This window comes from Micromonospora sp. WMMD1102 (genome assembly GCF_029626265.1).
In the GTDB taxonomy this organism is placed as follows: Bacteria; Actinomycetota; Actinomycetes; order Mycobacteriales; family Micromonosporaceae; genus Plantactinospora.
In genome coordinates this window covers 8,300,887-8,357,974 of record NZ_JARUBN010000001.1, presented here as the reverse complement: position 1 = coordinate 8,357,974, position 57,088 = coordinate 8,300,887, and the positions used below count along the sequence as shown (strand labels likewise).

Annotated in this window: 54 protein-coding genes and 2 pseudogenes (1 of these 56 cut by a window edge); 22 read left to right on the top strand and 34 right to left on the bottom strand. The window is 72.2% G+C overall.

Annotated elements, in window-relative coordinates:
- Nucleotides 1-441: 441 nt before the first annotated feature.
- From O7626_RS38020 to O7626_RS38010, 3 genes and pseudogenes are all read left to right on the top strand, one after another.
- Nucleotides 442-1,311, top strand: a complete 870-nt coding sequence (locus O7626_RS38020; protein ID WP_278066504.1) for an ECF subfamily RNA polymerase sigma factor, BldN family — start codon at nt 442-444, stop codon at nt 1,309-1,311.
- A gap of 265 nt (nt 1,312-1,576) precedes the next feature.
- A pseudogene (locus O7626_RS38015) lies at nt 1,577-2,458 on the top strand (DUF5667 domain-containing protein); the annotation flags it as partial.
- A 339-nt stretch (nt 2,459-2,797) separates the two neighbouring features.
- Nucleotides 2,798-3,700 carry an HAD-IB family hydrolase gene (locus O7626_RS38010; protein ID WP_278065764.1) on the top strand — a complete coding sequence of 301 codons (903 nt, stop codon included), beginning with the start codon at nt 2,798-2,800 and terminating at the stop codon, nt 3,698-3,700.
- Nucleotides 3,701-3,769: 69 nt separating this feature from the next.
- On the opposite strand, the gene O7626_RS38005 is transcribed toward O7626_RS38010, so the two are convergent.
- The 9 genes and pseudogenes from O7626_RS38005 to O7626_RS37965 form a co-directional block, all read right to left on the bottom strand.
- On the bottom strand, nt 3,770-4,735 hold the full coding sequence (locus O7626_RS38005; protein ID WP_278065763.1) for a lysophospholipid acyltransferase family protein: 966 nt from the start codon (nt 4,733-4,735) through the stop codon (nt 3,770-3,772).
- A 235-nt stretch (nt 4,736-4,970) separates the two neighbouring features.
- Nucleotides 4,971-6,038: pseudogene (locus tag O7626_RS38000) on the bottom strand (NAD-dependent epimerase/dehydratase family protein); the annotation flags it as partial.
- A gap of 119 nt (nt 6,039-6,157) precedes the next feature.
- Nucleotides 6,158-6,259 (bottom strand): AURKAIP1/COX24 domain-containing protein, encoded by a 102-nt coding sequence (locus O7626_RS37995; protein ID WP_007465623.1) that lies wholly within the window; start codon nt 6,257-6,259, stop codon nt 6,158-6,160.
- Between the two features lie 283 nt (nt 6,260-6,542).
- A complete protein-coding gene (locus O7626_RS37990; protein ID WP_278065762.1) occupies nt 6,543-6,755 on the bottom strand; it encodes a helix-turn-helix domain-containing protein in 213 nt (70 codons plus the stop codon).
- A gap of 181 nt (nt 6,756-6,936) precedes the next feature.
- Nucleotides 6,937-8,121, bottom strand: a complete 1,185-nt coding sequence (locus O7626_RS37985; protein ID WP_278065761.1) for an ABC transporter permease — start codon at nt 8,119-8,121, stop codon at nt 6,937-6,939.
- Nucleotides 8,118-9,041: an ABC transporter ATP-binding protein gene (locus tag O7626_RS37980; RefSeq protein ID WP_347404836.1), complete on the bottom strand. Its 924-nt coding sequence runs from the start codon at nt 9,039-9,041 to the stop codon at nt 8,118-8,120. The genes O7626_RS37985 and O7626_RS37980 overlap by 4 nt, the downstream gene beginning before the upstream one ends.
- Nucleotides 9,038-10,474, bottom strand: a complete 1,437-nt coding sequence (locus tag O7626_RS37975; RefSeq protein ID WP_278065760.1) for an efflux RND transporter periplasmic adaptor subunit — start codon at nt 10,472-10,474, stop codon at nt 9,038-9,040. The genes O7626_RS37980 and O7626_RS37975 overlap by 4 nt, the downstream gene beginning before the upstream one ends.
- Nucleotides 10,475-10,634: 160 nt before the next feature.
- The gene (locus tag O7626_RS37970) at nt 10,635-12,236 is read right to left on the bottom strand and encodes a hypothetical protein (RefSeq protein WP_278065759.1); all 1,602 of its coding nucleotides are present in this window, start codon (nt 12,234-12,236) and stop codon (nt 10,635-10,637) included.
- Nucleotides 12,233-12,985, bottom strand: coding sequence for a permease prefix domain 1-containing protein (locus tag O7626_RS37965; protein ID WP_278065758.1), 753 nt, complete (start codon nt 12,983-12,985; stop codon nt 12,233-12,235). Before O7626_RS37965 ends, O7626_RS37970 begins: the two co-directional genes overlap by 4 nt.
- A 570-nt stretch (nt 12,986-13,555) precedes the next feature.
- Between O7626_RS37965 and O7626_RS37960 the strand changes: the two genes are divergently transcribed.
- The gene (locus tag O7626_RS37960; RefSeq protein WP_278065757.1) at nt 13,556-15,784 is read left to right on the top strand and encodes a hypothetical protein; all 2,229 of its coding nucleotides are present in this window, start codon (nt 13,556-13,558) and stop codon (nt 15,782-15,784) included.
- A gap of 256 nt (nt 15,785-16,040) precedes the next feature.
- Here O7626_RS37960 and O7626_RS37955 read toward each other — a convergent pair whose 3' ends face one another.
- Nucleotides 16,041-16,811, bottom strand: a complete 771-nt coding sequence (locus O7626_RS37955; RefSeq protein WP_278065756.1) for a DUF1963 domain-containing protein — start codon at nt 16,809-16,811, stop codon at nt 16,041-16,043.
- 131 nt (nt 16,812-16,942) lie between these two features.
- Complete coding sequence (locus tag O7626_RS37950; protein WP_278065755.1) at nt 16,943-17,863, bottom strand: proline dehydrogenase family protein; 921 nt, start codon at nt 17,861-17,863, stop codon at nt 16,943-16,945.
- Nucleotides 17,864-18,018: 155 nt separating this feature from the next.
- Here O7626_RS37950 and O7626_RS37945 point away from each other — a divergent pair, with 155 nt between their 5' ends.
- Genes O7626_RS37945 through O7626_RS37935 form a run of 3 tightly spaced genes read left to right on the top strand, consistent with a single transcriptional unit; the run spans nt 18,019 to nt 20,123 of the window.
- Nucleotides 18,019-18,312, top strand: a complete 294-nt coding sequence (locus O7626_RS37945) for a hypothetical protein (RefSeq protein WP_278065754.1) — start codon at nt 18,019-18,021, stop codon at nt 18,310-18,312.
- A gap of 2 nt (nt 18,313-18,314) precedes the next feature.
- On the top strand, nt 18,315-19,496 hold the full coding sequence (locus O7626_RS37940) for a glutathionylspermidine synthase family protein (RefSeq protein ID WP_278065753.1): 1,182 nt from the start codon (nt 18,315-18,317) through the stop codon (nt 19,494-19,496).
- An 18-nt stretch (nt 19,497-19,514) separates the two neighbouring features.
- Entirely contained in the window at nt 19,515-20,123 is a 609-nt protein-coding gene (locus tag O7626_RS37935; RefSeq protein WP_278065752.1) for a CGNR zinc finger domain-containing protein, read from the top strand.
- Between the two features lie 150 nt (nt 20,124-20,273).
- On the opposite strand, the gene O7626_RS37930 is transcribed toward O7626_RS37935, so the two are convergent.
- The 5 genes from O7626_RS37930 to O7626_RS37910 all read right to left on the bottom strand — a co-directional run bounded on the left by O7626_RS37930 (nt 20,274) and on the right by O7626_RS37910 (nt 25,367).
- Nucleotides 20,274-20,702 (bottom strand): VOC family protein, encoded by a 429-nt coding sequence (locus O7626_RS37930; RefSeq protein WP_278065751.1) that lies wholly within the window; start codon nt 20,700-20,702, stop codon nt 20,274-20,276.
- A 10-nt stretch (nt 20,703-20,712) separates the two neighbouring features.
- Nucleotides 20,713-21,276, bottom strand: a complete 564-nt coding sequence (locus O7626_RS37925) for a GNAT family N-acetyltransferase (protein WP_278065750.1) — start codon at nt 21,274-21,276, stop codon at nt 20,713-20,715.
- A gap of 104 nt (nt 21,277-21,380) precedes the next feature.
- Complete coding sequence (locus tag O7626_RS37920) at nt 21,381-23,240, bottom strand: LamG-like jellyroll fold domain-containing protein (protein WP_278065749.1); 1,860 nt, start codon at nt 23,238-23,240, stop codon at nt 21,381-21,383.
- A gap of 76 nt (nt 23,241-23,316) precedes the next feature.
- On the bottom strand, nt 23,317-24,615 hold the full coding sequence (locus O7626_RS37915) for a serine hydrolase domain-containing protein (protein ID WP_278065748.1): 1,299 nt from the start codon (nt 24,613-24,615) through the stop codon (nt 23,317-23,319).
- A gap of 182 nt (nt 24,616-24,797) precedes the next feature.
- Nucleotides 24,798-25,367 carry a hypothetical protein gene (locus O7626_RS37910; RefSeq protein ID WP_278065747.1) on the bottom strand — a complete coding sequence of 190 codons (570 nt, stop codon included), beginning with the start codon at nt 25,365-25,367 and terminating at the stop codon, nt 24,798-24,800.
- Nucleotides 25,368-25,512: 145 nt separating this feature from the next.
- Here O7626_RS37910 and O7626_RS37905 point away from each other — a divergent pair, with 145 nt between their 5' ends.
- Nucleotides 25,513-25,839, top strand: a complete 327-nt coding sequence (locus tag O7626_RS37905) for an antibiotic biosynthesis monooxygenase (RefSeq protein WP_278066502.1) — start codon at nt 25,513-25,515, stop codon at nt 25,837-25,839.
- Nucleotides 25,840-25,853: 14 nt separating this feature from the next.
- Here O7626_RS37905 and O7626_RS37900 read toward each other — a convergent pair whose 3' ends face one another.
- The 5 genes from O7626_RS37900 to O7626_RS37880 all read right to left on the bottom strand — a co-directional run bounded on the left by O7626_RS37900 (nt 25,854) and on the right by O7626_RS37880 (nt 27,521).
- The gene (locus O7626_RS37900) at nt 25,854-26,099 is read right to left on the bottom strand and encodes a hypothetical protein (RefSeq protein WP_278065746.1); all 246 of its coding nucleotides are present in this window, start codon (nt 26,097-26,099) and stop codon (nt 25,854-25,856) included.
- 111 nt (nt 26,100-26,210) lie between these two features.
- Entirely contained in the window at nt 26,211-26,459 is a 249-nt protein-coding gene (locus O7626_RS37895; protein WP_278065745.1) for a hypothetical protein, read from the bottom strand.
- Nucleotides 26,456-26,899 (bottom strand): SRPBCC domain-containing protein, encoded by a 444-nt coding sequence (locus tag O7626_RS37890; protein WP_278065744.1) that lies wholly within the window; start codon nt 26,897-26,899, stop codon nt 26,456-26,458. The genes O7626_RS37895 and O7626_RS37890 overlap by 4 nt, the downstream gene beginning before the upstream one ends.
- A 164-nt stretch (nt 26,900-27,063) precedes the next feature.
- Nucleotides 27,064-27,330 (bottom strand): SitI3 family protein, encoded by a 267-nt coding sequence (locus O7626_RS37885; RefSeq protein WP_278065743.1) that lies wholly within the window; start codon nt 27,328-27,330, stop codon nt 27,064-27,066.
- Nucleotides 27,327-27,521 carry a hypothetical protein gene (locus tag O7626_RS37880; protein ID WP_278065742.1) on the bottom strand — a complete coding sequence of 65 codons (195 nt, stop codon included), beginning with the start codon at nt 27,519-27,521 and terminating at the stop codon, nt 27,327-27,329. The genes O7626_RS37885 and O7626_RS37880 overlap by 4 nt, the downstream gene beginning before the upstream one ends.
- A 60-nt stretch (nt 27,522-27,581) precedes the next feature.
- On the opposite strand from O7626_RS37880, the gene O7626_RS37875 reads away from it, so the two are divergent.
- Nucleotides 27,582-30,707: a DUF3427 domain-containing protein gene (locus tag O7626_RS37875; protein ID WP_278065741.1), complete on the top strand. Its 3,126-nt coding sequence runs from the start codon at nt 27,582-27,584 to the stop codon at nt 30,705-30,707.
- A gap of 27 nt (nt 30,708-30,734) precedes the next feature.
- On the opposite strand, the gene O7626_RS37870 is transcribed toward O7626_RS37875, so the two are convergent.
- The 3 genes from O7626_RS37870 to O7626_RS37860 form a co-directional block, all read right to left on the bottom strand.
- Entirely contained in the window at nt 30,735-32,045 is a 1,311-nt protein-coding gene (locus tag O7626_RS37870) for an AAA domain-containing protein (RefSeq protein WP_278066501.1), read from the bottom strand.
- A gap of 74 nt (nt 32,046-32,119) precedes the next feature.
- Nucleotides 32,120-33,643, bottom strand: coding sequence for a hypothetical protein (locus tag O7626_RS37865; protein ID WP_278065740.1), 1,524 nt, complete (start codon nt 33,641-33,643; stop codon nt 32,120-32,122).
- On the bottom strand, nt 33,640-33,810 hold the full coding sequence (locus O7626_RS37860; RefSeq protein ID WP_278065739.1) for a hypothetical protein: 171 nt from the start codon (nt 33,808-33,810) through the stop codon (nt 33,640-33,642). The genes O7626_RS37865 and O7626_RS37860 overlap by 4 nt, the downstream gene beginning before the upstream one ends.
- Nucleotides 33,811-33,962: 152 nt before the next feature.
- Here O7626_RS37860 and O7626_RS37855 point away from each other — a divergent pair, with 152 nt between their 5' ends.
- Complete coding sequence (locus tag O7626_RS37855; RefSeq protein ID WP_278065738.1) at nt 33,963-36,668, top strand: glycosyl hydrolase family 28 protein; 2,706 nt, start codon at nt 33,963-33,965, stop codon at nt 36,666-36,668.
- Between the two features lie 37 nt (nt 36,669-36,705).
- Here O7626_RS37855 and O7626_RS37850 read toward each other — a convergent pair whose 3' ends face one another.
- Together O7626_RS37850 and O7626_RS37845 are read right to left on the bottom strand one after the other, a co-directional pair.
- Nucleotides 36,706-37,905, bottom strand: a complete 1,200-nt coding sequence (locus tag O7626_RS37850; RefSeq protein ID WP_278065737.1) for a hypothetical protein — start codon at nt 37,903-37,905, stop codon at nt 36,706-36,708.
- The gene (locus O7626_RS37845; RefSeq protein ID WP_278065736.1) at nt 37,902-38,771 is read right to left on the bottom strand and encodes a hypothetical protein; all 870 of its coding nucleotides are present in this window, start codon (nt 38,769-38,771) and stop codon (nt 37,902-37,904) included. The genes O7626_RS37850 and O7626_RS37845 overlap by 4 nt, the downstream gene beginning before the upstream one ends.
- 166 nt (nt 38,772-38,937) lie before the next feature.
- Here O7626_RS37845 and O7626_RS37840 point away from each other — a divergent pair, with 166 nt between their 5' ends.
- From O7626_RS37840 to O7626_RS37825, 4 genes are all read left to right on the top strand, one after another.
- Nucleotides 38,938-39,273, top strand: coding sequence for a type VII secretion target (locus O7626_RS37840; RefSeq protein ID WP_278065735.1), 336 nt, complete (start codon nt 38,938-38,940; stop codon nt 39,271-39,273).
- Between the two features lie 6 nt (nt 39,274-39,279).
- Entirely contained in the window at nt 39,280-40,665 is a 1,386-nt protein-coding gene (locus O7626_RS37835) for a hypothetical protein (protein WP_278065733.1), read from the top strand.
- A gap of 118 nt (nt 40,666-40,783) precedes the next feature.
- On the top strand, nt 40,784-41,167 hold the full coding sequence (locus tag O7626_RS37830; RefSeq protein ID WP_278065732.1) for a hypothetical protein: 384 nt from the start codon (nt 40,784-40,786) through the stop codon (nt 41,165-41,167).
- 69 nt (nt 41,168-41,236) lie between these two features.
- Nucleotides 41,237-42,232: a fibronectin type III domain-containing protein gene (locus O7626_RS37825; RefSeq protein ID WP_278065731.1), complete on the top strand. Its 996-nt coding sequence runs from the start codon at nt 41,237-41,239 to the stop codon at nt 42,230-42,232.
- A 102-nt stretch (nt 42,233-42,334) separates the two neighbouring features.
- Here O7626_RS37825 and O7626_RS37820 read toward each other — a convergent pair whose 3' ends face one another.
- Together O7626_RS37820 and O7626_RS37815 are read right to left on the bottom strand one after the other, a co-directional pair.
- Nucleotides 42,335-43,138, bottom strand: coding sequence for a sugar phosphate isomerase/epimerase (locus tag O7626_RS37820; protein ID WP_278065730.1), 804 nt, complete (start codon nt 43,136-43,138; stop codon nt 42,335-42,337).
- Nucleotides 43,139-43,219: 81 nt separating this feature from the next.
- Nucleotides 43,220-44,185 carry a Ppx/GppA phosphatase family protein gene (locus O7626_RS37815; protein ID WP_278065729.1) on the bottom strand — a complete coding sequence of 322 codons (966 nt, stop codon included), beginning with the start codon at nt 44,183-44,185 and terminating at the stop codon, nt 43,220-43,222.
- Between the two features lie 80 nt (nt 44,186-44,265).
- Between O7626_RS37815 and O7626_RS37810 the strand changes: the two genes are divergently transcribed.
- Nucleotides 44,266-45,165 (top strand): hypothetical protein, encoded by a 900-nt coding sequence (locus O7626_RS37810; RefSeq protein WP_278066500.1) that lies wholly within the window; start codon nt 44,266-44,268, stop codon nt 45,163-45,165.
- 84 nt (nt 45,166-45,249) lie between these two features.
- On the opposite strand, the gene O7626_RS37805 is transcribed toward O7626_RS37810, so the two are convergent.
- Together O7626_RS37805 and O7626_RS37800 are read right to left on the bottom strand one after the other, a co-directional pair.
- Nucleotides 45,250-45,933: a response regulator transcription factor gene (locus tag O7626_RS37805; RefSeq protein ID WP_278065728.1), complete on the bottom strand. Its 684-nt coding sequence runs from the start codon at nt 45,931-45,933 to the stop codon at nt 45,250-45,252.
- Between the two features lie 32 nt (nt 45,934-45,965).
- The gene (locus O7626_RS37800; protein WP_278065727.1) at nt 45,966-47,249 is read right to left on the bottom strand and encodes an ATP-binding protein; all 1,284 of its coding nucleotides are present in this window, start codon (nt 47,247-47,249) and stop codon (nt 45,966-45,968) included.
- Nucleotides 47,250-47,468: 219 nt separating this feature from the next.
- Between O7626_RS37800 and phoU the strand changes: the two genes are divergently transcribed.
- The gene (gene phoU / locus O7626_RS37795) at nt 47,469-48,113 is read left to right on the top strand and encodes a phosphate signaling complex protein PhoU (protein WP_278065726.1); all 645 of its coding nucleotides are present in this window, start codon (nt 47,469-47,471) and stop codon (nt 48,111-48,113) included.
- Nucleotides 48,114-48,173: 60 nt separating this feature from the next.
- On the opposite strand, the gene O7626_RS37790 is transcribed toward phoU, so the two are convergent.
- The gene (locus O7626_RS37790) at nt 48,174-48,977 is read right to left on the bottom strand and encodes a phosphoglyceromutase (RefSeq protein ID WP_278065725.1); all 804 of its coding nucleotides are present in this window, start codon (nt 48,975-48,977) and stop codon (nt 48,174-48,176) included.
- A gap of 148 nt (nt 48,978-49,125) precedes the next feature.
- Between O7626_RS37790 and O7626_RS37785 the strand changes: the two genes are divergently transcribed.
- From O7626_RS37785 to O7626_RS37775, 3 genes are all read left to right on the top strand, one after another.
- A complete protein-coding gene (locus O7626_RS37785) occupies nt 49,126-50,532 on the top strand; it encodes an MFS transporter (RefSeq protein ID WP_278065724.1) in 1,407 nt (468 codons plus the stop codon).
- A 79-nt stretch (nt 50,533-50,611) separates the two neighbouring features.
- Entirely contained in the window at nt 50,612-51,166 is a 555-nt protein-coding gene (locus O7626_RS37780) for a helix-turn-helix domain-containing protein (RefSeq protein ID WP_278065723.1), read from the top strand.
- Nucleotides 51,167-51,191: 25 nt separating this feature from the next.
- On the top strand, nt 51,192-52,004 hold the full coding sequence (locus tag O7626_RS37775) for a M23 family metallopeptidase (protein WP_278065722.1): 813 nt from the start codon (nt 51,192-51,194) through the stop codon (nt 52,002-52,004).
- A gap of 416 nt (nt 52,005-52,420) precedes the next feature.
- Here O7626_RS37775 and O7626_RS37770 read toward each other — a convergent pair whose 3' ends face one another.
- The gene (locus O7626_RS37770) at nt 52,421-52,696 is read right to left on the bottom strand and encodes a hypothetical protein (protein ID WP_278065721.1); all 276 of its coding nucleotides are present in this window, start codon (nt 52,694-52,696) and stop codon (nt 52,421-52,423) included.
- Nucleotides 52,697-52,811: 115 nt separating this feature from the next.
- Here O7626_RS37770 and O7626_RS37765 point away from each other — a divergent pair, with 115 nt between their 5' ends.
- A complete protein-coding gene (locus O7626_RS37765) occupies nt 52,812-53,729 on the top strand; it encodes a hypothetical protein (RefSeq protein ID WP_278065720.1) in 918 nt (305 codons plus the stop codon).
- Nucleotides 53,730-53,914: 185 nt separating this feature from the next.
- On the opposite strand, the gene O7626_RS37760 is transcribed toward O7626_RS37765, so the two are convergent.
- The gene (locus O7626_RS37760) at nt 53,915-54,439 is read right to left on the bottom strand and encodes a YbjN domain-containing protein (protein ID WP_278065719.1); all 525 of its coding nucleotides are present in this window, start codon (nt 54,437-54,439) and stop codon (nt 53,915-53,917) included.
- 125 nt (nt 54,440-54,564) lie between these two features.
- On the bottom strand, nt 54,565-55,938 hold the full coding sequence (gene mshA / locus O7626_RS37755) for a D-inositol-3-phosphate glycosyltransferase (RefSeq protein WP_278065718.1): 1,374 nt from the start codon (nt 55,936-55,938) through the stop codon (nt 54,565-54,567).
- 186 nt (nt 55,939-56,124) lie between these two features.
- Between mshA and O7626_RS37750 the strand changes: the two genes are divergently transcribed.
- Both O7626_RS37750 and O7626_RS37745 read left to right on the top strand, forming a co-directional pair.
- Nucleotides 56,125-56,904 (top strand): SDR family oxidoreductase, encoded by a 780-nt coding sequence (locus O7626_RS37750; RefSeq protein WP_278065717.1) that lies wholly within the window; start codon nt 56,125-56,127, stop codon nt 56,902-56,904.
- A gap of 130 nt (nt 56,905-57,034) precedes the next feature.
- Nucleotides 57,035-57,088: the beginning of a class I SAM-dependent methyltransferase gene (locus O7626_RS37745; protein ID WP_278065716.1), read on the top strand. It continues 741 nt past the right edge of the window; only the first 54 of its 795 coding nucleotides appear in the window; the start codon lies at nt 57,035-57,037; the stop codon falls past the right edge of the window.

Here is a 57,088-nt window from a genome sequence, read left to right as displayed (position 1 = left end):
CATCTGACAGCGCACAAGCTGTGCGCCTCGTTCGGGTGTCTTGGCGGAAATACTTTGGCTCTGTGTAACGGACTTGCCGCACATGGGTGACGTTGGCCCTATCATCACTCGGGTCGGCTCACCCCTTTTGCCGTGAGTCGACACCCCTCAGCCCGAGGAGGCCGCCGTGCCTGTGAGAGCACTGCACCAGCAGCTGTGGGGCGTGTGCCGTAGTACGGCGCACCCCGGAACCGCCGTGCCGGACCGCCCCGCCCCCGGCGCGGGTACGGCCACGGCTCCCATCGCGGCCGGGTCCCGGCGACCGGTCCCGCGGCCTCGGCCGGCCGGGGAGGTCCAGTGAGCACACACGGATACGCCGACGGAGCGACCGGCGGCACGCTACGGAACACCCGCCTAGCTCTCACCGAGGGCCTGGACCGGCTCCGCGTCTCCATGGACGACATGTTGAGCCTGGCGGTACGTGGCGACGGGGGCTCGAAGCGGATCCGGAATCGTCCACATCCGAACGAGACGCCGCCCCGGCACAACACCCCCGGCGGCAACGCCCGACCGGTCGGCGGCCGGGTGGCCAGTCCGGCCCGCCCGGCGATGCCGGCCCAGCCGGGGGCCACGGCGCCGCCCGGCCGGACCGACCTACCGGAGAGCGAGACCGCGCTGCTGCCGGTGGTGCCGGCCACCGAGAAGACGACCGGTTCCGGCGGCGGCGCACCCCCGACCGGCTATCCGTCCCGGCCGGACGAGTCGGACCCGGCCCGGGAGGTCTGGGCACTTGTCGAACGGGCCCAGGCCGGCGAGCCCGAGGCGTTCGGCCTGATCTACGACCGGTACGTCGACACGGTCTTCCGGTTCGTCTACTTCCGGGTCGGCAACCGGCAACTCGCCGAGGACCTCACCTCGGACACCTTCCTGCGGGCGCTGAAGCGGATCGGCAGCTTCACCTGGCAGGGCCGCGACCTGGGCGCCTGGCTGGTGACCATCGCCCGGAACCTGGTCGCGGACCACTTCAAGTCCGGCCGGTACCGCCTGGAAGTTACTACGGGTGACGTTCTGGATGCGGACCGCGAGGATCGGGGGCCGGAGGGCAGCCCGGAAGCGGCGGTGGTCGAGCACATCACGAACGTCGCGTTGCTGACCGCCGTCAAGCAACTCAACCCCGAGCAGCAGGAATGCATAGTTCTCCGCTTCCTACAGGGTTTCTCGGTCGCGGAGACCGCCCAGGCGATGGGTAAGAACGAAGGTGCGATCAAGGCCCTGCAGTACCGCGCGGTCCGCGCCCTGGCCAGGTTGCTGCCGGACGGATTCCAGCCGTGAGGTGCTGCCGCCGGTCCCGGGGACGGATCGTGACGCCGCTCACTCTTCGTAGTATTTCCCGCCACCCGCCCGTAACCGGTCGACCCCACCGACCGTTTGTCCGGGTGCGACCGGTGGTCGGCCCGACGGCCCGCCGACCGGTCGGTCGAAGAGCGGATCCGGTCCCGGGCACGGTGGCCTGGTCCTGAGGTCAGCCACCGTCGTACCCGCCACGGCGAGACGACGCCGACCGCAGCATCGCGACCAGCGAAGGGAGGTGTCGGCGGTGAGTTGGAAGACCTTCTACCGCCAACGCGCCGAGCGCTTCGCGCAGCTGCTCGACGAGGCCGGCGGAGGCCGTCGCCACCACGTCCGGTCCCGCGTCGACGACGACCTGGCACAGCCGTTGACCATCGGACGACGACTCCGGGAGGTGCCGTCCGCCGTAGAGGTCGATCCGGACTTCCGGGCCGGCCTGCGCGCCATGCTGGTCGCCACCGCCGAACGGGAAGGGATCGGTGCGACCGCCACCGACGAGGCGATCGTCGACGGCGGTGGCCAATCCGCCGCCCGCCGGGCCGCTCACCCCGCCTTCCGGGGGCCACGCACCCGGGCCCGGGCCAGGGGCGCCGTCGTCCTCGGCGTCGCGGTCGGTGCGATCGCCGTCTCCGGGATGGCCGCCGCCAGCGAGAACGCGGTACCCGGCGACGCGCTCTACGGGATGAAGCGGCACACCGAACGCGCCCAGCTCGCCCTGGCCAGCTCCGACCTGAGCCGAGGACAGCTCTTCCTCGACTTCGCCCGTACCCGGCTCGCCGAGGCCGCCGCGGTCGGTGGCCAGAACCTCGGCTTCTCCGCCGTCCTCGACGACATGGACGCCGACACCCGACAGGGCATCAAGCTGCTGACCAGCGCGGCGGCGCAGCGCCGGGACCAGGCGGCGCTCGACGCCGTGGACAGCTTCCTGCGCGAGCAGCGGCCCGGCATCGCCCGGCTCTTCGAGGACACCACCCGGGCCACCCGCAGCCGGGCGAACGAATCGCTGACCCTGCTCGACGACGTACGGCAGCGGTCGGCGAACCTCCGGGCCGCACTGGCCTGCGGCACCGGCGCGACCGGCCGGGCCGACTCGATCGGACCGCTGCCCCGGGCCTGCCCGAGCAACCGTGGTCCGGCCGGCACCGCACCGGACTCGGCGCCCCCGGCGACCGAGGAGGACGGCGAGCGGCGTACCCCGGAGGAGGCGCCACGCGCCCCGGACCGTACCTCGGCGCCGAAGGCACCCGCCCCGACGGCGAGCCCGGAACAGCCACCGGCGATGCGCGACCGGACCACTAGCGAACCCGTGCACCGGGTCGGCGGCTGAGCGCCGCTCCCCACCCCTTCCCATCCGGCGGCGACGCCCTCGGCGCACCGGCCCGTACGGGCAGCGGCGCGGCCGGACACCGGGTGCGCTTCGACCGATCCGGCTACCCTCGCTGTGTACGCCCAGCGAGGAGGTTCCCGCGTGGTCCGCGCCCGCAAGGTCACCGTCGGCCCCGACGAGACGCTGACGGTCAGCACCGACGAGCACGGCCACACCGCCGGCTGGGCCGAGTCGGGACCGGACGCCCCACCGGCTCCGCCGGCCCGGACCGACCCCGCAGCCGCGGCCTTCTTCGACGTGGACAACACGGTGATGCAGGGCGCCTCCATCTACTGGTTCGCCCGCGGCCTGGCCGCCCGCAACTACCTCACCACCGGCGACCTGGCCCGGTTCGCCTGGCAGCAGCTCCGGTTCCGGGTGCTCGCGGTCGAACACGCTGGCAGCATGTCCCGGGTCAAGGAGGCGGCGCTGGCCTTCGTCGCCGGCTGGCGGGTCGAGGACGTCGAACGGCTCACCGAGGAGATCTTCGACGAGCTGATGGCGCCCCGGATCTGGGCCGGCACCCGGGCGCTGGCCCAGCAGCACCTCGACGCCGGCCAGCGGGTGTGGCTGGTCACCGCCGCGCCGGTGGAGATCGGCCGGATCATCGCCGCCCGGCTCGGCCTGACCGGTGCGATCGGCACCGTCGCCGAGATCGAGGACGGGGCGTACACCGGCCGGCTGGTCGGCGACCTGATGCACGGGCCGGCCAAGGCGGACGCGGTGGTCCAGCTCGCCACGGTGGAGGGGCTGGACCTCACCCGCTGCGCCGCCTACAGCGACTCCGCCAACGACCTGCCGATGCTCTCCGCCGTCGGGCGGGCGGTGGCGGTGAACCCGGACGGCACCCTGCTGCGGCACGCCCGGGAACACGGCTGGTCGGTGCACGACTTCCGGACCGGGCGGAAGGCGGCCCGGATCGCCGTACCCTCGACCGTGGCCGCCGGGCTGCTGGCCGGCGCGGTGACCGCCGGGCTGGCGCTGCGGCGCCGGCTGACCCGCTGACCGCTCCGCGACCGGCCCGCCGACGCCTCCGCGCGACCGGGCCCGTTGACGCCCGGGCCGGGTGCGGTTTCAGGGGCCGAACGGGTCGGGGCGCTTCTCCAGCAACTGGTGCAGGGTCTGCTGGATCGTCTCGCGTACCTGGTCGGCGAGGTTGAAGACGACGAGCGGATCGTCGGCGGAGTCAACCAGGTGCGCGGTGGGGATCGGCGGGCAGAACTCGATCAGCCACTTGCTCGGCAGCGGCACCGCACCGAGCGGGCCGAGCCACGGGAACGTCGGCGTCACCGGGAAGTACGGCAACTTGAGCAGCCGGGCCAGCGGCTTGAGGTCGGCGAGCATCGGATACGTCTCCTCGGCGCCGACGATCGCCACCGGGACGATCGGCGTACCGGTGCGCAGCGCGGCGGAGACGAAACCGCCCCGACCGAACCGCTGCAACTTGTAGCGGTCCGCGTAGAGCTTGCCGACACCCTTGAAACCCTCGGGGAAGACGCCGACCAGTTCACCCCGGCCGAGCAGCCGCTCGGCGTCGGAGTTGCAGGCCACCGTGCCGCCGGTCTTGCGGACCAGCTCGGAGACGACCGGCATCCGGAAGACCAGGTCGGCACCGAGCAGTCGCAGGTAGCGGTTCTTCGGATGCCGGTCGTGCAGCACGGCCGCCAGCACCAGCGCGTCCATCGCGACTGTGCCGGCGTGGTTGCCGACGACCAGCCCGGCACCGTCGACCGGCAGGTGGTGCACACCGAAGACCTCGGTACGGAACCAGTCGCGGTAGAGCCGGCGCAGCACCGGGTGGAAGACCTGGTCGGTCAGCTCGGGGTCGAAGCCGAACTCGTCGACCTCGTACTGCCCGGAGAGGCGTCGGCGCAGGAAGGCGAGTCCGGCGGCGACCCGCCGGTCCCAGACGTCCCCGGGCCGGTCGGCCACGGCCGGGTCGGGCGGTCCGGTCGTCGCCCCGCTCGTGGGTCCGGGCGGTCCGGGCCGGTGTCCGTTGCGCCGCGCCGGCTGGTCCAGCCCGCTGCCGTCACCGGTCATCTCGGCCACCCCGCTTCACCGGCCCGGCACCGTCGGCCAATCCGGCGCGCCCGGCCAGCCCGCTGCTGTCGGCCGGCCCGGTGCTGTCGATCGGGCCGCTGCTCTCAGCCGGCTCGGTGCCGTCGGCCAGCACGGTCCCGTCGGCCGGGCGGGCACCCTCGGCCGGACCGGCTCCGGCCGGTGGGGCGGCGGGGTCTGCCACGGCGGCACTTTCGACGGCGCCCAGTTGGGCGATCCGGTCCCGGACGGTCGCGCGGGTCTGCCGGATACCGTCCATGATCATCTGTTCGGCCCGGCGGAGCTGCTCCGGCCCGAGCACCGTGCCGTCACGGCGGCTGGCGATGAACTCGTCGAAGGCGGCAGCGGTGGAGCGCGGGGTGAAGCCGTACTCGGTGGTCAGCCGGGTGGTGTCGACCACCCGGCCGTGCACGAACAGGTCGACCTGGTCGAGGCCGTACCATCCGAAGCCCAGCACCCGGGCCAGCCCGGCCGCGCCGGAGAGCCCCTGCTCCACCACCGGCAGGGCGACCCGGCCGGCCCGACGGATCGCCTGGGAGAGCGCCAGCACCCCCGGCCCGGCGACGTTGAAGGTCCCCGGGTGCTCCTCCACCACCGACCGGTGCAGCACCTCCAGCACGTCGTCGAAGTGTACGAACTGGAGCCGGGGATCCCGGCCGAGCACCGTCGGCACCACCGGCTGGGCGAAGTACCGGGTCAGCGTGGTGTCCGCCATCGAGCCGATGAACGGCGCGAAGCGCAGCACGGTGGCCGTGACGTCGGGACGGCGGCGCCGGAAGCCGCGAACGTACCCCTCGATGTCGAGGATGTCCCGGGCGAAGCCGCCACGCGGCACGGCCCGCGGCTCGGTGTCCTCGGTGAAGACCGCCGGATCCCGGAACGACGCCCCGTAGGCGGCCGTCGACGAGCGGACGACCAGCTTGCGCAGCCGGGGCGCCCGCTGGGCGGCGGCGAGCAGCTGCATCGTCCCGATGACGTTCTGCTCCTTCATCGCCGCCCGCCCGCCCTGCTGCGGGTCGGCGGCGGTGGCCAGCGCCAGGTGCACGACGGCGTCGGCACCCAACTCGTCGACGATGGTGCTCACCGCACCCGCGTCGGCCCGGACCCGCTCGACGCCGTCGAGCAGGCCGGCGATCTCGGCAGCCGGTTCGTGCGTGTCGAGGCCGACGACCCGGGCGATCCGCCCGTCGGCGACGAGCCGCGACGCGACATGCGCGCCGAGGAAGCGGCTGACCCCGGTCACCACGACGACCCCCGGCGCACCGGGGGTGCTACCGGGGGTCACCTCGCGCTCCGCACGGGACGACCCGGGCCGGGCCCGGACCGCCGCGACGTCGTCACGTGGGCCTCCGAAGGTCGACAGCTGACCGGCTCACCGCCGGCCGGGCAGACGCCCGGCCGGGGTCACTTGCCGAGACGGCGACGCTGGACGCGGGTCTTGCGCAGCAGCTTGCGGTGCTTCTTCTTGGCCATGCGCTTGCGGCGCTTCTTGACCACCGAGCCCATACGACAGCCCTTCTGATGCGACGTGCTGATCGGGCCGGCGCCACCCGGAGGTGTCGCCGGCTACCGAGCTGGACAACGGACCGGGCCGGCACGACGGGCTCGCACCCATGTCGGCACGTGGCCACGGTCGCGGTCCAGACTAGCCCGCGGCCGTCGGCCGGGCGAAAGCGCCCCCACGGAGAACCGCCCGGGGCACCCCGGGACCGCCCACCGTCCGGCGGCGCGACCGGCCCCGGCCCCTCCGACATCGCGGCTCACCCGTCAGCGTCTCGCGGCTGCGCCGTCAGGCCGTCTCCTGGAAGGCACCGCGCAGGTAGTCGTGCACGGCGTGCTCCGGCACCCGGAACGACCGACCGACCCGCACCGCGGTCAGCTCGCCGGAGTGCACCAGCCGGTAGACCGTCATCTTCGAGACCCGCATCAGCGTCGCCACCTCGGCGACGGTCAGGAACCTGACCTCCGGCATTCGGCTGTCCGGTTGTGGTGATCCCGTCATGGCTCACCAACCCATCCCAATCCCCGGCGCGTGCCCGGCGGGATGCTTCCGCGCCGCAGCTACGCGCGTGTTACCAGTACGGTAACGGGACGGCTGTGACCGGCGCGATCCCTTCGGACAATTGCTCACCCCTGACCCGCCGGTCGACGCCTGGGAAGCTCCTGGAACCTCCCAACACGGGTCATTCGGCACGGAGTGCGACGACCGGGTCCAGCCGACCGGCACGCTGGGCCGGCACCACCCCGAAGATGATCCCGACCGCCGCCGAGACCCCGAAGGAGAGCGCCAGCGACCACCAGGTGACCACCGCCGGCACCGGGGAGAGGGCGGCCACCAGCAGCGCGGCGCCGACCCCGAGCCCCATCCCGAGCACCCCGCCCAGCGCGGTGAGGAGTACCGCCTCCAGCAGGAACTGGACCCCGATGTCCCGGGGACGGGCGCCGACCGCCTTGCGCAGGCCGATCTCCCGGGTCCGCTCGCGCACCGAGACCAGCATGATGTTGGAGACCCCGACGCCGCCGACCAGCAACGAGATGCCGGCGATCGCGGCGAGTACCCCGGTGAGCACCCCGAGGATGTCCCCGAGTACGCCGAGGATCTGCTCCTGGGTCACCGCGCTGAACTCGGTGTCCGGGTGCCGTCGGGTCAGCTCGGCCACCACCCGCTGGCCGAGGTCGTCGATCTCCGCCCGGTCCGGCGCCTTGATCGCGATCCCGTCGATCCGCTGGGTGCCGTAGAGCCGGTGTGCGGCGGTGACCGGGATGTGCACCTCGTCGTCCCGGTCCACCCCGAGGCTCTGGCCGAGCGGGGCGAAGACCCCGACCACCCGGAACCGCACCCCGGCGATCGCGACCTGCTGCCCGACCGGCTCCCGGTCGCCGAAGAGGGTACCCGCCACCGTGGCGCCGAGCACCGCCACCCGGCGGCTGGTGTCCACGTCGGACGAGGTCAGGTAGCCGCCCCGGTCGAGATCCCGGACGAAGACCTCGGGAGTCGTCTCCAGTACGCCCTGCACGGTGGTGAACGCGGAGCGGGTACCGGCGCGTACCGTCTCGCCGGAGGTGACCGTGACCGCCACCCGGCGCGGATCGCCGACCACCCGGTTGACCGCCTCGACGTCGGCCAGGGAGAGTCGGGAGACCGCCGGTGCCGCGCCGAAGTCGAGCCGGCCGGGCACCACCACCAGCAGGTTCGACCCGAGTCCCTCGACCTGCTGCTCCACCTCACGCTTGGCGCCGGTGCCGATGGCGACCAGCACCACCACGGCGGCCACCCCGATCACCACCCCGAGCATGGTGAGCATGCTGCGCAGCCGGTTCGCCGCCAGGGCGTCCAGCGCGACCCGCCACGCCTCGGCGATCCTCACGAGCCGCTCCCCGCCGCCCCGACACCGCGCCCGGACGGCGCGTCGGCCTGGTGTTCCCCGGCGGGACCGGGACCGGATGGTTCACGGCGTCCGGTGGCTCCGGTGGCGCCACCGGAGCCACCGGACGGGTGCCCCGAGTCGCTTCCGGACGCTCGTCGGGACTCCGCGCTGGGAGCGGGATCTACTATCTCAGGCTCCCGCCGCGCCGCCCGGGCCGGCTCGGCAGCCGGCGCGACCACCTGGCCGTCGCGCATGGTGATCTGCCGGTGTGCGCGTTCGGCGACCTCCCGGTCGTGGGTGACCAGCACCAGCGCCACCCCGTCGGCGGCGTTCAGCTCCTCCAGCAGAGCCAGCACGGATTCGCCGGTGGCGCTGTCCAGGTTGCCGGTCGGCTCGTCGGCGAGCAGCAGCACCGGATCGGTGACCAGGGCCCGGGCGATCGCCACCCGCTGCTGCTCACCGCCGGAGAGCTGGTTGGGCCGGTGGTCCAGCCGGTGCCCGAGGCCGACCCGGCCCAGCATCGCCGCCGCCAGCTCCCGCCGCCGCCGGCCACCGACCCCCCGGTAGACGAGCGGCAGCGCCACGTTGTCGATCGCGGACGTCCGGGGCAGCAGGTGGAACGACTGGAAGACGAAGCCGATGGTCTCGTTGCGCAGCGTGGCGAGTTCCCCGGCGTCCAGCGTGGCGACGTCCCGGCCGCCGATCACCAGCCGGCCGCCGGAGGGTCGGTCCAAGCCGCCGAGCAGGTGCATCAGCGTCGACTTGCCCGACCCGGACGGCCCGACGACCGCCAGGTAGTCACCGGCGGGGATGGTCAGCGAGACGCCGCGCAACGCGGCCACCGACACCCCGCCCAGGTCGTACGTCCGGACCAGGTCGACCGCCTCGACCGCCACCCCGGAACGCCGGGCGGCGGTCACCGTACCCGCTCTCCGGGGCGCACCTGGTCGCCGCCGCTGACCACCACCTGCTGGCCCGGCTCCACCCCGCTGACGATCTGCACCAGGTCCTGCCCCTGCACGCCGACCGTCACCGGCACCTGCTCGGCGATCCCGTCCTCGACCACCCAGACCGCGTCCCGGCCGTCCGCCGAGTGCAGCGCCGCCGCCGGTACGGTCACCGCGCCGGCCGCCTCGCGGACCCGCAGCCGGACGACCGCGCTCATCCCGGGGCGCGGTGCCGGGGCGGCCCGCCCGTCGGCGAAGCTCCCGGGGCCGAGCGAGAGGCGCACCCGGTACGACACACCGCCCCGGGCCGAGGTGGTCGGCAGTACGTCGACCGAGCGGACCCGGGCCGGATACTCCGCCCCGGTGGCGGCGTCCAGCTCCACACTCGCCGGCACCCCCTGGTCGACCAGCAGCACGTCGGTCTCGTCCACCTCGGCGACCAACCCGAGGTCGGTCAGGTCCACCACGGTCAGGATCGGGGTGCCCGCGCTCACCCGGCCGCCGACCGGCACCGCCCCGTCGACGCCGGCCACCGGCGCGGTCGGGTTGCCCGTGCCGAGCATTCCGGCCGGATCGACTCCGGCCGGGGCGCCGAGCCCGCCGGTCGCGCCGAGCAGTCCGGCCAGCGCGTCGGCGGTACCGGCACCGGCAGCCGGGGACGCCGGGCCGCCGAGCTGCACCACCCCGCCGATCGGTGCCCGCAGCACCAGCGCGTCCACGGTCGCCTTCGCCAGGTCGTACGCCTGCTCGGCCTGGAGGCGCTGGGCGGCGGAGAGGGCGCGTACCGCGGAGTTCATCCCGGCGACGCCACGGTTGACGGCGCGTACCGCCGCACCGGCGCTCTCGGCCGCCGCCGCGTACTGCCGCTCGGCGACCTTGACCTGGGCGAGCAGCGCGGTCCGGGCGGCCGGGTCGGTGAGCCTGCCGGCGGCGTCCCGGGCGGCCCGGAACGCCTGCGCCGCCGCCCGGTCGGTGCTGCGGCGCAACCGGGACAGGTCGGTACCGCCGCCGACGCCCCGCCCGGCGGCGCGGGCCGCGTCGCGCGCGCGGCGGGCCTTGGCCAGCCGGTCCCGGGCGGACGGCGACTCCACGACCGCGAGCACCCGGCCCGCCCTGACCCGGGCACCCGGCCCGACCCGCAGTTCGGCCAGGACGCCGTCGGCGGGCGCGCTGAGCGTGGCCGCCGCCCGGGCGGTCACGCTGGCCGGCGCGTCGACGAGTTCGGCGACGTCGGCCCGTTCCACACTGGCCAGGCCGACCTGCTGGTCGGACTCGCAGGAGGCCGCGGAGAGACCGAACAGGACGGTGGCGGCGAGGATGGTGGCGGATAATACGGGTCGACGGGGCCGCACGGGTGTCCGGGGCCGCGGCGCTGCGGACAGGCGCGGCGGAGAGGCGCGACGCACGCCGCAATGGTACGAGGTGCCACCGTCACCACCTGGCAGGACGCGCGGGCCGGCGAGCCGGCCGCCCGCCGCCTGTCAGCCGGGGGGCCACGCCGGTCAGCATGCTGTCAGCCGGCGGGCCGCCCCGGTCAGCATGCTGGCAGTCGGCGGGCCGCGCCGGTCAGCGGGCGGTCTTCTTCGCGTACGCCACGCACTCGTCGTGCAACTTGGCCCAGTCCCGGCCGAACATCTCCCGGGAGGCGTCCACCTCGGACCGGCCGTCGTGCACCACCGCCTTGAAGAAGGCGAGTACCTTCTGCTCGCCGAACCGGTCCACCAGATGCCGTACGGCGAGGTAGCCGACCCCGTAGCTGCCGGCGACGTGCCAGTCCTCGGAGCGGGCGCTCGGCGACACGTCCGCCAGCTCGCCGTTCCAGCCCGACTTCACCAGCCGGTCGACGTCGTCCAGGCTGTCGTACCGGCTCGCCGGCCGGCCACCGGCGGCGGCGTGCTCGGCGAGCCCCTCCACCAGCCACCAGGCGTCGTCGTCGATCCGGCCGGCCCCGGCCAGCGAGGAGGCGTGGGTCAACTCGTGCCGCATCAGGTCCGCGTACTGGCCCGGCACCACGGCCTTGGAGTTGAGCACCAGGTCGTACTGGTCACCGCCGACCGGTACGGCGTATCCGGCGGTCCACTCCGCGCGGTTGCCGCCGTACCAGCGGCTCCACTCGTTCGGGCCGGCGTAGAAGATCAGGTAGCGCTCGGGCGGGGAGCCGTCCACGGCGTACCGGTCGGCGACCTTGGCTGCCCGCTCCCCCTCGCGGAGCAGGTCGGGCAGCCGGTCCCGGAACGCCCGGGGCGCGGCGACCAGGGTACGTTCGCCGATCGAGGCGACCAGTTCGTCGCTCTCCCAGGGTCGGGGGCGGCCCGGCCCGCCGGTCCGGTCGGTGTCGATGGCGAACAGCCGCGGCTGCCCGGCGGTGTCCTTCCACCGGGTGACCATGGTGATCTCGTTCGGCTCGCAGTCCGGGCCGACGAAGCAGTGCGCGACGGTCAGGTTGGCCCGCCACTCGCCGGCGGTGTTGAGTTCGCTCACCCGGCCCAGCAGCTTCGGCTCCCACTTGCTGACCCGCATCGCCCGCAGGGTCCGGAAGTCGCGCCGGAGCTGGCGGGCGATCGCCGTGTTCGGCTGGGCGAGCCCGACGTAGCCCTGTTCGTCGCCGCCGAGCAGCGCCTTCGCCTGACCGTCGAGCAGGCCGCGGATCTGTTCGGTGAGCCAGTCTCCGGTGACCGTGGCCGGGTCGCCGGCCTTGGGACTGGCCACCGCCCCGGCACCGGCGGCCGGGCCGGTCGGGCCGGCGACCCGGTCCAGCAGTACCGCCCCGATCGCCACCGGCGCCGCGCAGAGCAGCAGCGCCACGACGGTCCCGAGTCCCACCCAGAGCGGCCACCGACGGCGACGCGGCGGCGGAAGCAACCCGGCCGGCACCGGGTAGCCGCCGGGCGCCGGATTACCACCAGGTGCCGGATGACCGCCGGGCACCGGGTAGCCGCCAGGAGGCATCGGGTAGCCGCCGACCGGAGGACCGGGGTACGACGGACCGGCCGGGTAGCCGGTGGGCTGGTGACCGCCGAACGGCTGGTCGGCGGCCGGCGGAGGACCGGCCCAGGGCCGATCGGCGGTCGGCGGGGGCCCGCTCCAGGGCTGGTCGGCGGCCGGCGGAGGGGTGCTCGGCGGCTGGTCGTCGGCCGGTGGGCGGTGGCGGTAATCCCCGTCGGTCACGGCCGGAGAGTACGACCAAACGTCCAGCCGCGCGAACCTGCCCCTGCCGGGCCGCTTCCCGAGCCGGCCGCCGGGGGCGTCGACGGGGATTCCGGAACTTCGGCGGCGGCCAGCCAGCACTGCCGGGCCGACCCGAGCAGCAGGGCCGAGGAGGCCACCGAGCCCACCGCGCCGGCCAGCGCCGTCACGCCCCCGCCCTCCGGCGGCAGTACGGCCAGCAGCCCGCCGCAGACCATTGTCACCCCGACCACCACCGAGGCGAGTACGGCGGTCAGCCGGATCGCCGCCGGAGGGATGTCGACATGCCGTGGTCCCCAGCGCAGCAGTACGACCGCGACGAGGGCGGCACCGAGGGCGAGCCCGGCGAAGGTGTCCGTCGTCCGGGCCAGCCACAGGTACGCCGCCCCCGGCTCGGCACCGTCCCAGAAGCGCTGCCAGCCGCCGAGCCGGCCCAGCAGCTCGGAGGCGCCGTACTGCCCGCCGAGCACGCCGACGAGCAGCAGGGCGGTACGCCGTCCCTGTGCCACTGCCAGCACGTCCTGGAGGCCCGCCGCGATCCGCTCGGCGGCACCGAACTCCCGGACGGCCAGCCGTTGCGCCTGCGGGGCGGTCAGCCCGGCGTGCCGGTAACCCTCGGCGGCGTCGGCGAGCGCGTCCCGGATCTCGGCCAGCATGTCAGCCCGCAGTCGGGCGGACCCCCGCAGCCGGTCACCGACCGCCGAGACGTACGTGTCGATCGGCGCGGTCACCGGTCCAGTTTCCTCGTCCCGGTCGCGTGTCGACCATCCGGAGGAACCCTGACCCGGATATCGCCCTTCGTACGCACTCACGACGACAACGCGCTCCTCGACACCACTGCCCCCTCGTGCGCCCGATGTACGAATCGTGCCCGAACTTCACTGCTCCGCCCTGCCGCGACGTACGTCCGGGAAATGCTTGCTATGCAGTTTTCTGCCCGGAAACAGATTGGCGCTATCTGGCCCCGCATCTATCCGATTAGCGCTTTTCCAGCGTGGACCTGCCTGGATTCCACTGATTCGTGGGTTTTCTTCACGAAGGCCCGCCATGCGCCGAACACCACCGTACGGTGACGATAAGTGGCTGCAAACCTATTTGTGGCCCTCCGCGCCCCAGATGGTGCGGCCGTGTCTTGTATTCGAAAGGCAGGGAGCTTGATGTCCGAATTCCAAGGGAGCCACGTCGATCCTGGTCAGTCCACGACGCGGCCAAGAAGGCGGCGGTCCCGGTGGTTCTTAGCCGGGGGCATCGTCGCTGGCAGCCTGGTAGCCGGCGCGGCTGGCCTGACCGGGGTGGCCACGATGGCCGGGGACCAGGGCCTGTCAGGCGTGGACCTCAGGCAGTTGTCCGTGGTCCGCGCCGACAACGACAAGGATGACCACGGCAAGGACCCGGGCAAGGACCACGGGTCCAAGGACCCGAAGGCCGAATCCGGGGGCGAGCAGGGCTCGCACGCCGGTGGCGGGGACTCCGCGGGCGGCAACTGGCAGGACTACTGCAAGCCCGGTGGCGGCTGGCAGGGCCACGGCGACAAGAAGGCCGAGGAGTCGAAGGAGTCGAAGGACCCGAAGGCGGGACCGGCGGCGACCAAGGACCCGAAGGCCGGACCCACGGCAACCAAGGACCCCAAGGCCGGACCGGCCACCGGATCCAAGGACGCCAAGGACAAGCACGAGGACGCCAAGCCGGCACCGACGACGACCCGGGACCCGAAGGCCGGACCCACGGCAACCAAGGACCCCAAGGCCGGACCGGCCACCGGATCCAAGGACGCCAAGGACAAGCACGAGGACGCCAAGCCGGCACCGACGACGACCCGGGACCCGAAGGCCGGACCCACGGCAACCAAGGACCCCAAGGCCGGACCGGCCACCGAGTCCAAGGACGCCAAGGACAAGCACGAGGAGTCCAAGGACTCCGGCTGGCAGGGCGGCTCACAGGGCGGGTCGGGCTGGCAGGGCGGCTCGCAGGGCGGCTCGCAAGGCGGCTCGCAAGGCGGCTCGCAGGGCGGCTCCGGCTGGCAGGGCGGCTCACAGGGCGGCTCGCAAGGCGGCTCGCAGGGCGGCTCCGGCTGGCAGGGTGGCGGCGAGAACGGCTCGTCCGGGGAGGCCCCCGGCTCCGACAGTTCCCGCTGGCACGGCGGATCCCAGGGCGGCAGCCAGAACGGCTCCGGCTCGGAGGGCTCGGGTTGGAACGGCGGGTCCCAGGGCGGCCACGATGGCCGCGAGGGCTGCGAGTCGGACAAGCGCGAGGACTCGGAGAAGCACGAGGACAAGGTGACCTCGGTCCCGTGCGACCCCGACGCGCTGGTCGCCGCACTTGTGCACGCCAACGCCCAGGGCGGTGGCAGTCTGAAGCTCGCGCCGAAGTGCACCTACACGCTCACCGGCTCCGGTGACAGCGGGGAGAAGCACGACGGCAAGGGCGGGAAGGCCACCGACGGCATGCCGGCCGACGCCGCGTCGACCAACGGCAGCGCCGGCGCGTCGGCCAAGACCGGTAAGAACGGTAAGAACGGCAAGACCGACAAGAAGCACGACCGGTCCGGTCTGCCGGTGATCAAGGCGCCGATCAAGATCAAGGGTGAGGGTGCGACCATCACCCGGGACACGTACGCCCACGACTTCCGCTTCTTCACCGTCCGGGACGGTGGCGAGCTGGAGCTGAGCGAGGTCTTCCTGGAGAACGGCCGGGCGGACGAGGGCGGCGCGATCTCGATCGACCACGGCGGTACCGCCACGGTCAAGCGGGTCACGATCTCGGACAGCACCGCTCTCGCCAAGAGCGGCGGCGGCGGCGCGATCTTCAACGACGGCCACCTGGCGATCGTCGAGAGCAAGTTCGAGGACAACAACTCCGCCGGTAACGGCGGCGGCGTCCTCAACGGTGGTGTGCTCACCGTCGAGAAGTCCGAGTTCTTCACCAACAGCGCCGACAAGGCCGGCGGTGGGCTCGCCAACTACCAGGGGGCGGCCGACATCACCAAGAGCGCCTTCGAGCACAACAACGCGGCGGAGGGCGGCGGCATCGCCAGCGTCTCGGCCCGGACCAAGGTCTCGGACGGCGAGGTCAACGGCAACACCGCGAAGGTCGGCGGCGGGCTTTTCAACAAGGACGCCACCCTGACCGTCCGGGGTCTGCACGTCAGCAAGAACCTCGGCACCGGGGACGGCGGCGGCATCGCCACCGTCAAGGGTCTGCTCACGGTGGACGAGAGCAAGATCACCAAGAACACCACCCGGGGCGACGGCGGAGGCATCTTCGCACAGAAGTCCGAGGTGATCGTGCGGCACACCCAGATCACCGAGAACAGCGCCGTCGGCGCCCACTCGGTCGGCGGCGGCATCGCGGTCGAGGGTGGTTCGCTGGTACTCAAGAAGAGCAAGATCGTGGAGAACGACGCCACCAAGAAGGGCGGCGGGCTCTTCGCGGAGCACGGCAGGGTCAAGGTGGACGACGACACCGTGATCAGCAAGAACCGGCCGGACAACTGCGCCGGCACCGAAGAGATCGACAACTGCTTCGCCTGAGTCCCGGCATCGGGGCAGGTGACCGGTGGCGGGTGACCGGTAACGGACACCACGACCGGTGACGGAGCGGACGCATCCGGTCCGTCGGGGGCAACGATCGACAGATCGTTCCCTCGGCGGGCCGGATGCGCGTCCACGGGTACCCGGCGACCGCGGCGCGGCCGTCCACCCAGGCGGGTCCGACGAGCCGGCGGATCGGCGGCGCGGCGAGCCGGCGGATCGGCGGCGCGGCGAGCCGGCGGATCAGGCCGGCGGATCAGGCGACGTCGAGGACCCGGCGTACCCGGGAGAACCGGCCCGCCGCCAGGTCCCGGTCCTCGAGCCAGAAGGAGACGCCGACCAGCTCGCCCCAGGCGGTGCCCTGCTCGGCCTCCAGGGACAGCAGCGGCCGGTGACCGGGCAGCGCCGCCACCGGGCTGTCCGACCAACCCAGCAGCCGGTGCCGGACCGTCGGCAGCCGGTCGCGGATCTCGGTGACCAGGCCCATCACCCGGGGCGGGTCGGTCGAGAAGACCGGCGCCAGTTCCGGGTCCTCGTAGTCCGGTGCGGCCAGCACCGGGGCACCGACCAGCGGCAGCGCCGGGATCACCACCGCGTCCGGCGGCGCGACCCGGTCCGGCTGCCCGACGGGTACGTGCAGCACGGCGCAACCGTCGTCGCCGGGATCCGCCCCGAAGTCGGCGTGGACCCACTCGTCGGCGAAGAAGTGCAGCACCCCGTCCCGGGGCAGCGTCCACTCCGGACCGAGCAGCGGCGCCAGCGCGGCACAGTCGAGCCGGGCCAGCAGCGTCATCGGCCGCCCCTGGTGGTGCGGCCACGGCACCCCCTCCGGCAGCCCGGGAAGCCCGCCGTACCAGCCGGCGACCGGGCCGGCGGACGCACCGTTGCGGGAGCGGGCCGGCACGGCGAGGCCGATCGACGGGCGGACCAGGGCGAGGAGCTGTTCGACCAGGTCGGCAGCGCCCTGCGCCCGGGGCGAGTCGGCGAGGGCGGCACGCAGCGCCGCCATCGCGCGGGAGAAGTCCATGGCGTCCGAGGATGCCAGGCAAACCGGCCGAATCCCAGCCGGACCAACTCATCGACCGGCACCTGCCCGGTGGAGCCGACCGTCGGGTCCCGCCGCCGGGCGGGAGCGGCCCGCCGGGTGCTGTCCCCCGGTTACTTCCGGGTCGCCACGGCGCGGGCGAAGAACGCCAGGTTGGCCGGGCGTTCGGCGAGCCGGCGCATCAGGTAGCCGTACCAGTCGGTGCCGTACGGCAGGTAGACGCGCACGGTCTGGCCGGCTTCGGCGAGCCGGGCCTGCTCGTCCGGGCGTACTCCGTAGAGGAGCTGGAACTCGAACTCCTGCGGGGTGCGGTCGAACCACCGGGACCGGTCCTCGGCGATGGCGATCAGCCGGGGGTCGTGGGTGGCGATCATCGGGTACCCCTGGCCGGAGAGCAGGATGTTGAGGCACCGGACGTACGACTTGTCCACCTCCCGGGCCGACTGGAACGCCACCGACTCCGGCTCGGCGTAGGCGCCCTTGCACAGCCGCACCCGCGAGCCCGCGGTCGCCAGCTCCCGGCAGTCCGCCTCGGTACGCCGCAGGTACGCCTGGAGCACCGCGCCGGTACCCGGAAAGTCCTTGCGCAGTTCGGCCAGGATGTCCAGCGTCGAGTCGGTGGTGGTGTGGTCCTCCATGTCCAGGGTGACCGTGGTGCCGGCCGCCGCGGCGGCGGCGCAGATCGCGTGCGCGTGCTCCCGGGCCAGCCGCTCGTCGAACTTCTGGCCGAGCGCGGAGAGTTTGACGCTGACCTCGGCCGGCGGGGTGAGCCCGGCCTCGGCGAGCCCGCCGAGCAGGTTCAGGTACTCGTCCCGGACGGTGGTGGCCTGGTCGGGGCTGACGGTGTCCTCGCCGAGGTGGTCGAGGGAGACCGCGAGACCGTCGGCGACGAGCTGGCGGGTGGCGCGCAGCGCGTCGTCGGTGCTGGTGCCGGCGACGAACCGGCGTACGACGTCCCGGGTCAGCGGGGCCGTCTCGACGAGCCGCTCGATCCGGGATGACCGGGAGGCGGCGAGGATGACCGATCGGAGCATGAGCCGAGCGTAACGCCCGCCGGTTGCCCGTACCCGACGACCGGAGCCGTCGCGGTGTAAGGACGGGCCCCCGCATATCGTTTTTTGCTGTAGCGGGGGCCCTTCCTTACACCTGTGGGTGTTCGGCAGTGGCGCGGATCGGTTACAACGATCTCGTGGAAAAAGTTTCGCGCCGCCGTCTCCGGTCCGCGAGCGTGCAGCTGGGCGCGCTCACCGCCCTCGCCGTCACCCTCTCCGGGTGCAACCAGGTCGGGGACGACGACGACTGCGACTCCCGGCCGAGCACCCCACGCCCCCGCTCGCTGGCCCTGGCCGAGTACGCCCCGGCCGCTCACGTCCCGGCCGCGTACGCCTCGGCCGAGTCCGGCGGCAGGCCGGCCGGCGGTGCGGCCGAGGTGCTCCCCGAGCGGGGCGGCTTCGGCACCCACCTCGCCTCCTGCGGCGGCTGACGGTGCGCCGGGAGACGAGCACACCTCGCCCGGACTGGTCGGCGACGGTACGCGCCCAGGGCCTCGTCTACGCCGACACCGAGCTGCCGGACGGCGGCCTCATGTCGTACTGGGACGAGAGCGCCTGTTACGCCTTCGACCTCGACGAGGTGCTCCGGCTGGAGGAGGCGACCGAGGAGCTGCACCGGATGTCGGTGGCCGCCGCCGAGCACGTGGTGGCGCGGAACAGGTTCGCCGAGTTCGGCATCCCGGCCTGGGCCGCCGACGCGGTCACCCGGTCGCTGCGCGAGCAGCCGCCCACCCTCTACGGCCGGTTCGACCTCTGGTACGACGGCTCGTGGCCGCCGAAGCTGCTGGAGTACAACGCGGACACCCCGACCGCGCTGGTGGAGGCGTCGGTGATCCAGTGGTACTGGCTGGAGGACACCCGCCCCGAGCTGGACCAGTGGAACAGCGTGCACGAGCGGCTGGTCGCGGCCTGGCAGCGGATCGGCGCCGGCCTGCACGACCCGCTGGTGCACGTCGCCTGGTCGGACGAGGAGGAGACCGGCGAGGACCAGATGACCGCCGGCTATCTCGCCGAGACGGCCCGGCAGGCGGGGTTGAAGACCGAGCTGCTGCCGATGCTCCAGATCGGTTGGGACGGCCGCCGGTTCACCGGCCCGCCCGGTCCGGACGGGGTGAGTCCGCCGATCCTCACCTGCTTCAAGCTCTATCCCTGGGAGTGGATGCTCGCCGAGCCGTACGGCCGCCCGGCACTGGATCCGGGTACCCCGACCACCTGGATCGAGCCGGCCTGGAAGCTGCTGCTGTCCAACAAGGCGCTGCTGGCCGTGCTCTGGGAGCTCTATCCCGACCACCCGTACCTGCTGCCGGCGTACCTCGATTCGCCCCGGGGAATGCCTGAGTACGTCGTGAAGCCGCTGCTGGGCCGGGAGGGCGGTTCGGTCCGGATCGTGACCGCCGACGGAGAGATCGATAATCCAGGCATATACGGCGACGAGCGATGGTGTTACCAACAATTCCGGGCGTTACCGTCGTTTTCGGATAATCACCTTGTGTTGGGCAGTTGGGTGGTGGCCGGCGAGGCGGCCGGCGCCGGACTGCGGGAGAGCCGGAGCCTGATCACCGACGGCTACGCGCGGTTCCTTCCTCACTACGTGGACGCACCACGGGAGCCGTAAGTCGTCTACGGTTGTCGGGTGAACTTCGACGCGTACGCCCGGACCGGGGTCGATCTCGTCAACGCACGACTCGACGATCTCGACGACCTGCGGGCCGTTTTCACCGACGAGCACGGCTGGATGCGCGACGAGGTGACCGAACGGGACGTCGCCGCCTTCCGGCGCGCGCAGAAGCGCCTGCGGGACGTCTTCGAATTCGGTTCCTCGGGACGGGACGCCGACGCGGTGACCGAGCTGAATTCGCTTCTGGAGATCTTTCCCGTCCAGCCACGCATCTCCGGGCACGACGCCAAGGACTGGCACATGCACGTCACCAGTCGGGGTGCCTCGGTGAGCGCCGAGTTCCTCGCCGGTGCCGTCTGGGGCCTGTCGGTCTGGCTGTGCGAGTACGGCAGTTCCCGGTTCGGTGTCTGTGCCGACGACCGGTGCGGCAACGTCTATCTGGACACCTCGTCCAACTGTTGCCGCCGGTTCTGCTCGGAGCGCTGCGCCACCCGGTCGCACGTCGCGGCACATCGGGCCCGTAAGCGGGCCGCGGTGGAGGCGCAGGCGCCGGCCGCCGTGGAGGCGCAGGCGCCGGCCGTGGCGGCAGCTGTCGAGGAGAAGACCCCGGCAACGGTCGGCTGACCATCGCGCGGTGGCGCCCGGCCGACCGGCAGGGGCGCCGCCGCCCATCCGGCGCAGTCACCACTCCCGAGGGTCGACAGCGCCGCCCGGTGCTGCCCTGTCCCGACCCGGGCGCCGGCTGCTCCGGGCTGTCGGCGCCGCGCCGTCCGCTCAGCGCGCACTGTCCAAACTATCTGAACTGTCCGAATCGGCGGGCTGGTCCGGCCAGCTCCGCGCCTCGGCGCGGAACACCTCGGGATCACTCTGCACCGGAATCACGCAGAGCAGGTGCCCGCCGGGCGCGCGGAGCACGTGGCACTCCTGCCAGATCGCCACCTCGGTCGCGCCGAGCGCGACCAGCCGGGCGACCTCGGCGGCGACGTCGTCGGTCTCGATGTCGAGGTGGTAGCGGGCGTCGGCGTCGACCGACTGGATCGCCGTCACCAGGCCGGGGATCGCGCCGCGCAGCGACCTGAACTCCGGCTCGTTCGGCTCCGGCCGGGCCGGTGTGCCGAACACCCCCGACCAGAAGGCCGAGCCGGCGCCGACCTCGGCTTCCGGGATGTCGATGATGACCGCGTAGGTCCGGGACCGGTGCACCAGCAGGACGTTACGCGCGATCCGACCGGGCCGCAGCGCGCGACGTCAGCCAGCCCGGACGCCGGTGAGGTCGAGTCGCCAGTCGTTGGAACGCATCAGCCGCCCCTTCGGGAACTCGAAGTCGGTCTCGCCGAGCAGCTCGAAACCGGCCTTGCGGCAGACCGCGTTCCGAGGCGGCGTTCCCGACCGAGGGATAGGCGTGGGCGTACCGGTGCCTCCGCCGGGCGCGGGCCACCTCCACCACCGCCAGCAGCGCGGCCGTGGCCAGCCCCCTCCCCTGGTACGCCGGCAGGATGTTCCAGCCCATCTCGTAGACCGTCTCGCCGTGCCAGACACGCTCCCAGTAGCCGACGTTGCCGACCGGTGTGCCGTCCGGCAGGGCGACCACCCGGAACATGCAACCCGGGCCGGTACCACCGGATCGGACGTAGCGTTCGTGCCGGGCGAGGAGCTGCCGCTCGGTCTCCGGGCCGCCCAGGTGCCGCTTCATCTCCGGGGTGTTGATCCGGCGGAGCAGGTCGAGGTCGTCCTCGCTCCACGGCTCGATCCGGACCCGACTCGTCTCCTCGGCCACGCCGTCCGACTCTATCGGTCGTCCACCCCGGCAGCGTGCGGTCGCCGACAGGGGTCCAGGCGCTGCTGGGTCCGGGCGCTGGTGGGTCCGGGCGCTGGTGGAGGTCAGGCCAGCAGGAAGCGGTCGGGCGGCAGTGGCCGGTCCGCGATCCGGATGTCCCCGATCCACCCGTAGAAGCCCTGCCACACCACCCGGTCCCGGTGGTACGCCCCGACCAGCCACGGCTCGCCGGCGGTGGCCAGCCCGGACGCCGGGGTGGTGGGGTTGCGCAGCAACCGGGCGCCGTCGACGTAGAGAGTGCTGAGCCGGCCGTCGTTCACCACGGCGACGTGCACCCACTCGCCGGGCCGCAGCTCGTGGCTCCAGTTGGCGACGATGCCGTCGAGTCCGACCGGGAAGACCGCCCACCTCAACGCCATCCCGGCGGAGAAGCCGAGCAGCGCGACCGGCTCCGCCGGGTCGCCCCCGGTCTTGCCGACGTCCCGGCCGGTGCCGGCGCGGCTCAGCACGCACATCCCGGCCGAGTCGGTTTCCCGGACGTCGGGCGGCAGTTTCAGGTACGCCTCGACGGTGTAGCCGTGCGGGAACGTGGCGGCGTTCAGCGGGGCGCCGTCGACGGTACGCAGGTAGCCACCCCGGGGTGGTCGACTGCCGCCGGTGAAGAACAGGCTGGCGTGCGCCGGCTGGTCGGCGTGGTGTTCGGCCGACCAGCGCAGCGCCGCCGGCCCGCTGCCGGGCAGGCTGACCCGGGTCAGCGGATTGCCCCGGCCGGAGAGGTCGTCGATCCGGAAGCTCTCCGGCACCGCCTCGCCGTCCGGCCGCTGGTCGAAGCGCCAGTACGCCACGATCCCGTCGCCGACCACGGTGGCCGGTCCGCGCGGCGGGCGGCGGGTGACCGGGGCGAAGCCGGCGAACCGCTCGGCGAAGTCGACGGCCAGGCTGAACCGGTTGGCCGGGTCGGTCAGCTCGACCTCCCGCCGGGCCGGCGCGGTACGCTCCCGCGGCGGCTGCCCGAGGATCCACGGCGAGAGCGTCTCGACGTCGACGGTGTTCCGGGCCAGGTCGAACGAGTAGAGCCGGAGCATCCCGCTGCCGCCGTAGTACCTGTCCTGGTAGTTGGTGACGTGCACGTGCGTGTCCCGGCCGGCGGAGTTGCGCAGCACCAGCCGGCCCGGCGGCCAGTAGTGCCCGTTCAGGCTGAGGAAGATTTGGTCGCTGTCCCGGACCAGCCGGTCCCAGAGCCGCTGGCCGTGCCCGGCGAGCCAGGTGGCGCCGGTGTGGTCGGCGTCGGCCAGTTCGTGCGTGGTCAGGATCGCCGGGCTGCCCGGATGCGCCGCCAGCACCGACCGGGCCCAGTCGAGGGTGCCGTCCGACGGCCGCCAGTCCAGCGCCAGCAGCAGCCAGTCCCGCCCGGCGGCGGGGACGACGTGGTACGTGTTGTAGCCGTCCGGCGTCGCACCGCCGTACGTCGGCAGGTGGCGGAACCGGTGCGGCCCGAAGACCTCCAGATAGCCGCTCGGCCCGCGTACGTCGTCGGTGCGGGACGGGTCGACGTCGTGGTTCCCACCCAGCACGCTGTACGGCACCCGGTGCCGGTCGAGGATCCCGAAGACCTCGCCGGCTCGGGCCAGCTCGGCGGGGGCGCCGTTCTGCACGATGTCGCCGAGGTGGGCGGTGAAGACGATGTTCCGCTCCGCCCGGTGCGCCACGATCCAGCGTAGCGTCGCGGCCAGCGGCTCCGGGTCGCTCCGCTCACCGTCGAAGAGATACTGGGTGTCCGGGATGACGGCGATGGTGAACCGGGGTGAGCCGGGGTCGGTGCCGGACTCGTCGTCGCCGCCGAGCCGCTGCCAGGCGAGGGTGGCGGGCGGCAGCAGCGCTCCGGCGGTGCCGCCGCTGACCAGCCCGGCTCCGACAAGTCCGGCGCCCTGGAGGAAGTCGCGCCGGCTCGGCTGCTGTGCCATGGACGTCTCCTCGGATCCCGGGACGGTCCGCCGACAGTACGTGCCGACTCGGCGGACCGTCAGGACCCTCGGACCGTCAACTTCGTACGCAGGCTGCCGCCGCCAGCCGCTGGAACTCGTCGGACCCGCCGTCGGAGAGGAAGTCGACGGTCTGGGTCAGCGCGATCGCGATCAGGTCCCGGTTCGGGTCGTTGAACCAGGCGGTGCCGTAGCCGCCCTCCCAGCCGTAGCGGCCCGGCTCGGAAATCTCGTCCGGCACGACGGTGACCCCCATGCCGTAGCCCCAGCCGCGTCCCATCAGCGGGTACGTCCCGGCCGAGGCGAGCTGCTGCGGCGTCAGGTGGTTGGTCGTCAGCAGTCGGACCGATTCCGCCGAGAGCAGGCGCCGGCCGTGCCGGACGCCCCCGTCGAGCAGCATCCGGCTGAACGCCAGGTAGTCGTCGATGGTCGACACCAGCCCAGCGGCGCCGGAGGGGAACGCGGGCGGCCGGGTCCACTCCTGCGGCAGCGAGACCGGCTGTAGCCGCAACTGTCCGGTCGCCGGGTCCGCCGCGTAGAGGCCGGGCATCCGGCGCGCGTCGGCGGCCGGCAGAGAGAATCCCGTGTGTCGCATGCCCAGCGGCCGGAACAGCCGCTCGCGCAGGAATTCCTGCAACGGTCGCCCCGAGGCCCGCGCGACAAGCACACCGAGCACGAGCGACCCGGTGTTGTACTGCCAGCGTTCGCCGGGCTGGTGCATCAACGGCAGGGTGCCGAAGCGCCGGATCCACTCGTCCGGCCCGTGCGGTGTGCGTGGATCCGGCTCCGCCATCACCAGCCGCATTTCCTTCGCGGCCTCGATCACCGGGTACGGCGGCTGGAAACTCGGTTCGAAGATCAGCCCATGGCCCAGCCGGAAGGTCAGGAGGTCTTCGACGGTGACCGGGCGCGACGCCGGAACGGTCTGGTCGAGCGGCCCGTTGACCCGGCTGAGCACGCGCCGACCGGCCAGCTCGGGAAGCAGCCGGTCGACCGGCTCGTGCAGCGCGAGCCGGCCCTCCTCCACCAGCATCATCGCCGCCGCCGCGACGACCGGCTTAGTCATCGAGGCGATCCGGAACGGCGTGTCACGCCGCATCGGCTTGGCGCCGTCCGGCGCCAGGGATCCGAGCGTTCCGACGTGCACCGCGCCCCGGTGGGCGACGAGATAGACGAGCCCGACGAGTTTGCCCTGCGCGACCCGAGCCGCCATGGCGTCGTGCAGGCGGGAGAGACCCGTCCGCCACGGCTGGTGCCCTCCCCCGGTGCCGCCGGCCGACGCCGGCCCGGCCGAAGCGCCCGCCAGCACGCCACCGGTCACCGCCGACACTCCGACCGCGGCCGTACCTCTCAACAACGTTCGCCTGGCTACCACAGAACTCCCTCTGTCTGACGCTTCATCTGGTGTCACGCTCGAACGACGAACCGACCTGCCGTCGCCAGTGGAGCAGGTAGCCGTTTCATCGCGGCTTCACCGGCCTGCCGAGCCGGACCGGCAGTTGACCTGCACGAAGGGGTTCCGGCACGGGCTCCCGTCGTTCAGGCGCAACCCGACCTTCTCGGATACTCGTCCGGCGGATGGTGGTGGACCGACGGGACCAGGCGGCCGTCGCGGGCCGACGGCTTCCGGCCGAGGTGCGGGTCGACCATCGCCAGGTGCCCGTCGCGGGGTACTCCGCCGCCGCGCCAGAGCAGCGGTGACCGGACCCCGTGCTCGAACACGGCGGCGTAGCCGAGCACCGTGCCGGCCAGCACGATCAGGGTCGTCTCCGCACCGGCGAGCAGCAGCGGCCACACCGGGTTGTCGGCCCCGACGACCGCGTCGATGCCGACGCCGTAGAGCAGCACGGCGACACCCAGCAGGGCGACACCCAACCCGTAGGCGTAGCAGCGACGCCACCGGGTCAACGCGACGGAGAAGACGGTGAACGGGACGAGCTGTCCGCAATGTCCGCAGTGGATCGACTGGGCCGCCTTGCCGTGCGCCGGGCGGATCGCGATCCGGGCGGTCTCGCAGTACTGGATGCTGTGCATACCCTGCGCGGACGGGCGGTCGAGGACGTGCCCGGCTTCGAGCCGGACACGGTCCATGACGCGCCAGAACGCCACCGAGGTCCTCCCGCAGCCCAGACATCCATGTACGACTATCCTGGCACATTTCGCCATCGACGCACCGGGATGGTCGGCACGGCTGGACAGGCACCGTGTTGGATGGCACCGGCATTGACGGCTCGGGAAGGAACGGGTGGCGACGATGATCGCGCGGATGTGGCAGGGATGGGCTCCGGTGGCGACGGCGGACGACTACGAGCGTCACTACCGGTCCGAGGTCGCCGAACACCTCCAGCAGGTCCCCGGCTTCTCCGGTGCCCGTCTGTTGCGCCGACAGGACGGCGACGAGGTCCTGTTCACCTCGCTCACCTTCTTCGCCAGCATGGACGACGTACGCGCGTTCGCCGGAGAGGATCCGGAGCGGGCTGTCGTCGCGGAGCCGGCCCGGCGGGTGCTGACCCGCTGGGACGAGCGGGTCAGCCACCACGACGTCTCGGCCGACTTCGAGGGGCACGTCGGTCGCCGTTAGTGGGCGGCGCAGGGTCAGGGGTGGTCGACCAGCCGCTCGCAGCGCCGGCTGCCGGCGCCGGCGCGGGGCTCGCCGATCGGGGCGTCACACCAGATTCGGGTACGCGTCGACTGCTCGTCCTCCTCCGACACGGTCGCCTCCCCGAAGTCGAGTACGGGCATATGTGCCAGGGAGGTGCGCAGCGCGACGAGCAGTTCGACGGCCGCCTGCCGCTCGGTGAGGGTGGTCGGCAGGTGGATCACCCAGTTCGCCGCGCTCACCAGTAACCGCCGTTGCGGGGCTGCTGGTCCTGCTCCGTGCTGTCGACGGGGCGCCGCCCGGTGACAGGCCGGGATGGTGGCGGCGATTCCGGGGCAGGTGGGTCGGCGAACTTACAGATCGGGTCCGGCGGTGACCTCCAGGTCGCAGATCTCGTGCCCAATTGCCGTGCGGTACGACGCGATCCACCTCTCCAGCCGGCCGGTCGGATCCTCGTCGCAGCGGACGAACGGGCCGACCGCGTCGTACAGCACAAGGTCTTCGTGGTAGGCGGTGGCCGCCGTGCCGGCATCGCGGCGGCCGAAGGCGCGGGTCCTGGCCTCCAGCAGCTCGCGAATCTGCCGCTCGCTGTCCGCCGTCATCGCTGGGCCACGTGCCGGCCGAGGGCGTCCAACCAGTCACCGGTGCCCTGCTCGCGCCACCCGGGCTGTTCCTGGTCGTCCAGGAAGGTGCCCTGTTCGGTGAGCACCAGGCGCGTCCCGTCACCGTCGCGGGCGAACTGCACAGTGGTCAGCGACACGGTCGAGAGGACCCGGTCACCGAACAGGGCGGTGGTGTAGACGATGCGCTCGCCGGGGACGATGTCGTGGTATTCGCTCCGCGCGACGAGGTCGGCCGGGACGCTGCCGTGTACGGCCTCGGTGCCGCCGACCCGGAAGTCCAGCGTGTAGCGGTCGTCCTCGGCCGCGAACCACTTCGCCTTCGTGTCGCGGTCGGACCAAGCCGCGAAGACCGCGGCGGGTGCGGCGGCGTAGGTCCGCTCCAGCATGAACGTGCTGTGTTTCACCGAGTGTCCGGTCATGATCCTGGCTCCTTCTTCTGGTCGTCGAGGACCGCGCCGAGGCGGTCCAGGCGGTGCTCCCACGCCGTGCGCTGGCGCCGCAACCCTTAAGTTTCTGCACAGCTCGCGGCACTGGACGCCGCGCCGGCAACCCCCACCGGCCGGGGTTGCCGTCTCTGCCGGAGCTACAGCAGGGGCTGCGGCAGGCGGCGACTCTCCAGGCCGGCGACCAACTGCCGCATACCGGACATCTCTGCCCAGTCCTCCCAGTCGCTGTCGATCCCACCGGGGCCCTGCACCCGCTGCAGGATGATCCGCTCGCCGTTGTACAGCAGCAAGCCGTACGCCGGATAGTCGTTGAAGAACGCCAGTACCACCCGGATCATCGCCCGGGTGGCATCGTCACGCGCGTCTTCGGTGGCCCGGTTCGACAACCGAAACGTCGCGGTCACCCGATGGTCGAAGCCGAGGATGTTGGCGCCGGCGACAGCTCGTCCGGATCTTCCTCGCGAGCGGTCACGTCAAGCGCGTCACACCGGACGAAGTTGCCCAGGACCTCGCCGCCGGTGGCATTCGCGATGAAAGTCCGAAGCTTTTCGGCCGCCAGGTCGGCGGAGGCGTACAGCACGTATTCCATTGCCATGAGCGGTGCCTATCTTACGAGTCCATCCAACGCAACGGACGAGCCGCTAGCCTCTCCGAGGTGACGGAGCTGGCGCGGGGCATCTACGAACACCTCATCACCAACAGGCTCGCGAGCAAGCTTCGGGCCTTCGATCCGGAACTGGTCGAACGAGCCGACCTTGACCCAGCGGATGCCCACGTCGTGCTGGCACGGCATATCACCACCCTGGTCCAACGCGCGCTGCGCTCCGTCGGCGGCAGCGACAGCGAGCGACTCGCCAGGCAGATCGAGATGGCCAACCGCATCGCCGAGCGCATCGCCGACATCGAGCCGCGAGCGGTCGGGAACGATGACCAGCTGGCTGAGGCGCACCGGCAGCTCCTCACGGCCATTGCGCAGCCTCCGACACCACCAGCCGCGCCGCAGTTCCCCGTCCGGCCTACCACTCCGCTGTCAACCGGCGCTCTCCTGGTCAACGGGCGGCATCAGCCACGCATCGGCCATGAGGTCAACGCCGAGATGGCCTCGGCAGACCATGTCGACCTGCTCTGCGCCTTCATCACCTGGTACGGCGTACGCATGCTGGAACGATCCGTCCGGGAGTTGATCGCTCGGGGCGGCCGTCTCCGAGTCATCACCACGACCTACCTCGGCGCTACTGACCAACGCGCAGTGGATCGGCTCTCCGAACTGGGCGCCGAAGTCAAGGTGTCGTACGAGACGAAGACCACCCGGCTGCACGCCAAAGCCTGGCTCTTTCGCCGGGCCAGTGGGGTCGTCACCGCGTACGTCGGCTCCTCTAACCTGTCCCGCGCAGCTCTGGTCGACGGCCTGGAGTGGAATGTCCGGGTCTCCAGTCTTGAGCAGCCACATGTCACCAACACCTTCGAGGCGACGTTCACCGACTACTGGAACGATCCGGCCTTTGAGGCGTACGACCCGGCGGAGCATGGCGACCGGCTCCGTCAGGCTCTACGGCATGAACGCCGGCAACGGCTCCCGCGCGTTCACCGGCTGATCGACACCGCCGAGGCCGACATCGAGATCACGAACATCGACGTCCACCCGTACGGTTACCAGCGGGAAATCCTCGCCGACCTCGAAGCCGAGCGACTGGTCCACGGCCGCCACCGCAACCTGGTGGTAATGGCCACTGGCACCGGCAAGACGGTGGTCGCCGCCCTGGACTACCGCCGTCTCCGGAACGACCGCAAGGTTGACAGCCTGCTCTTCATCGCACACCAGGAGCAGATCCTCCGACAGAGCCGCTCGGTCTTCCGGCAAGTACTGCACCAGGGCAGCTTCGGCGAGGTGCTGGTCGGGGGCGAGAAACCACGCGACTGGCGGCACGTCTTCGCCTCGATCCAATCCCTGCACCGGCTCGGCGACGGAGACCTGCCACCCAACCGGTTTGACATGGTGATCGTCGACGAGTTCCACCACGCCGAAGCACCCACGTACTCCCGCGTCCTGAAACGGCTCGAACCCCGGGTGCTCCTCGGCCTGACCGCGACACCGGACCGGGCGGACGGCGGCGACGTGCGTCGCTGGTTCGACGGACGAACAGCAGTCGAGCTGCACCTGTGGGAAGCGCTCGAACGACAACTCCTGGCACCCTTTCAATACTTCGGGCTGCATGACGACGTCGACTTGTCGACGCTGCGCTGGCGGCGCGGCCAGGGCTATGACCCAAGTGAGCTGAGCGGGCTCTACACCGGCAACCAGGCGCGCACCTCGAAGATCCTGCGAGCCGTACGCGACAAGGTGGATGTCGCGCAGATGCGGGCATTGGCCTTCTGCGTCAGCGTCGTCCACGCCGAGCGCATGGCCGAGTCGTTCGATCGTTCCGGGGTACGGTCCGCAGCCGTGACCTCGCGCCTCGACACAGATCAACGCAGGCGTTTGATCGACCAGTTCCGCCGAGGCGAGCTGCGGGTTCTTTTCACCGTCGACCTGTTCAACGAGGGCGTCGACCTGCCTATGGTCAACACGATCCTGATGCTGCGCCCCACCGAGAGCGCGACGATCTTTCTTCAGCAGCTCGGTCGGGGCCTGCGTCTTGACGAGGGCAAAGGCTGCCTTACCGTGCTCGACTTCATCGGCGGTCAGCACGCCAACTTCCGCTTCGACCTCCGATGGCGGGCACTGACCGGCGTCAGCCGCCGAGGACTGCCCCAGGCTGTCGCAGACGACTTCCCTCACCTGCCCAGCGGCTGTCACATCGAACTCGACCGGGTAGCAAAGGACATCGTCCTGGCCAACATCAAGGCCGCGCTGCCCACCTCGACGGCCTACCTCAGCAAGGAGCTACAGGAGCTCGGAGATGTCAGCCTCGCCGACTTCCTGCGCGAGACCGGCCTGGAGCTGGATGACATCTACCGTCGCAAGAGCCTCGGCGGCTGGACCGGGCTCCGTCGCCGAGCCGGCCTGTGCGATGGCCCTGTCGGATCAGATGACGTAGCCCTTGGCGCCGCCATCGGTCGCATGCTGCACCTGGACGACCCGGACCGCCTCGCCATGCTTCGCCGGGTCGCCGCCAAGCGACGCCCGAGCGGTGGACGATTGGCAAACCTTCTGCACATCATGTTGTGGGGCAACAAGATCCCGCTCGATCGCACGGAGGAAGGGCTGCGGCGACTCTGGGCGCACTCCGACCGGTGCGACGAACTCGTCCAGCTGGCTGACGTGCTGGAAGACCGCATCCACCGGCTCACGCCCGGACCGGTCTCGGCGACCGTCCCGCTACGAGTGCACGCCCGATACAGCCGTGACGAAGCCTGTGCCGGCTTCGGCGTACCCAACCCGACCCAGCTTCGCGAGGGCGTCAAGTGGGTCCCGGAAGAGCAGGCCGATCTCTTTTTCGTCACGCTCCGCAAGTCTGAGCACCACTATTCTCCCACCACCATGTACGCCGACCGAGCCATCACCGACGAGTTCTTCCAATGGGAGTCGCAGAGCACCACGTCGGCGGCGTCTCCGACCGGACAGCGGTACATCCGCCATGCCGAGATCGGGTCGACCGTGCATCTCTTCGTGCGGGAGACGAAGGTCCGGGACGGCGACCTCGGCGCGCCGCCGTACTTGTATGCCGGCCGAATGACCTACGACTCGCACACCGGCAGTCGACCGATGCGGGTGCTGTGGCGGCTCGACAGTCCGCTCCCACCGGACGTCTATGCGACTGCCCGGAGTATCGCGGCCTGAGGCCAGCTCGCCTCCGCCGTACCGAAGTCAAGCGCGCGCTGGACGGCTCGCGACATGTGCCAGCACCGACTGGTTGGCTTCCCAGCCGTCGGGGAACCTGACCGGTACGTTCAGGTGCACCGGCTCGGTCGACGGATGGGCGTCCAGCAGCTCGGCGATCCCCGCCCGCGCCACCACCACACACGCGTGCCGGTGCCGCGACACCAGCACACACAACCGCCCCGCCTCCAGGTGGAACGCGGTGGCGTCCCGCCGCCCCGACAGCGGATGCAGCACGATCACCACGTCGTACTCGCGCCCCTGCAACCGGTTCGCCGTGTCCACCGTGATCCCCGCGCCGGCCGCCCCGAGCCGCGCCCGGACCGCCGCCACCTGGTCCCGGTGCGCCGCCCCCACCGCGATCCGGTCAGCGGTCACCGGAACACCCTCGGGAGCACGCTCCGACACCGCCACCGCACCCCGCTCCAACACCCGCAACGCCAACCGCGCACAGGCGTCCGCCGCCTCCGAATCCGTCCGCAGTGTGTGCCGGGCCGGCAGCTCGTACAACGCCCACCCACCAGCCGCCGCCAGCTCCAACGCCTCGTCCACCGGCCCGCCACCGAACCCGGCCGTCGCAAAAGACAGAGATCGCTGAGCAGCAGTAGTCCCGGCCGAGAAGCCGGTGAACGGATAGAACGCCTCGGCCACCACCGGGGCGGCCGAGGCCGACAGCCGCCACGAGACCGGCAACCGGTGTACCGGCAGGTCCGGGTTGTGCCGCAGCAGCGCCGCCACCGCCGACTGCATCGGATCCCAGGTCAGCCCGGTCCAGCGTTCCGTCTCCACCGTCGAGAACGGATCCAGCTGCCCGGGGTCACCGACGAACAACGCCCGGTCGAACCGGCCGGCCACCCGCAGCAGGGCGTCGGACCGCATCTGGTACGCCTCGTCCACGATCGCCCACGGCCAGCGTCCCTCGGAGACCAGCGCCCACTTGGCCGCCGTACCGATGATCACGGACGACCCGCCCAGGTCCGCGACCTTCGCCGCGACCCGGACCGTCGAATAGTTCCTGATCCGGTCCGTCGCCGTGTACTCGTTCGCAGACAGCCGCCCGATCGGCAGCTCCGGCTTCGCCCGCGCCAGCCGGTCGATCAGGTCGTCGACCTGCTCGTTGGTCTGGGCGATCACGATCAGCGGCTCGCCCGCCTCGGCCAGCTCGCCCGCCGCCCGCACCACGAGCGTCGACTTCCCGGCCCCCGGGGGCGAGTCGACCACCACCCCCCGGTGGTCCCCGTTCCGCAGGTCTGCCAGCACCTCCTCGACCACCCGCCGGGCCGCCTCACCCGGCGGCAGCGCCAACCGTCCAGCTCCACCACCGGGCAGCACAGCTCCACCACCGGGCACGAACAGGCCAGGAGGAGCAGAACTCACGACCACTCCTCCCGGGCGTCGTCGGCGCTCGGCGCGACCGGCTCCTCGTACGCCTGCGGCGGCCCGCCGTGGGTCCACGGCGTCTCGTCCCGGCTCGGGAACTCCCCCGGCGGCATGAAGGAGTCGGAGAGCGTCGTGTAGCAGAGCCGGTCCCCCAGCTCCGGCACGCTCCCCGGCGCCGGGGTCAGCGACCGCCCCAACCCACCCGACAACTCCAGCACCACGTCGTTCCGCCCCGAGGCCGGATCAGGTGTGACGAAGACGACCCGGGCCCGCTGCCCCGGCCGGTTCGGCGAGTGCAGCACCGTCCCCACCGGCACCAGCACCACGTCCGCCGTCGTCACCTGGATCCGGGGCCGCAGCACCCGCCGCTTCCCGCTGTCGTCGATCCGGTTCGGGGCCGCCAGCGTCACCTCACCGACGAAAGCCTCCCCGGTCAGCCGGTGATCGGCCATCACCAGCGGGTCGTCGTAGGCGCGCTGCACGGCGTACGACTGTGCCGCCCGTTCCAGCCGGTGCAGCCGGTGCGCCGCGTTGACCGCCCCGTCGCGGCGCGGCTGCGGATGGCCGCCACCGTCCACATAGAGCGCGAAATTGCCGAACACGTCCCGGTCCTCGGCCCAGCGACCGGCCACCCGCGCCCCGGCCGGCAGTCCCCGGAGCAGCGCCACGCCCCGCCACATCAGCTCCCAGGTCGGCCGAAGCTGCGACCGCACGGCTTCTTCGAGTACGCCCAGAGCCCGGGACCGAAGTGCCTCGTCGCCACTCGCCGCCGCCTCCTCGTAGCCGGTCATCGCCGGCGCCAGGATCTCGTTGTCGAAGGTCGGGTCGGTGACCGGCCCGGCCGGCGGCCAGCGCAGCGGGTCCTCGGCCGCCGCGGCCGCGTCGGCACCGGTGCGCCCGTCGACCGGGTCGATCCAGGCCAGCAACGCCGCCAGGTGCGCGTCCTCAAGCGCGGACTGCCCGGTCGCCCAGTGCAGTCCGAGCGCCTCGGTCATCGCCAGCAGCATTCCCGAGCCGGGATGTTCGGCCCGGTCGGCCAGGAACGTCAGCCACTGCCCGAGCAGCGGCACCGACGGGTGCACCGGATAGTCCCCGTCGGTACGCCGGAACCGGGTCGACCGCCCGAAGAGCCGGACGAAGCCGATCCCGGCCGAGTTGGGCACCAGTACCTGCGGCGCGTCGACGTACCGGTAGCGAACCTCCCTGCCCCGGTTGGCCGTGACCGCCTCGGTGACACCCCGGAAGCTGTCCAGATAGGGCAGCAGCACCTCGGCCAGCTCGGCGGCGAAGCCGAACCGCTGGTCCCGGTTACGCGGCTGCGGCACCACCAGCAGCGTCGGCGCGGCCGGGTCGTCGCCGACCAGTGCGGCCAGCGGCGCGTTCGCCTCGCCGGCCATGCTCAGCGGGATGAAGACCAGCGGCCGGTCGCTTACGTGCAGGTGGCGCACGGTGGTGATCCGCTGGGCGCGCCCGGCCGCCACCGCCTCGGCCCGGGCCAGCGCGGTCAGGGTACTCACACCGCCCCGACCGCCGCTCCCGCTCCCGCCGCCGTCGGCAGCGGCTCGGCGCGGAGCCGGGCCGGCACCGCGCGGCGCGGGCCCGGGTCGCGGGCCGGCACCGCGCGGCGGATCTCGGCTCGGCGGGCGTCGACCCTGCCTTCCAGCACTTCCACGGACCCGGCCACGAGCCGGAGAGTACAAGTTCCAGTGTTCTCCAGCAATCACCCGGATCCCGTGGCGTCGACGAACCTCCCCGGGGCAGAGCCCGTCCAAGCGGGACCCGTCAGCCGGGCACCAGGACCGCCCGACGGCTCCATATCGGCTACAGTCCCGGGCCGTGCGCCTCTCGATCGCCCTGGTTCTGGTGCCTCTGCTGGCCGGTCACCCGCCGCACCCGGTCGAACCGACCACCGGCGCCGCCCTGACGGCACGCCTGCCACACGTCGCGGCACCGGCGCCGGACGTCGCCACGCCGGTGCCGCACGTCGCCGCTGGGGTGCCGTCCGCCGCCGCCGGGGTGCCGCTCGCGGCCGGGCCGGGTGCGACGAGCGCGGTGAGCGAGCACTTCAACGACGCCGGCACCGGCAGCGTTCCGGCCGGCTGGGGCGCCGACACCTCCGGTGGCACCGTCGGCGTCGCGGCACTGCCCGACCAGACCGACCGGAGCCTGCGGATCGCCAGGTCCGGTACGGCGGCCGGCGTGGCCGCCGAACGCAGCGCCGCGAACCCGCTCGCCGGCACCGTGGAGGCGGCGGCCCGAGTCCGGGTCGACCGGGCCACCGGCTGGTTCAACGTGCTCTACGTCGCCGGCTCCACCGGTACCCCGGCGGCCAGCATCGCCATCCGGGACGGCCGGTTCCACGTCGCCGGCCCCGGCACGGTCCTCGCCCCGGCGTCGGCCCAGCGCTGGTACGCCGTCCGGGTGGTGCTGCGTACCGGGCCGCAGCGGTTCGACCTCTACGTCGACGGGGCGCGACTGCTCGCCGACGCGCCGTTCCGGCAGCCCACCGCCGACGTCGGCAGGCTCACCTTCGGCATCGGCGCCGGCTATCCCGGAATCCTGCACGTCGACAACGTCTCGTTGCGCCGGGTGCCCGATCCGACCGTGTCCTACCAGGCGTTCGACCTGTTCGACGAGACGCCGGTCGGCGGACCACCGCCGCCCGGCTACACGCTGACCAGCACCGGCGGCACCCCGGCTGTCGCCGCGGTGCCGAGTGTCGAGGACCGCAGCCTGCGGCTGGCCAAGACCGGCACCTCCGGCGAGGTCGGCGCGGTACGCAGCTTTCCCGCCCAGGGTGGCACGGTGAACGTGCTGGCGAACCTGCGTACCGAGGAGACCGCCGGGGTCAAGGTCGCGCTCTACGCGCAGAGCGCGGACGGGCGTACGGCGGCGGCGCTCCAGTTCAGCAACGGGCACCTGCAACTCGTCACCGGCAGCGCCAACCATGTGCTGGTCTCGGGCGTCCGCCCCGGCGAGTGGTACACCGTCCGGCTGGTGCTGGACGTCTCCGCCCGGCAGTTCACCGCGTACGTCGACGGCCGGCGCCACCCCACCGGCGGCAGCACCGCCGCACCCACCAGGTACGCGTTCCGGGATCCGGCCGCCGCCGACATCGGCCGGCTGTGGTTCGCCGTCGGCACCGGCCAGACCGGCACCCTGCTCGTCGACCGGGTACTCGTGCACCAGAACCCGCTGCCCGTCCCGGCCGGCACCGTCGTGGACGTACGCGATCACGGGGCCGTCGCCGACGGAGTCACCAACGACGGTCCGGCGATCCAGCGGGCCGTCGACGCCACCCCGGCCGGTGGCACCGTACTGCTGGCCGGCGGGGTCTTCCGGTCCGGCACCGTACGCCTGAAGTCGGACCTGACGTTCTTCGTCGCCCCGGACGCGAAACTGTTGGGCAGCCGGGACGAGGCCGCCTATCCGCCGTTGCGGGGCGGCGCCGACAATCCGCCGTTCGTCGGCGGGCTGGTGCAGCGGGCCCTGCTCTTCGCGCACCGCGCCGACAACCTGCTGATCACCGGCGGCGGGGTGGTCGACGGCGACGGCCGGAACCCGCCGTGGACCGGGTTGACGCCGGAGCGGACCGGCCCGGCCGCCGTCTATCTGGCCCGGGGCACCGACGTCACGATCCGCGACATCCACCTCAAGGACTCCGGTGCCTGGGGACTGGTGCCGACCGAGATCGACGGACTGACCATCGCGGACGTCGACATCGACAGCAGCATCGTCGGCGGTCGGGACGGCATCGACATCGTCGACAGCCACGACCTGCTCGTCGAGCGGGTCGCGGTATTCGCCGACGACGACGCGATCTGCTTCAAGACCCACCCGACGGACAGCGCCCAGGTGCAGCCGGAATCACCGAGCCACGGTGTGCGGGGTGCCGTGGTGCGACTCTCCACCGTCGGCGCCTCCACCCGGGCCAACGGGGTCAAGCTCGGCACCGCCAGCCACGGCGTGTTCCAGGGCATCGTGGTCGAGGACGTGCTGGTCAAGAACGTCACCATCGGCGCGCTGGTGATCACCGCCGTCGACGGCGGCGCGGTCCACGATGTCACGTTCCGGCGGATCACCGTCGACCGGATCCGCCGGGCGGTCTTCGTCCTGATCGGCCGCCGGGTCTGGGTCGACGGCGCCGGGGTGCCGCATCCGGCGCGTGACCCGAGGTGGGTGAGCGGGCTGCGCTTCGAGGACATCACCGCCACCGGGATCGCCGACGGCCGCCCCGCCAACCACCTCGGCAACGCCGCGCTGCTCTCCGGCACCCGCGAGGCCGGCGGCACGGCCGGGATCTACGACGTACTGCTCGACGACATCCGGTTCGACCTGCTCTCCGGCGGCGCCGCCACTCCGGTCGAACCCGACGAGTACGACGGCCGCTATCCGGAGGCATGGCACTGGACCGCCCCACCCGGCTACGGCTGGTACCGACGACACATCGACGGTGTCACCGTGCGGAACGTGACCGCCAGCGTGCCCGACCCGCACGGGCGTCCGGTCTCCGTCCTCCGGGACGTACGCGACCCTAGGTAGCGGCCGGTGCGCGGTGCCGGTGGCAGCCAGCCAGCTCTCAGTGGGCGGGGCGCCCGTCGGCCGGGACGGACGCCGCCACCCGCCCGGCCGCCGGCAGCAGCTCGGCGCGGAGCCGGGCGGCGTTCCGGAGCAGTGCCGCCGCCTCCGCCTGGTCCTCGGCCGCCTCCAGCCTGCCGCTGGCCAGCCCGAGCGCGGTCTCGACCCGCTCGATCCCACCCAGTTCCTCCCGGGTCGAGGTGCCGAGCGCGGCGGTGCAGCCGCGCGCCTCGGCCCGGCAGAAGTAGGCCAGTTCGCAGACCGACAGGCAGTCCGGGACGTACCGGGCGTCGACGCTGTGCAGGGCGTCGACAAGTGCTTCCGGGGAGCGGGTCGGCACACCGTCGGCGTCCGGCGCCAGGTCGAAGCTGAGGTCCGGCGGCAGCGCGGCGAGCATCGCCTCCACCCTGGTCATCCGGCGCAGCTGCCGCCGCAGCACGGCCAACTGCCGGCGTACGTCGACGAGTACCGCCGTCGGGGAGTTGGAGAAGTCGCGCGGGCAGACGAGTACGACGTCGTGCGACACGATCTCCGGGTCGTGCCCGGCCTCGGCCAGCATCGCCCGCATCGCCTGCACGTAGACGGCCGACTGGATCGCCGCCGCCGACACCTTGGCCGGATCGGCCTGCCCGTCCACCACCGCGAACGACTTGATCTCGACGACGTGGAACCGCCCCTCGTGCCGGAAGGCGATCAGGTCCGGTTCGAGATAGACCCGCTGGCCCGCCACGTCGAGGGCGAGCAGCGGATGGTCGAGGAGCGTGCCGGCACCGTCGGCACCGGCGGCGGCCCGCAGCAGCAGGGCGCGGGACCGGGCGTACCGGACCTCGGGGGTTTCCTTCTCCCGCCCGGTCACCGTTTCCAGGTCGTCGTAGGCCACCTCGGGGATCGGCAGCCCGAGCCGTTCCCGGAGCAGTTTCACCAGCTCGGCGGCGCCGCTCGCCTTGACCTGCGCCTCGAACGCGTTGCCCCGGGCGATGGCGAAGCCGGACTGCCCGAACCAGGCCGGGAAGTCGACGTACGCCGCCAGCCGCTGCTTGTCCACCCCTGCGGTGTCCAGCACCGCCCGCCGGGCGCAGCCCGGGTTGCGGGTCAGCGCGGCGATCGTCCGCGCGTTGTGCCGCTTCGGCTTCGCCGCGCCCCGGATCGCGGCCAACCGCTCGGCGGCGCTCCGGCCGGTGTCCATGCTGATGGTCGTCATGCCGTCTTCTCCTGGACCGTCGGGTTGCCCGCCGGCTTCGTGCCGCCCCGCCGGGTCGTGGTGCCCGGAAGTGTCCGCAGCGTATTACCGAAGAGCTGGTCGAGCTGGTCGAGCTGCCGGCGGGCCCGTTCGGCCGCCGCCGCCCGGTGCGCCTGGTCGGCGTCGGCGTGCACCACCCGTTCCGCCTCGGCCGCCCGGATGACCGTTCCCGGGTCCAGGGTGTCGGGCCGGCCGGTGGTGTCGAGCGCGCCGGGGATGTTGCTGGCGAACCGCCACACCAGCCGGGCCAGGCTGGGGTTGCCGGCCGGCACCGTACCGGCCCGTTCGGCGACCCGGACGGCGGCGGTGAGGAAGTCGACCCGGGGACTGAGCGGGCCGACGATCCGCCGCTCCAGCGGCCAGGTGGAGACCGCGACCAGGCCGCGCGCCGGTGCCAGGTGCTCGGCGGTCAGCGCCGCGCAGAGATAGTACGGCCGCGCGTACGGCGCCGAGCTGAACGAGCGCTTCTCGTCCCGGCGCAGGTGGGTGAGCCTGCCGGCGGCGAGCGCACCGGCCGCCGCCGTGCCGAAGAACGCGGCGTGCACCTCGGCGACCAGCTTCGGCGCCGCCGGCACCGAGAGCAGGGTGAGGGCGTGGTGCACCTGGTCGCGTACCGGAAGAAGCGAGTTCGCCGCCGGCCGGCCGGTGCCGGTGTCACCGGTCTCCTCGGCCAGCTCGGTGATCGCCGTTTCCCACTCCTGCTCGGCGGCCCGCAACTCGGCGCGAAGTCCCCTGGTCCGGGCCGCGTCCCTGGCCACCACCGAGCGCCGGATCTCGGCCCGGAGGGCGTCGATCCTGCGTTCCAGCGCTTCCATGGAGCCGGCCACGAGCCGAAGGGTACAAGTTCCAGTCTTTCCCAGCAATCACCCGGATCGCGTGTCGTACCAGCGCGGCAAACGAAAAGATCAGGCAAAGCCAGGAATCCGCAATTTCTGATCATGGACCGCATTGCCGACGGCAAGTAGAGTCCGTTTATACATTGAAGGAGGTTGCATGTCGGACTTCCACGTAGATCCTTCGACGCTCACTGGCGCTGCCGCGAAGTTGTACGATCTCTCCGATGACCTACAGACAGGCCAATTCGATCTTTTCTTGCTTGACTGGATCAAGGCGCCCGCCAGTCATCCGGAGATGTCGAAGGTCATGGAAGCCTTCGGGCGATTCGCACACGATCAATATCAAGACCTACTGGCTCTACTGTCGGCACTGTCCGCTCGGGTAGACGCGGCGGCAGGCGGATACCAGCAGACCGACACGGCCGCCGAGCAGAAGATGTCGGACTTTCTGACCCACTCGACATTCCGGAGCGCGGATCAGCGAGGAGGCTAGGCTGGTATGGCCTATCGGGATGCGGTCAGGTACATCGAAGCGATGACTCCCGCCTTCGTCAGCGCCTACGGTGACGAGTGCCTGCGCACCAGGCAGATCATCAGGGCGGCGCTGCCGACTCTCGGCGGCTTGTCCGGCACGGTGGAGTGGCGCTCCGACGCCAGGGACACGTACGAACGCCGACTCACCGAGGCAATAGATCTTGCCGAAGGACTTTACGACGGTTTCGACAAGGCGGGCATGGCAGTCCTCGACTACGCGGACGCGCAGTCCCGGGCCAAGGGACGAGTCGCACAGGGAATCGCCGCGGAGGAGTCGTTGGGATCGTTGATCGCGTCGATCGCCGCCACGCAGTCGGTGGCGGTGCGGCTATCGGACCCGTTGCGTCAATGGCACGACCTCAGATCCACCACCGGAGCTACCGACTTTCTCATCGAATTAGGCCAGCGCGACGAGATCGAGAAGATCCGGGTACAGGCCGATGCCTTGTGGGAGACGGCCACCAGCGCGTACGCCGACGCGGTCCGCCTGGAGACCCAGGCGCGCGAGGACGCGCTGCCCAGGCTCCGGGCCGCCTATGAGATGCTGCCAGACTTTCTCGCCAACTCGGATCTGAGCAGTGAGATCGTCGACAGGACGCCGGGGCTGGACGACACCGGCGACGGCAAGTACCACATCGGTCCACCCAGCGTGCCGTCACTGTCGTTCGACAACGACTTTCCGTACGACCCGACCGTCACGCCCACCCCTGGCGACTACGCGAGTTGGAACGAGTGGCGGGCCAAACTCAAAGCGGGTCAGTTGCTTCGGCCCGACCTGGACGACGCGACCGCCGCCTACGCCCACTACATGGGTGGCAGCGGCACCGACCTCTGGGTCGACTACGAGGAGGCGTATGCCGAGGACTCCGGCATACGCAGAGCGGTGGACAGCGAGATCGCGTCCGCACGGCAGGAGGCGGAGCGGATCCTTCGGGAGACCGGCCAGACGGCGTTTCAGATGACCGGCGCCCCGACCTCGGCCGGGGAGCTCGCCGGCGCGTACCCGGCGAGCACCGAGAACTGGCAGAAGACCCTGGGCGACCACGCGGTGTACGGCAATTCGGAGGTGGTCGTGGACGGCGACCAGGTGACTATGCGAATCCGGGTCAACGCCGAGGACATGTACAACTTCAACGCCGGAGCAGCGGACATCGCGACCGGAGCCGCGGACGACGAGAACGGCAGGTTTTCCACCCTTGGCTGGGCAAGGGAGTTCCGGACGTATGGCGAACTGGAGCGTACGGTCACCTGGACGCTTGGCGATCCGGAGAGTGTGACGATATCCAGGGATAGCGACACGGAGCGCAACGCCCCGGGTGAGGATCGCGCGGACGGCCGAGACAGTGGCTGACCGGACTCTGCGCGCCGCCCTCCTTGCCAGCGCGCTGCTGTTGTCGGCGGGTCTGGCCGGCTGTACGGACCAACCCGCCCACAGCCCGCCCGTCGACCGGGCTACGGAGGGAAGTGGCATGTCAGCGGGAGCAGTTCGCACGGATCGTGAGCCGATCGCCCGGCGATTTCCCAGGCTGGGAGACTTCGCCGACGTGCACTGGCTGGGCTCGGTCGCCGGCGGCTCATCCGGCGTTCCGGGTCCGTCGGACGTGTTGATCCAGGGCCTTGTGGTGTTGCGGCCGGACGACCTCGCGGCGGCGAAGACCGGATACCAGTGGGCGGCAGCGCCCGCAGGCTGGGACGCGCGGCTGCCAGAGGCGCTGCGTCCGCTGCTGCCGGCCTCCGATGATTGGCGACACAGCCAGCAGTTCGAGGCGGACGTCCGCACCAACCGGTACAGCGGCGTCGTCTATATCGACATGTCCAGCGGCACCGTCTACCTAAATGTCAACTCGCGGTAGCGGCACAGCGAACGGCGACGATAATCGACAGTAGTCGATTGATGGCCCCATTACCGCCCGGAGGCAGAGATGGCGATCCGCACCGCCCTGCTGGCCACGCTCGGCACCCTGGTCGTCGCCGCCGCCGGGCCGGGCGGCACGTCACCCGCGCTCGCCGGGCCGGTCGACAGACCACCCAGCACACCCGGCACCCCGGTCGCCACCGAGGTCACCGAAACCTCGGCCCTGCTCACCTGGCGCCCGTCCACCGACGACGTCGGCGTCACCGGGTACGAGGTCTGGTACCTGCGCGACGGCGGCAACGGGTTCCACGGCAACACCCCGGTCCCGTCGTACCGGTTCACGGCATTGACGCCGGACACCTCGTACACCTGGATGGTGCGCGCCTCCGACGGCCGCAACCACAGCCGGTTCTCCGCGCCGGTCACCTTCCGGACCGACCCGGCACCGGTCGACTCCGAGCCGCCGAGCCCACCCGGCGCGCCGGTGCCGTCGCAGGTCACCGCCACCAGCGTCACGCTGGACTGGACGCCGTCGACCGACAACGCCTCGGCACCGACCTACCTGCTCCACGGCTCGGCCGAGGGCACCGGCAACGCCACGGTGCTCGGCGGCGGCTCGACCACCTCGACCACCGTGCGGCGGCTCATCCCGGACCTGAACTACGACGTCCACCTGGTCGCCCGGGACGTCTCCGGAAACGTCTCGGCACCGTCAGCGCGCACCCGGTTCCGCACCGCCGTCGACCCCACCGCCGCCTGCCGGGCCGCGTTCCGGGCGGCCGGCGCCGGCCGGCCGGCCGTCGTCCTGGTCACCAACACCGGACCCGCGCCGCTGGCCGGCTGGTCGGTCCGGTTCACCCTCCCCGGCGACCAGCGGATCGGGTACGCCGGCCACGCCTTCGCGCAGCACGGCCGGGACGTGGTGCTCTGGTGGTCCGGCTGGAGCGACGAGTTCAGCGTCGGCGAGACGCTCGCCCTCGACCTCTATCTGGACTCCGGCACCCTGCCCGGCCCGCCCGACGGGGTGACCCTGAACGGCACACCCTGCCCTGCCGCCGGCTGACCGCACGGCGACGACGACTCCCCTGCCGCCCGACGGGACCACTCGGGACGACGGCAGGAATATCCGACGGTACCGCTCCGAGCGACGGCAGGACCGTGCCGCTCAGCGGGCGTCGACCGGGGTCGGCGCGGACAGGTGCTGCCGGGCGAACTCCAGCGACGCCCGCAGGTCGCCCTCCCGGTCGGCCCGGCTGCGGGCCCGCCGGGTGGAGACCTCCACCGCCACCGAGCCGGTGAAACCCCGGCCGGCGAGCGAGGTCAGCAGCTCGGCACAGGGCTGGGTGCCCCGGCCGGGCACCAGGTGCTCGTCGCGGCCCTCCCCGGTGCCGTCCCCGAGGTGTACGTGCGCCAGCGCCGCCCCCATCGTGTCCGCCATCTCAAGCGCGTCGCTGTGCGAGGCGGCGCAGTGCGACAGGTCCAGGGTGTAGGCGGGGTACCCGGTCTCGGTCGGGTTCCAGCCCGGCATGTACGGCACGAACTCCCGGCCGGCCATCCGGACCGGGTACATGTTCTCCACCGCGAACCGGATCCCGGGGAACTCGTCGCCGAGCCTGCCGAGACCGTCGACGAACGAGCGGGCGTACTCCCGCTGCCAGGTGAACGGCGGGTGCACCACCACTGTCGGCGCCCCCAGCGTCTCGGCCAGCTCCGCCGAGCGGCGCAGCCGCTCCCACGGGTCGGGACTCCAGACCCGCTGGGTGACCAGCAGGCAGGGCGAGTGCACCGAGAGCACCGGTACGTCGTAGTGCGTGGCCAGCCCGCGCAGCGCCCCGGCGTCCTGGCTCACCGCGTCGGTCCAGACCATCACCTCGACGCCGTCGTAACCGAGCGCCGCCGCCAACTGGAAGGCGGCCGCGGTCGGCTCGGGAAAGACCGAGGAGCTGGACAGCAGTACGCGGGTGGTCACGGCTTCAGGGTAGCCCGACCCGGCGCGTCGCACCCGCTAGCGGACCGGGCGCAGAACCTCCACGGAGGGCGAAAACGCAGGTCAGACCGGCTCTCTCAGCCCCTGGGCCGGCTCCAGCAGGTCGAGCCGGCGCAGGATCACCCCCTCCCGCAGCGCCCACGGGCAGATCTCCAGGTCCGCCACCCCGAGCCGGCGCATCGCCGCCTCGGCCACGATCGCCCCGGCCAGCAGCTGGTGCGCCCGGCGCGCGCCGACGCCCTCCAGTTCGGCGAGCTTGCTCGGCGGGATGTGCCGGATGAAGCCGATCACCTGCCGCAGCCCGGTCCTGGAGAGCCGGCGCCGGGCCCAGAGCCCGGCCGACGAGGGCGCCGCCCCGGCCAGCCGGGCCAGGGTCCGGAACGTCTTGCTGGTGGCGGCGACCCGGTCCCAGCCGACCTCGACGGTGTCGTCGACCACGGTGTCCAGCATCTCCTCGACGTACGCCGAAAGCTTCGCCACCGACGCCGAGGACGGGGTGTGCGTGCTCTCCGGCCCCACGTCCAGCCAGTCCCGGGTGAGCCGGCCGGCGCCGAGCGGCAACGACTGGGCGAACTCCGGTTCCTCGTCGATCCCGGCGGCCAACTCCAGCGAGCCGCCGCCGATGTCCAGCACCAGCAGCCGCCCCGCCGACCAGCCGAACCACCGGCGTACGGCGAGGAAGGTCATCCGGGCCTCGTCGGCGCCGGAGAGCACCTGGAGGCGTACCCCGGTCTCGGTCCGGACCCGGGTCAGCACCTCGGCCGCGTTGGTGGCGTCCCGGACCGCGGAGGTCGCGAAGGCCAGCACGTCGTCGGCGGTCAGCCGGGCCGCCGCCATCTTCGCCTCGTTCACCGCCGCCACCAGCGCGTCCGCGCCGGCCACGGTCAGCGCGCCGTCCCGGCCGATCTGCTCGGCGAGCCGGATCACCGCCTTCTCCGAGTGCGCCGGCCAGGGGTGTGCGCCGTGGTGGGCGTCCACGACCAGAAGGTGCACCGTGTTGGAACCGACATCAAGCACGCCGAGTCGCATGGCAAAGACACTAGACGCAGGTCGTGGGCGGAAAGCGGGCGTAGGCTGGGCGGGTGGCAGCAGCACGCGACCAGCTCCGGATCCTGGTGGACGACCCCGCCGACCCACGCAGTCGGGAGGTACCGCTCGACTTCCCCCGGGAGTTCATCGAGTTCGCCGACCCGGCCGACCCCGAACACCTGGTCCGGGCCGACCTGACCTGGCTGCTCTCCCGCTGGACCTGCGTCTTCGGCCAGACCTGCCACGGCATCATCGCCGGCCGGGCCGCCGACGGCTGCTGCTCGCACGGCGCGTTCTTCACCGACGCCGACGACGAGAAGCGGGTCCGCTCGGCCGTCAAGCGGCTCACGCCGCAGACCTGGCAGCACTACCGGCGCGGTTTCAAGAACTACACCGAGCTGGACTCGGTGGACGGCGAGACCCCGGCCCGGCGTACGGCGACCCGGGGCGAGGAGGCGCCGTGCGTCTTTCTCAACGACGCCGACTTCCCCGGCGGGGGCGGCTGCGCGCTGCACGCCCAGGCGCTGCGCGACGGCGTGCATCCACTGGAATACAAGCCGGACGTCTGCTGGCAACTGCCGGTGCGCCGCGACCAGGACTGGGTGAAGCGGCCGGACGGGACGAAGGTGCTGGTCAGCACGCTTGGCGAGTTCGACCGGCGGGGCTGGGGCGCGGGCGGGCACGACCTCGACTGGTGGTGCACCTCGTCACCGGAGGCACACGTCGGCACCGAGCCGATGTACCTGTCGTACGAGCCGGAACTGACCGCGCTGGTCGGCAAGGCGGCGTACGCGAAACTGGCCGAGCTCTGCGCGGAGCGGGAGCGGCGCGGCCTGGTGGCGACGCATCCGGCGACCGCCGGGGCCGACCCGGTGCTGGACCGTCCGCAGGAGGCGGGCCGGGAGCCGGCGAGCCCGAAGGCGGCCGCCGCCGGCCGCCGGCCGGCGCCGCAGCGCAGGCCGCGCAACACCCGGAGCTGAGCCGAGCCACCGGCGACGGCGACGGCGACGGCGACGGCGACGGCGACGGCGACGGCGACGGCGACGGCGACGGCGACACCCGGCCTACGGCTCGAACTTGTAGCCCAGGCCCCGGACGGTGACGATGAAGCGCGGCGCGGAGGGCTCCGGCTCGACCTTCGAACGCAGCCGCTTGACGTGTACGTCGAGGGTCTTGGTGTCGCCGACGTAGTCCGCGCCCCAGACCCGGTCGATCAGCTGTCCCCGGGTGAGCACCCGCCCGGCGTTGCGGAGCAGCAGTTCCAGCAGCTCGAACTCCTTGAGCGGAAGCTGCACCGGGGAGCCGTCGACGGTCACCACGTGCCGCTCGATGTCCATCCGGACCGGGCCGGCGGCGAGCGTCGGGGTGCCCGGTTCGATCGTCTCGTTGCCGCGCCGGCGCAGTACCGCCCGGACCCGGGCGACCAGTTCGCGCGGCGAGTACGGCTTGGTGACGTAGTCGTCGGCGCCGATCTCCAGCCCGACCACCTTGTCGATCTCGCTGTCCCGGGCGGTGACCATGATGATCGGCACCTGGGAGCGCTGACGAAGTTGCCGGCACACCTCGGTACCGGACATCTCGGGCAGCATCAGGTCGAGCAGCACGATGTCCGCGCCGGTACGGTCGAACTCGGTGAGTGCCGCCGGGCCGGTCGCGGCGGCCGAGACCTCGAATCCTTCCTTGCGCAGCAGGTAGGAGAGGGCGTCGGAGAACGACTCCTCATCCTCGACCACGAGTACGCGGGCCACGGACTTTCCTCTCTTTGTCGGTACGCCCGGAACTATCCGAACGAACCGGTCTCGATCTCAACTGACGGTGCTGGCGGTAGGAAGGCGTCCGGCGGACGCGCGGGCAGCCGGAGGGTGAACGTCGAGCCACCACCCAGGGTGCTCGACACCTCGACCCGGCCGCCATGGTTGGTGGCGATGTGTTTGACGATCGCCAGCCCGAGGCCGGTGCCACCGGTCTGCCGGGACCGCGCCTGGTCGGCCCGGTAGAAGCGCTCGAAGATCCGGCCGACGTCGTCCGGGGCGATCCCGATGCCCTGGTCGGTGACGGCGATCTCGATATGGTCCCCGGTGCTGCGCAGCGCCACCGTGACCCGCGTCCGCTCCGCCGAGTACGCGATCGCGTTCTCCACCAGGTTGCTGACCGCGGTGGCGATCTGGCTGTCGCTGCCGTAGACGGTCAGGTCCCGCTCCCCCTCGACGACGACGGTGATCTCCCTGGCGGTGGCGGCGGTGCGGGTCCGGTCCACCACCTCGGCGGTGACCCAGTCCAGCGCGACCGGTTCCGGCGCGGGCAGCGGCTCGGCGCCCTGCAACCGGGTCAGTTCGAGCAGCTCGTTGACGAGCTTGCCGAGCCGGGTGGACTCGTGCTGGATCCGCTCGGCGAACCGGCGGGCCGCCGCCATGTCCTCGGACGGGTCGAGTGTGCCGTTTCCGGCGGTCTGGTCGGTGGCGTCCAGCAGCGCCTCGGCCAGCAGCTGCAACGCGCCGATCGGGGTCTTCAGCTCGTGACTGACGTTCGCCACGAAGTCCCGGCGTACCCGGGCGACCCGGTGCGACTCGGTCACGTCGGCCGCCTCGACGGCCACGTATCCGGCGCCCAGCCCCATCGCCCGCAGGTGCACGCCGAGCGGGTCGGACATCCCGCCGTCGCGGCCCCGGGGCAGGTCCAGCTCGACCTCGCGGCGCACCCCGGTGCGCCGCACCTGGCCGGCCAGGGTACGGATGATCGGGTGCGCGGCCACCGTGCCCGGGGTACTGCCGACCCGGAGCAGCCCCATCGCCCGCGCGGCCGGGTTCACCAGGACCGGTACGTCGTGACCGTCCAGGACGACCACGCCCACCCGAAGTGAGTCCAGGCTCTTGCGGCCGAGTCCCGGCAACCCGCCGGCCTGCTCGTCAGTGCCTATCGCCGGCCTCCTGTTGCCGCGTGTCCCGCCTCGCCCGGTCGCGGTGCCGCCACCCGGGAGCCATCCGGCGATCCGGTGGCGGAGCGGACCGAGGGACAGGCCGAGGCCGAGCCCGACGAGCACGCCCGCGACCACCCCCCATTCCACGCGGCGATCGTAGGGTCATCGTTAACCTGGCGACCAGGCAAAATTGGGCGAATCACGCGGGCATCCGAGAATGTTCACCCGCCGGCCGAGTGCCGTTCACCGATGTTCACCTCCGGGCCGCCGGATCCCCCTACCGTGGTCGGGACCGACAGCTCCAGCACCGCCCATGGGTGAACCTGCCACGGGCGGCGGAACCGCCACTTCCCACAGGACGTGATCATGCGCGAGGAATTCCGGATCGACCTGAACATCGTCAGCCAGTTGCTCGTCGACATGGCCGAGGCGATCCGGGTCGCCATGCGGCAGGCCACCCGGGCGCTGCTCACCGCCGACCGGACGGCCGCCGAGGGCGTGATCGAGCGGGACGCGGACATCGACTCGCTCTACCGGCAGGTCGAGGAGCGGGTCTGCGACCTGCTGGCCCGGCAGGCGCCGGTCGCCTCGGACCTGCGCGCCCTGGTCACCGCCCTGCACGTCGCCGCCGACCTGGAGCGGATGGGCGACCTCGCCGACCACGTCGCCAAGACGGCCGTACGCCGGCACCCGTCCCCGGCGGTACCCGCCGAGCTGCGCCCGGTCTTCACCGAGATGTCCGGAGTGGCGGACCGGATCGCCGACAAGATCGCGAACGTCCTCTCGAAGCCCGACGCCGACCTCGCCGCCGAGCTGGACTCCGACGACGACGCCATGGACGAGTTGCACCGGCAACTCTTCGCGGTGCTGCTCGCCGACGACTGGCCGTACGGGGTGGAGACCGCGATCGACGCGACCCTGCTCGGCCGCTTCTACGAGCGGTACGCCGACCACGCCGTGAACGCCGGCCGCCGCGTCGTCTACCTCGTCACCGGCGAGACCCAGGTGTAAGGAAGGGCCCCTTCTTATCGCTTTTTGTATAAGAAGGGGCCCTTCCTTACACCTCAAGCGTTAGCGGCCCTGGTTGGCGACCGCGGCGGCGGCTTCCTTGGCGGCCTCGGGGTCGAGGTAGGCGCCGCCGGACACCAGCGGGCGCAACGACCGGTCGAGGTCGTAGCGCAGCGGGATGCCGGTCGGGATGTTGAGCTTGGCGATCGCCTCGTCGGAGATGCCGTCCAGGTGCTTGACCAGCGCCCGCAGCGAGTTGCCGTGCGCGGCGACCAGCACCGTACGGCCGGCCAGGATGTCCGGCACGATCGAGTCGAACCAGTACGGCAGCATCCGGTCGACGACGTCCTTGAGGCACTCCGTCTTCGGCATCAGCTCGGGCGGGAGCAGCGCGTAGCGCGGGTCGCCGGCCTGGGACCACTCGTCGTCGTCGGCGATCGGCGGCGGCGGAGTGTCGTACGACCGGCGCCAGAGCATGAACTGCTCCTCGCCGTACTGGGCCAGGGTCTGCTTCTTGTCCTTGCCCTGGAGCGCGCCGTAGTGCCGCTCGTTGAGCCGCCAGGAGCGGCGTACCGCGATCCAGTGCCGGTCGGCGGCGTTCAGCGCCAGCTCGGCGGTGCGGATCGCCCGGCGGAGCACGCTGGTGTGCAACACGTCGGGCAGCAGGTCGTGCTGGCGCAGCAGTTCGCCGCCGCGCCGGGCCTCGGCCTCCCCCTTGGCCGTGAGGTCCACGTCGACCCAGCCGGTGAAGAGGTTCTTGGCGTTCCAGTCGCTCTCGCCGTGCCGGAGCAGCACCAATGTGCCCACCGTGGCTCCCTCGCCCGCCACCGCAGTTTCCTCCGGCCGATCACTCGTGCTCGCAGTCATGCGACTCATCCTGCCGGACCCGGCCAGCGGGCACGCGGCGACCCAGGGTGACGACCGACACGTGGAAAACGGGATGACCAGGCCGGACCCGCCGCACTAGCTTCGTAAGGCGTTCAGGGATTTGTGGTCATTACAAACGGGGGTACGGATGCGGACGGTCCGGAACTGGTTGCGGGACACCACCGGCGGACTGCCCCGGACCTTCTGGTACCTCTGGACCGGCACCCTGATCAACCGCCTCGGCTCCTTCGTCATCGTCTTCCTGGCCATCTACCTCACCATCGAGCGGGGCTTCTCCGAGTTCCAGGCCGGGCTGGTGCTCGGCGGATGGGGTGCCGGCGGAGCGGTCGGCACCCTCACCGGCGGCGTCCTCGCCGACCGCTGGGGCCGACGCCCGACGCTTGTCGCCGCACACCTGGGCGCGGCGGCGATGATGCTCGCCCTCGGACTGGCCCGGGACCTCTGGCTGGTCGCGCTCGGCGCACTGCTGCTCGGGATGTTCGCCGAGGCGGCCCGCCCGGCCTTCGCCGCGATGATGGTCGACGTCGTACCGGCACGGGACCGGCTGCGCGCCTTCACGCTGAACTACTGGGCGATCAACCTCGGCTTCGCCTGCGCCGCGATCCTGGCCGGGCTGGCCGCCGAGGCGAGCTACCTGCTGCTCTTCGTGGTCGACGCGGCGGCGACGGTCACTACGGCGATGGTGATCTCTCTCAAGGTGGCCGAGACCCGCCAGGTCCGCGTCGACCGGGCCGGGCTGCCGGCACCGCATCGGGGCGGGCTGGGCAGCGCGCTGCGCGACCGGGTCTTCGTCGGCTTCGTACTGCTGAACATCCTGGTGGCGCTGGTCTTCATGCAGCACATCTCGATGCTGCCGGTGGCGATGAACCAGGACGGGCTGTCCCCGTCGACGTACGGGTCGGTGATCGCGGTCAACGGGGTGCTGATCGTGGCCGGGCAGCTCTTCGTACCGCGACTGATCCGGGGACGGAACCGGTCCCGGGTGCTCGCCCTGGCCGCTTTGATCACCGGGGTCGGCTTCGGGCTGACCGCGTTCGCCGAGGCGGCCTGGTTCTACGTGCTCACCGTGTTGATCTGGACTCTCGGCGAGATGCTCCACTCGCCGTCCAACTCGACCCTGATCGCCGAACTGTCCCCGGCGGCGCTGCGCGGGCGCTACCAGGGGCTCTTCTCGCTCTCCTGGTCGGTGGCGGCGTTCGCCGCCCCGGTCGCCGGGGGCTTCGTCCGGGAGCGGTTCGGAAACTCGGCCCTCTGGCTGGGCTGCGCGGCCCTCGGCGTCGTGGTGGCGGTCGCCCACCTGCTCTCCGGACCGGCCCGGGAACGGCGGGCCAGCGCCCTGCGTGGCACCGAAGCCGCAACGGCGCCCCGGGAGCCCGGGACCCCGGCCCGGGGCGCCGAGCCGACCGGCGTACCCACCGTCGGGCCGAGCGGTGTACCGGCCGGCGAACCGAGCGGTGTACCGGCCGGCGAACCGAGCGGTGTACCGACAGATGAGCGCCTGACGGGGCGGCGGTCGCCGACCGCTCGGGTCTGACCTGCGGAAGCGCAGATCGACGGACAGATCGACGGACCCCCCGTGGCGGGTTTTTACGTAATTACGTAGACTCGAGGTTATGACACTGGAGGAGCGGGTCGCCGACCTGGAACGGCGGCTGGCGGCACTGGAGCGGCACCGCACGGAGGAGCCGGCGTCCCCGCCCGAGCCGCCGCCGGCCGAGGGCGACTTCTGGGCCCTGGACGGCCTGAAGGCCCGGCTCGCCGGATTCGGCGCCGAGCGGGGCGGCGTGCTCTACACCGGCTCGGTCCGGCTGCCGACGAACGAGCGCTACGACTGGCAGTACGGGCTGCCGACCGAGGCGCTGCTCGGCCGTGCGGACGGCGAGGACGGCGAAGACCGCGGGGACGGTGACTGGAGCGACGCCTCGGACTCGCTGGCCGCGCTCGGCCATCCGGTCCGGCTGCGGCTGCTCCGGGAGATCCTTGGCGGCCGGCGTACCGTCGCCGAACTCACCGCCCTGGACGGCCTGGGCACCACCGGCCAGGCCTACCACCACCTGCGCCAACTGGCCGCGGCCGGCTGGCTGCACAGCACCGCCCGGGGGCGCTACGAGGTGCCCGCCGGCCGCGTCGTGCCGCTGCTGGTGGCGGTGGCGATCGCCCGCGCCTGACCGGCGTGGCGGAGAGGAGATTCGCATGCACCCGCACAAGACACTGATGGTCCTGCACCGCTGCTGCTGGCTCGCGTTCCTGGTGATCCTGGTGGCCGGCTTCTTCGTCGACTTCTCGTCGCTCTGGGGTTGGCTGGCGATCGGCCTCGCGATCGCACTGCGGGTGGTGCTGGGCCGGCTGCTCGCCCGGGGACCGGAGCCGGACACCGACTCGCCGGTCGAGGTCGACCCGCCGGTCCTCGGCCGCTGGTCGGCACAGAACAGCCCGGCCAGCAAGGTACCCAGCCACGGAGTGCGCGCCTACGGCCAGGCGTACGCGATCGACCTGGTCGCCGAGCCGCCGGACCGGCCGCGTCCGCGCTTCGGCTGGTGGCCGCTGGTCCGGCGTAACCGGGACTTCCCCGGCTTCGGCGCGCCACTGCTGGCGGTCGCCGACGGCACGGTGCTGCGCGCCGTGGACCGCAACCGCGACCACCTCAGCCGCAACTCCTACCCGGCCCTGCTCTACCTGGTCTTCGAAGGGCTGTTCCGGGAGATCGCCGGCCCCGGCCAGATTCTCGGCAACCATCTGATCCTGGACCTCGGCGACGGCCGGTACGCGGCGTACGCGCACCTGCGCCGGGGTTCACTGCTCGTCCGCCCGGGAGACCGGGTCCGGACCGGACAGCCGGTGGCGGAGTGCGGGAATTCCGGCAACTCGACCGAACCGCATGTCCACTTCCAGTTGATGGACAATACGGATCTGGACGTGGCGCGGGGAATTCCGTTCAGCTGGCGCGAAATCGGCGTACCGGCCAACGGAGAGATCTTCACGGTCGACCCGGCGACGGCGCGGTAGCGACAAGGAATCTCACTGCCGGCTCAACGGATCCGGTGGCCGGCGTGTCGTGCCGCTGTGCCGCTGGCCCGAACCGGCCCGAGAAGGTTGGACCGGCGGCGGCGGGCGACGTTCACCCCCGTAAACGTCGCCCGCACACACCGCCGGTTACAGGTGGCGGCGCCGTCCCCCAACGGCCTCGCCTAGCCACCCGTCCCCCAGCGCCGCACCCGGTGTGCAGATCTGCGCGATCTGCCGTTCCCCCGAACGTATCCGAGCGTGGCGCGTGCAATAACGTTAGTTGTCGCCGGATGACCGAGACAAGCGGGTAACTCTGTCTCGCCCATCACACCCGCCGACGGTCGATTTCCGGCGCTCCGTGGAGTGCAACCGTGCGGGCGACCCGGGAAATTCCCGGCCCTACCGCGCCGCGGAACTCAGCCGTCCTCGCGCATCGGCGATTCCGTACGGAAGAAGTTGCTCTGCCGACCGTCGGAAAGCTGCTCCTGGTAAATGAAATTCAGTTGGCGTACGTCGAACGTGTGGAACCAGTCGTCCCAGCTCACCGGCTTCAGCCGTCCGCCTTCCCGCCAACCGGGGAAGTCAAACGTCAGTACGCCGAGCCGACCTTCGCGTTCGGTACCCTCGATCGTCGCCGGTTGGGCGTTTCGCGCCTCCGCCCACCGCCGGATCACGTCGTGGTCCTGGGTCACCAGGCTCCGCCCCGGACGCTCGGGAGAGTCCTGGGGTGAGGCGATCGGTTGGGCGTACTTCAGCGACCGGGACTGACCAGCACCGTTCGACGAGGTCGAGGACGAGGTCGACGGCTTGCCCTGGGCCGGCGTGGTGGCCGCCTTCCGGGCGCCGGTCGTCTTCCGGGCACCGGTCGTCTTGCTCGCCCCGGTCGTCCTGCTGGACCCGGTCGTCCTGCGGGCGGCGGTGCCGCTCTTCGCGGCGGTCGTAGCCTTCCGGGCGCCGGTGGCCTTCCGGGCGCCGGTGGCCTTCCGGGCGCCGGTGGCCTTGCCGGGGCCGGTCGCCTTGCCGGGACCGGTGGCCCGGGCGCCGGTCGCCTTGCCGGCCGGTGCGGTCTTCCGGGCAGCGGTCGTCGCCTTGCCGGCCGGTGCCTTCCGGGCGCCGGTCGTGGCCCGCGCGGAGGTCACCGCCCTGCCGGCCGGCGCCTTCCGGGCCGCGGCCACCGTCTTGCGGGCAGGTGCCTTCTTGGCTGCGGTCTTCCGGGCCGGCGCCTTCTTCGCCGTCGACTTCCGGGCCGGCGCCTTCTTCGCCGTCGACTTCCGGGCCGGCGCCTTCTTCGCCGTCGACTTCCGGGCAGGTGCCTTCTTCGCGGCGGCCCGGCTGGCCGGCGCCTTCTTCGCGGTCGCCCGTGCGGTGGTGCTCTTCCGGGCCGGCGCCTTCTTCGCCGCGACCGTACGCGACGGCGCCTTCTTCGCCGTGCTCCGCTTGGCCGGCGCCTTCTTCGCACTCGCCCGCTTGCTCGGCGCCGCCGCGCTGGCCTTCCGGCCGGTCGCGCCGCCCCGACTCTCCGCCTTCAGCGTCCGGATCAGGCTCTTCACCAGGTCCATCTTGCGGAGTGCGGAAATGCCCGAAATGCCGCGTTTCTTGAGCTGCCTCCGGATGTCGTCGGCCTTCATCATGCTGATCTTGCGCTCGTCGACGTCACCCGAACCGCCGCTGGATCGGCGCCTCGTCGCGGTCGAGGTCGCGCCGCGACCGGAACTGTTCCGCTGAGCCATGAGATCCTCACGCTCCCTCTGACGGTGAACCTTCGCCAACCTCCCCTCGCGGTCGTGGTCCACTGCGGGTGGAAGTCGGGACGGCTGCCCCGTACTCCCAGGTTGTGAAAGGTTCGCATCTGACCTCGGCAGGCGGCGCGGCCATCGCCACATCCTGGTGCCGCCGCCGGGGCATACCCGTCAGGGGCGGTCCAAACCCGAGTTTTCCGTCGCCGACCGCTCGAAGAGGTGCGCGAACGCGCGCAGGTTCGCCAACGACTCGCCCCGGCTGACCCGCCACTCCCACTCCCGGCGGATCGCGGAACCGAAGCCGATCTCCAGCATGGTGTCGAACGACTCGTCCGCGTAGGTGAGCACCGAGCCGAAGAGCCGGTCCAGCTCGTCCTCGGTCACCCCGGCCAGCCCCACCCGGCCGGTCAGGTAGACGTCGCCGACCGCGTCGACGGAGAACGCCACCCCGTACATCCGGGCGTTGCGCTGCAACAGCCAGGTGAAAAGTTCCTCGCGGCGCTCGTCCGGCTGGCGCATCACGAACGCCTCGATCCGCAGCGAGTGTTCCCCGACGATCAGGTTGCAGAGCGTCTTGAGCTTGTGCGTGCCGGGCAGCGTGACCGCGTACGAGTATTCGCCCGTCGGCTCGCAGGTCAGTTCCCGGTCGGCACAGACCGCCTCGATCAGCCGACCCAGCTCCGCCCGAGACCTCATCGCCCCGCCCACCTCTCCGACCCGCCCGTTCCGCCGATCCGACCCGCCCGCACTTCGCCGATCCGACCCGCCGCCCGCTTCGCCGTCCTGACCCGCTTCGCCGTCCCGCCCCGGCCTTCGTTCGTTCAGCAGGTCGCCAGCGGAAGGGTCGCCGTGCCGTCCGCCAGCTCGGAGGCGAGCCGGTCGCGGTACTCCGCCACCGCCTCACGGTAGACCCCGAGCAGCCCGCCGGCAGTACGCGCCCAGGAGAAGGCACGGGCGTGCTCGACCGCGCCCCGGGACAACTCGGCCCGCCGCCCGGGTGCCGCCAGCAGGCCGCCGAGCACCCGGGCCCAGTCGCGCGGGTGGTGCCCGTCGACGAGTACGCCGCTGCTGCCGTCCCGGACGGCGGTGACCAGCCCGCCGACCGCGGCGGCGACGACCGGAGTACCGCAGGCCTGGGCCTCCAGGGCGACCAGCCCGAACGACTCGTTGTGCGACGGCACCGCCACCAGGTCGGCGGCCCGGTAGAGCGCCGGCAGGTCGTCACCGGTCTGCGGTGGCAGGAAGCGCACCGCGTGCCCGACGCCGAGGCTGGCGGCCAGCTCGATCAGCGAGGTGGGCCAGTCCAGTCCGCTGCCGCTCGGCCCGCCCGCGATCACCACGGTTACCTTCTCGGCGAGCCGGGGCTGCCGGCTCCACAGCTCGGCGAGCGCGTGCACCAGCACGTCCGGCGCCTTCAACGGCTGGATCCGGCCGACGAAGGCGACGACCAGGCCCCGCTCGGGCAGCCCCAACCGTCGCCGCGCGGCGAGCCGGGTCGGCTCCGCCCGGCCGACCGGCGGCGGGGTGAAGCGGTCCAGGTCGACGCCGGGCCGGACCACCTCGACCCGTTCCGGGTCGGCGTCGTACCGGGAGATCAGGTCCCGGGCCTCGACCGTGGTGTTCGCGACCAGCCTGTCGGCCTCGGCCACCACCTGCTCCTCGCCGATCACCCGCGCCTTCGGCTCGGGCCGGTCGCCCTCGGCGAGCCGGGCGTTCTTCACCTTGGCCAGGGTGTGCGCGGTGTGCACCAGCGGCACCCCCCAGCGCTCCTTGGCCAGCCAGCCGACCTGACCGGAGAGCCAGTAGTGCGAGTGGATGAGGTCGTAGAAGCCGGGCGGCCGGGCGGCCTCGGCCCGGAGCACACCGGCGGTGAAGGCGCAGAGCTGGCCCGGCAGCTCCTCCTTGGCCAGCCCTTCGAACGGGCCGGACGTCACGTGCCGGACCGTGACCCCCGGGGCCATCTCGACCACCGGCGGCAGGTCGCTGGAGGTGGCCCGGGTGAAGATCTCGACCTCGACGCCGGCCTCGGCCAGCCGCCGGGAGATCTCGACGACGTAGACGTTCATCCCCCCGGCGTCACCGGTGCCGGGTTGGTGCAGCGGTGAGGTGTGCACGGAGAGTGTGGCGATCCGTCGCGGAGTCGGCCACGGCTGGATACCTCGTTGCCGGGCCACCCCGGTGTGCAGTTCCGCCACGTCCGCTCCTTCTCTCAACGTGTTACGCCGTCCCGCACAACCGGGTCACATCACAGGACAACCACCTTGGTGCGTGTCATCTTCCCCATCGGGCGGTCCGCAATCGCCGGGACGCCGCAAGGAGGTGACCGACCTCATCCCGGCCCACCTCCACGCTCCCGGCACGGCTTGGGCCAGAATGTCCCGATGACCCCTGTCGCGATCGTCACCGGGGCGTCCAGCGGGATCGGTGCCGCCACGGCCCGCCGGCTGGCCGCCGAGGGCTTCTCCGTGCTCGCCGCCGCCCGCCGGGCCGACCGGCTGGACGCCCTGGTCGAGCAGATCCGCCGGGCCGGCGGCGCCGCCACCGCCCAGACCTGCGACGTCACCTCGGACGAGTCGGTCGCGGAGCTGGCCGCCGCGGCCGGCCGGCTCGGCGGGCCGGTCACCCTGCTGGTGAACAACGCCGGTGGCGCACGCGGCCTGGACCCGGTCGAGTCCGGCTCGGTCGCCGACTGGCAGTGGATGTACGACGTCAACGTGCTCGGCACGCTGCGGGTCACCCAGGCGCTGCTGCCCGCGCTGGAATCCTCCGGCGCCGGCACGGTGGTGGTGCTCAGCTCCACCGCCGGCCTGATCGTCTACGAGGGCGGCGGCGGCTACGCGGCGGCGAAGCACGCCCAGACGGCGCTGGCCGAGACGCTGCGGCTGGAACTCTGTGGACGGCCGGTCCGGGTGGTCGAGATCGACCCGGGGATGGTGAAGACCGAGGAGTTCGGGCTGGTCCGCTTCGACGGGGACGCCGGGCGGGCGGCGGCGGTCTACGCCGGGGTGGCCGAGCCGCTGGTCGCCGACGACGTGGCCGACTGCATCGCCTGGTGCGCCACCCGACCGCAGCACGTCAACGTGGACCGGCTGGTGGTCCGGCCGCTGGCCCAGGCGGCCCAGCACAAGGTGCACCGGGTCGGGACCGACCCCGGGCGGTGATCCGGAAATGCCACCGCGGCCTCCGGCACGGGACGGGACAGCGCTTCCGGGCCGAGACGCGGCGGAGCGTCCGACGCGGGACGGAACCGGTCGGGCACGGCGGGACGCGGCGGAGCGTCCGGTCGGGGCGGTGACCCGGGGGACCACCAATCCCAACCGGCTGCGCCGGGTGGACAACTGGATC

Coding starts and splice junctions, on each gene's coding strand:
- O7626_RS38020 (WP_278066504.1), top strand. CDS start 442: ATGTTGAGCCTGGCGGTACGTGGCGACGGGGGCTCGAAGCGGATCCGG.
- O7626_RS37830 (WP_278065732.1), top strand. CDS start 40,784: ATGTCAGCGGGAGCAGTTCGCACGGATCGTGAGCCGATCGCCCGGCGA.
- O7626_RS37880 (WP_278065742.1), bottom strand. CDS start 27,521: ATGGCAATGGAATACGTGCTGTACGCCTCCGCCGACCTGGCGGCCGAA.
- O7626_RS37785 (WP_278065724.1), top strand. CDS start 49,126: ATGCGGACGGTCCGGAACTGGTTGCGGGACACCACCGGCGGACTGCCC.
- O7626_RS37760 (WP_278065719.1), bottom strand. CDS start 54,439: ATGAGGTCTCGGGCGGAGCTGGGTCGGCTGATCGAGGCGGTCTGTGCC.
- O7626_RS37895 (WP_278065745.1), bottom strand. CDS start 26,459: ATGACGGCGGACAGCGAGCGGCAGATTCGCGAGCTGCTGGAGGCCAGG.
- O7626_RS37825 (WP_278065731.1), top strand. CDS start 41,237: ATGGCGATCCGCACCGCCCTGCTGGCCACGCTCGGCACCCTGGTCGTC.
- O7626_RS37775 (WP_278065722.1), top strand. CDS start 51,192: ATGCACCCGCACAAGACACTGATGGTCCTGCACCGCTGCTGCTGGCTC.
- O7626_RS37750 (WP_278065717.1), top strand. CDS start 56,125: ATGACCCCTGTCGCGATCGTCACCGGGGCGTCCAGCGGGATCGGTGCC.
- O7626_RS37950 (WP_278065755.1), bottom strand. CDS start 17,863: ATGCTCCGATCGGTCATCCTCGCCGCCTCCCGGTCATCCCGGATCGAG.
- O7626_RS37960 (WP_278065757.1), top strand. CDS start 13,556: ATGGCCGGGGACCAGGGCCTGTCAGGCGTGGACCTCAGGCAGTTGTCC.
- O7626_RS37790 (WP_278065725.1), bottom strand. CDS start 48,977: ATGACTGCGAGCACGAGTGATCGGCCGGAGGAAACTGCGGTGGCGGGC.
- O7626_RS37920 (WP_278065749.1), bottom strand. CDS start 23,240: ATGGCACAGCAGCCGAGCCGGCGCGACTTCCTCCAGGGCGCCGGACTT.
- O7626_RS37990 (WP_278065762.1), bottom strand. CDS start 6,755: ATGACGGGATCACCACAACCGGACAGCCGAATGCCGGAGGTCAGGTTC.
- O7626_RS37850 (WP_278065737.1), bottom strand. CDS start 37,905: ATGACGACCATCAGCATGGACACCGGCCGGAGCGCCGCCGAGCGGTTG.
- O7626_RS37890 (WP_278065744.1), bottom strand. CDS start 26,899: ATGACCGGACACTCGGTGAAACACAGCACGTTCATGCTGGAGCGGACC.
- O7626_RS37995 (WP_007465623.1), bottom strand. CDS start 6,259: ATGGGCTCGGTGGTCAAGAAGCGCCGCAAGCGCATGGCCAAGAAGAAG.
- O7626_RS37955 (WP_278065756.1), bottom strand. CDS start 16,811: ATGGACTTCTCCCGCGCGATGGCGGCGCTGCGTGCCGCCCTCGCCGAC.
- O7626_RS37835 (WP_278065733.1), top strand. CDS start 39,280: ATGGCCTATCGGGATGCGGTCAGGTACATCGAAGCGATGACTCCCGCC.
- O7626_RS38005 (WP_278065763.1), bottom strand. CDS start 4,735: ATGACCGGTGACGGCAGCGGGCTGGACCAGCCGGCGCGGCGCAACGGA.
- O7626_RS37905 (WP_278066502.1), top strand. CDS start 25,513: ATGATCGCGCGGATGTGGCAGGGATGGGCTCCGGTGGCGACGGCGGAC.
- O7626_RS37840 (WP_278065735.1), top strand. CDS start 38,938: ATGTCGGACTTCCACGTAGATCCTTCGACGCTCACTGGCGCTGCCGCG.
- O7626_RS37815 (WP_278065729.1), bottom strand. CDS start 44,185: ATGCGACTCGGCGTGCTTGATGTCGGTTCCAACACGGTGCACCTTCTG.
- O7626_RS37780 (WP_278065723.1), top strand. CDS start 50,612: ATGACACTGGAGGAGCGGGTCGCCGACCTGGAACGGCGGCTGGCGGCA.
- phoU (WP_278065726.1), top strand. CDS start 47,469: ATGCGCGAGGAATTCCGGATCGACCTGAACATCGTCAGCCAGTTGCTC.